This is a genomic window from Roseibium sp. RKSG952, assembly GCF_009711355.1.
Genome location: NZ_SMMF01000934.1, coordinates 1 through 56,075, shown reverse-complemented (window position 1 = coordinate 56,075; position 56,075 = coordinate 1). Strand labels below are relative to the sequence as shown.

The window sequence follows — 56,075 nt, the reverse complement described above, 5'->3', positions numbered from 1 at the left end:
GTGCCGAGGATGGTGAGTGAAATCTTGTCGCCATAAAGCGGCTGGCCGACATTCATGCCGAACAGGCTGCGGAAGAAGCCGCCGGAAGCCTGAAACCGGATCTTTCGCGGTGTCGAGCCCTTCTGCAAGATGACCGAGAGTTTGGTCGGCCGCTCCAGCCCCTTGAGACGCAGGACGCCATCCACTTCAGCCCTGGTGTCGCTCAGCTTGCGCACCCGGCGGCTTACAAAGACCGCCTTGCTGTTGTTGGCGGTGTCGAGCATGGCCGGGCTTTTCAAAAAGTCCGTCATGGCGGGATTGTCGGTGACGATGCTCGCGAGATCGACGGTCACTTCCACCCGGCTGCGCGACGGTTGCCGCTCGTCAAGGACCATCTTGCCCGAGACGCGCTCAAACCGGCCATTGACCGAAGCGCCGGTCAGCATCCTGACCTTGAAGGCCGTGTCCAGATTTTGGGGTGCCAGCAGATAGGTGCCGTTTATGCCCGATGTTGTGGCGAGAGCCGGGTCAACAGGCGCCGACATCAGGCCGATGGCGAGCCCGGCTGCTGCGATCAAGCCGAAAAGGCGGTTTGACCGCGGTTTGCGAAGTGAGTGGATTTGAGATTGAGCGCGCATTTCCATCGGTCCCTCCCGGACATCCTAACTAGGGTGATAACACGCTGCTGGTATAGGAGACGGGGAACACGAAACCGTGTGACGGGCATCACAGGGCCGGATTGGCGGTTTGCTTAACCCTCCTTCAGCCACTGCTTCGGGTCTGCCTTTCGGTTGCTGGTAGCGGTCCCGGACAGGGCGTCCACCAGATCCGAAATCGCATCGAGCGAATGGGCGGAGCGGAATTCGTCAACATGGGGCAACATCGCCCGGATGCCCTTGGCACGTGCCTCGAAGCCGTCGAAGCGCAACAGCGGATTGAGCCAGACAAGCTGCCTGCAAGACCGGTGCAGCCGGTCCATCTCGCGTTCGAGATCCTCATCCGTGTCCCGCTCCAGCCCGTCCGTGATCAACAGGACCGTCGGACTGCCGGACAGGACACGCCTGGACCAGAGCCGGTTGAAATCGCGCAACGCAGTCGCGATGCGGGTGCCGCCCGACCAGTCCTCGACCCCTTGGGAACACGCGTCCAGCGCTTCATCCGGGTCCTTCATGCGAAGCTGGCGGGTGACATTGGTGAGCCTAGTCCCGAACAGGAACGTGTGCACGTCGCGGCGCTGCCCTGTCACGGCATGCAGGAAATGCAGGATCAGTCGTGTGTACTGGCTCATTGAGCCGGAGATATCGCAGATCGCGATCAGAGGCGGCTGTTTTTCAACCGGTTTGCGATATTTGAGGTCGATGATGTCGCCGCCCGCGCGCATGGAAGCACGCAGGGACCGGCGCGGATCGATCCGGCCCCGGGGCGCGGCGGCCAGACGGCGCTGACGAATTCTGTCCATGGAAAAAGCAAAATCGCGCAAGGCCTGTTTGGCGAGCGCGATTTCGTCGGCTGTCATTTGCGCAAAATCCCTGGATTGCAGCAGTTCCTTGCCGGACACCGTGAACTTGGCATCGACTTCCACTTCCGGGCGGGTTTCTTCGCTCATGCGTTCTTTCGAGGCCTGAAACGCTTGTGCCACCCGTGTCTGTCCGGCCTTGGGCTTTTCCGGAGCGCCGCGCGGCGGGGCGACCGGCGACAGGATGGCCAGCATCTTCTCGATCAGACCGCGATTGCGCCAATAGATCCGAAATGCTTCTTCAAACAGAATGTGATGCTCGCGCTTGCGCACAAAAACCGCGTGCAATGTCCAATAGAGATCGTCCCGGTTTCGCAAGCCTGAAACCTCGACCGCACGGACCGCGTCAACAACCGAGGCGGGACCTGCTGGAATACCGGCCTTGCGGAGTGTGCGGGCAAAATAGACGATGTTGTCGAGAATTCGGCTGTCGCGGGTATGCTCTTGGGCGGTCTCCATCTTGAGGTCCGTCACAAAGCAGGCATGGAGGACGCGGCCGAAAGCGGCTCGTCCTTGCGGATGTCCTCAATGATCTGGCGGAGCCTTGACCCGCGCACCCGTTCGATATCGTCCTGATACTTCAAGAGGACGCCGAGTGTATCGGAGGTCATGTCCGGATCGAGCGCGATCTCGTTGAGTTCGGAAAGGGCGGTCGCCCAGTCGAGCGTCTCGGCAACACCCGGCTGCTTGAACAGATCCTCCTCTGCCCTCAGCATCTGGACGAAGGCCACAATTTCCGCCGTGAGCCGCTCGCCGGCACCTGGCACCTTGCGGCGGACAATTTCAAGCTCGCGTTCGGCGGTCGGGTAGTCGACCCAGTGATAGAGACAGCGCCGTTTCAGGGCGTCATGGATTTCGCGGGTGCGGTTGGTGGTGATCACGACAATCGGCGGCTCGTCCGCTTTCACCGTGCCAAGCTCCGGGATGGAGACCTGATTGTCGGCGAGCACTTCAAGAAGGAAAGCCTCGAAGGCCTCGTCGGCCCGGTCGAGTTCATCTATCAGCAACACAGGCGCGCCATTGAGTGCGGGCTCCAGTGCTTGAAGGACCGGGCGCTTTATCAGGAACCGCTCGTCAAAAATGGATTTCGACAACTCGCTGTGTTCGGTATCGCCGGCAGCTTCCGCCACGCGGATTTCCACCATCTGCGCGGGATAATTCCATTCATAGACCGCGGATGCGACGTCAAGACCTTCATAACACTGAAGCCGGATCAGGTCGCGTCCGAGTGTCTGGCTCAGGACCTTGGCGATTTCCGTTTTGCCGACACCCGCTTCACCTTCAAGAAAGAGCGGCCGTTTCATCCGCAAGGCCAAGTGCAGAACCGTCGCAAGCGACCGGTCGGCGACATAGCCTGCCGTGTCGAGCAAGCGAAGCGTTTCGTCGATGGAGGTCGGCAAGGCGGTTGTCGTCATGTTGCAGCGGCTCCGGTCTGTCGCGAACTGGCGGTGGTGATCCTTTATTATAGGCTTACGCGCCGAAATGGCTCGCGGCAAGGAACTGGTGGGCGCCGCATGGCGCAAGTGTCTCAGGAACGGAGGTGTTTTTTGTGGGGGCAGGCATCTGACACGCCAAAACCGTTGGTATCCGGTTGTACTCGTAGTGCCGCGTATTTCACCTCCTGTTAGAGCTGCCTATAAGGGGATCAGGCGGAGGGAGATCACATGAAACGCGCTACACTTCTGTTTGTGTCGGCTGTCCTGGTGTCAGGACCGGCTTTGGCCCAGGGAAGCACACCATTTCCGGCCGATGACAAGACACTGGCAGCGGGTCTGGAGATTGCCGAGATCCACTGCGCCAGTTGCCATGCCATCTCCACTGATGATGCCAGTGCGGAGGAAGGCGCTCCGCCGTTTCGAACCCTGTCCCAGCTTTATCCACTGGAGAGCCTGGAAGAAAGCCTCGCCGAGGGCATTGTCACAGGTCATGAGGGCATGCCCGAATTTGCCTTCGCACCTGAAGACATTGACGCTTTTTTGGGATACCTGAGCTCTATCCAGATACAAAAATAAGCTTTTGCCGGCAATGCGGGCAGGCTGGCAGCAGTCTTGTTGGTTTGCTGCTAAACTTATGTATTTATTGGTAGTTTTATAAATATTCAGATTTGGTTAACCTGATTTCCGTGACACTTTTGTTTCGCTGGGAAAGTGAGGAGATCATGGAAGCAAGCTCTGATTTTCGCAAACGCATCCTTGGGTACGGTCTGTTGACGGCGGATATTCTCTACCGGATGCCGGATCATCCGAAACTGCTCCAGAGCTTTCTGTGGCAAACGGAAGATCTTGCACCGCATTTTCCGGAGTTGAGCCGGTTTCTCAAGTACTGGGAGCGGGAAATCGAGGGCCGGATCCACTCGGTGCGTGTAGCGCACCAGAACCTGATCGAACCGGTCGACTTCCGGTTCGCCGATGGCGAGGTTGTCATTCATTGAAGACATGCGGGGCCTCGGCGGCCGGGATTACCGGCGCGCGCGAAGGCCCAGCCCCTTGCCGTCACGCATGACGGCCTTGGCTTCGGGGACGAAATCCGAACCATCGCCCGAATGAAGGACGAAGCCCGGCAGGAGGTGAAGCGGTGATTTGCTGGCGCGGATCGCCCGCACCAGAATGCGCGTGGCAGGCGCATCCGGCCGCGGGTGCAAGGGGATCACATCAATGGCGCCGAAGCGGCCATCAAGCACATCCAGCAAGTGCGCCAGACCGTCTGCGCGGAAAATGACGGTCAGGCTGCCGCCCTCGCGCACGATATCGGTTGCAGTGCGGGCCCAGGGCTCAAGACCCCTTTCATCCAGCATGTGCGCGTTGGCGCGCTCCGTCTTGGGGGAGGACCGGAAGCGGTCATTTTCATAATAGGGCGGGTTCATGATCGCGTGATCGGCCATGCCCGGGCGCAGGCCGCTGGCGTGGCGGTCCTTTCCCTTGCCGGTAATGTCTGCCGCCAGAACCTCTATTCTCTCCCTGAAATGCGCGTTTGCCGGCTCTTCAAGGGCTGCCCGCGACAGGTTGAGGACCAGAGGGTCGACATCCACCAGGGTCACCCGAATTCCGGGCAGCCGGGCGGCTGCGCAAAATCCGGCTGTACCGACTCCGGCCCCAAGATCAACAACATGCCCCACGGTCGTGTCCGGCAGGGCGGCCGCAAGGTAGACCGCGTCGAGGCCGGCGCGGTGCCTGCCCTTGAGCGGTTGATGGATATAGACCTGTCCGCCCAGAAATGCGTCGCGGGTCGTGTCTTGGACAAGGGCTGGATTTGCGGGGGTGGTCATGGGCGATGGTTGATGTTCAGTTCGTGCGACAATCCGGCTTCCTCGATCAGCAGGCGGGCCTTGGGAAGCTGCTCGCCATCAACGAGTATACGGCGCGGGATGACGGCGATGGATCCTTCCAGAATGCTCATGTTGCCGTCTGCGACAAAAAAAGTGATCCCGGCTTCTTCCAGCAGTGATTCCAGGAAGGAAATCAGCACCGGATCATTGGTTCTCAGTAGTTCTTCCATGCGCCTGATTTCTCCCTGGTCATTTCAGGCAAGTGTGAGCGGAATTCATCGCCCAATGACACGCCTCTGGGCATCTTTCCCCAGTTTGTCAAACATTCCTGCCCTTGCCCCGCGCTTCCTGCCGCCATATTGTCCGCTCAACTTGATAACAGGAGTGCCTTAAGTGGCCGTCGTAGCATCCTTGCCGAACCAAACACCTGAGCAGCCCGGTATCCAGTCGCTTGTCGACCTCGTGTCCGCGGGCATGGAAGATGTCAACCAGATCATTTTGGCAAAAGCCGGATCGAATGTGGATCTGATACCGGAAATTGCCCGGCATCTGATTTCGTCCGGCGGCAAGCGCTTGCGGCCAATGCTGACCCTCGCATGCGCGCAAATGTTTGGCTACCAGGGGGCTGGGCATGTGATGCTCGCGGCCAGTGTCGAGTTCATGCACACCGCAACCTTGCTGCATGACGATGTTGTCGACGAGAGCGACATGCGCCGCGGCAAGCTGGCAGCGCGTAAATTGTGGGGCAACCAGGCAAGCGTTCTTGTGGGTGATTATCTGCTTGGCCAGGCCTTCAAGATGATGGTGGATGTCGGTTCGCTTGAGGCCCTGCGCATCCTGTCGGAAGCCTCTGCCGTGATCGCGGAAGGCGAGGTGCTTCAGCTCGGCGCGGCCAAGAACATTCAAACCACCGAAGCCGAATATCTGCGGGTGATCGAGGCAAAGACGGCGGCCCTGTTCGCGGCTGCAGCTGAGGTCGGCCCGGTGGTTGCCGGCCAGAGCGATGCAATGAAGGCGGCTGCCCGCAGCTACGGCATGGAACTCGGCCTTGCCTTCCAGCTTGTCGACGATGCGCTGGATTATGGGGGTACTTCTGCGGATCTCGGCAAGGAAGTCGGCGACGACTTCCGCGAAGGCAAGATCACGCTGCCGGTGGTGTTTGCGATCGAACGTGGCAATGAACAGGAACGTGCCTTCTGGAAACGGTGCCTGGAAGGCGAGGATGTCAGCGATAGCGATCTTGAGGAAGCCATCGCACTGATGAAAAAGCACGGCGCGATTGCCGACACGGTGGAGCGGGCCAAGCACTATGGCGCGAATGCCGTCAAGGCGCTGGAACAGCTCCCCTCTGGTGCGCATCAGGATGCACTGGCTGAAGCGGTCGCCTTTTGTATCTCCCGCGTCAGCTAAGCGGCCCTGAGGCGATCCACCAACCGGGACGGGAGCGGCGCAAGTCTTGGCAAATCGCCTCGCCCCGACCGGTTTCCGTCAATGCAAAGCAGGTTGCCCCGGACCCGGACATGCGGGCAAGCTGTGTCGCCGGATGAGAAACCAGCGCTGCAATGACTTCCGGGATCGCCGGGCAAAGGGCTTCCGCCACAGCCTGCATGTCATTGCGGGTCGTGCCGAGATACGCCACCAGCGCATTCAGGTCCGCGAAACTGCCGGGCAGGTCCGGTAACCCGGCATTGTCCCGTGATGTCATCGCCTTGAAGACAGCGGGCGTGGGCACGCCCACACCCGGATTGACCAGCACGATATCGGCAGACGGCATTGCCGGAGCTTGATCCAGAACATCCCCGATGCCGCGCATTCTGGCTGACCTTGACGCCAGACATACCGGAACATCCGCACCAAGCGACAAGGCCAACCGGTTGAGATCGCAGGTATCCAGGGCTTTTCCTGCTATTTCCTGAAAGAGCCGCAGGCTGGCAGCCGCATCCGCAGAACCGCCACCAATGCCGGAGGCAACGGGAAGGTGTTTGTCCAGAGTGAAGCGCATGCCGTAGCTTGAGATCCCGGCTTCCCGGGCAAAGGCGTGGCATGCCTTGAGGACAAGGTTGCCCGGATCATTTGCGTCAAGGGCAGGCGCAAAAGGGCCGGTTACCGTCAGGGATACATGGTCACAAGCGTGAGCCGTCAGGCGGTCGCTGATGGCAGGAAAGACCACAAGCGAATCGAGCAGATGATAGCCGTCCGCTCTGCGGCCGGTGACATGCAGGGCCAGATTGACCTTTGCCCGGGCCTCCTGGGACAGTGGCCCGGCAGGGAACATATCGGTCATGGGTTGATGCGTTACCCGCCGTTTTGCTTCGTGCCGGCCTGAGCGGCATTTGTCTCCGGGGCGTCCGGCAACCCGTTCTCGATCTTGTCGAGTATTTTCGGCAGTTCGTCCTCTTCCGGATCGAGGTCGCGGGCATGGTTCCACTGGAAGCGCGCCTCGTTGCGGCGTCCGACCTTCCAATAGGCATCGCCGAGATGGTCGTTGATCACCGGATCGGACGGGCGCAGTTCGACCGCACGCTCCAGTTCGCGCACCGCCTCTTCGTAGCGGCCGAGCCGGTAGTAAACCCAGCCAAGACTGTCGACGATGTAGCCGTCATTGGGGCGCAGGTCGACAGCGGTCTCGATCATCTCAAGAGCCTCGTCAAGTTTCAGCCCCTGATCGACCAGGGAATAGCCGAGATAGTTCAACACCAGCGGCTGGTCCGGTTCCAGTTCCAGCGCGGTGCGGAAATCGCTTTCCGCCTGCTCCCACTTGCCAAGGCGTTCCCGGCTGATGCCCCGGAAATACATCAGGGGCCAGTGGTTCTGGTCCAGCTCGTCGATCGTCTCTATGCCCTTGGTGTAGATAGCCTCCGATTCCGCGAATTTTTCGTGGTTGCGGAGGATGTTGCCGAGAGAGGTAATGGCTTCCAGTTCCGAAGGATCTTCAACAATCAGCGCTTCCAGGTGGGCACGGGCGCTGTCGAGATCATCCAGCGCGTTGTAGTGCAGGCCGATCTGGATTTCGGCGTCACGCTTCAGGGCAGCGGTTTCAGGGACCAGTGACAACACTTCGATCGCGCGCGCAGGCTGCTCCAGACGTTCGAACAGGCCGCCAAGGGCGATGGCCGCAAACTGGGCTTGCGGATCTAGCCGGAGCGCAAGCTGAAGATAGCCGGAGGACAGCTCTTCGGCACCGTCACGTCCGATTGCCGATCCGAGCCCGTAGAGGATTTCGGACATCCCTGCCGCCGGGTCGAGCACGATCGGTTCGATCGGTTCTCCCGATTCAATGTCTGTGCGGGCGCGCACCAGCAGAGGATGATCGTTCAGGTATTCGTCAAACTCGTCGAGCAGCTGGAGCGCGTCATCCTTGCGTCCGTTTGCCGCGAGAATCCGCGCATAGGCATCAACCGCCCGGATGGCGCCGGGATCGGCATTGTGGGCAGCCTCGATCTCGGAGAGGGCCAGCTTGTTGTCGCCGGCCGCAAAAGCAATCAGCGCCCGGTGGGTTGCCTTGAAGACATCGAACCATTCCGGGCCCTTGAGTGCACCAATGGTTGCCATCGCTTCGTCGACGCGCCCCAATCCGTAAAGGGCCCAGCCTTGCGATATGCCCGTGGTCAGCTGTGAAAGCGGACCGGCATTGCCAGGCTTTTCCAGTTCGTCGATCACGTCCTGATAGTTGCCTTGCACCATTGCCCCGCTGGCCAGTGCCAGATGCGACAGGAAGCTGGCAATGCCGAGCCGTTCCATTTCGCTGGCATAGTGCTCCGCCTCGACGATGTCGCCATTGGCAAGCTTCAGCAGAAATGTGCGCTCCATCAGCATGGCGCTTTCCGGGTCGGCGTTCAGGGCCTCCTGATAAAAGGCTGCAGCCTGCCCGTAGTCCTTGTTGAGACCGGCGAGGCGTCCGGCAAGGTAGCTGCCGGACAGTGTGATGGGCAGATCTGCCGGAGTGCCGAATTGGGCCGGGGATGTGCCGGCACCTGCGACCGTTGCTTCCGCAAGCGCCTGTGGTGCATCGCTCCCGGCCATCAAACCGACCAGCGCGACGGATGTGAGCCAGGATTTGAGGCTCGCGCGATGGGAGCGATTGCCCGGGAATTTCGTCATATCACCTCGCATGTTCCGCCGTCTTTATGGCGCGGCCCAGATCTTTAGGGAGACAATGGCGACTTTGCGGCCAATGGGCAAGGAAAACCCGGGAAACCCACAGGCCGTGATTTAAATCCATTAGCACTTGATGCCGTAAGGGCTGCAGCAGGGAACCGGGAGGATTGGCCGGGGTCTACTGCTAAAAAATAACTTGAAGCTTGTGATGGGGCGTAGCAGGAAGATGCGGCGCAGCAAGGCGGTTTGATTCACGGCCTTGGGGTTTTACGGTGGCGCGAAGGTGATCAGACGGAGTTATTCAATGGCCAAATGGGTCTACACGTTCGGGAACGGATCCGCTGAAGGCGCGGCAGACATGAGAAACCTGCTCGGTGGCAAGGGGGCAAACCTTGCCGAAATGAGCAGCCTCGGTCTTCCGGTCCCTTCAGGGTTCACCATCACCACCGAGGTGTGCACCTGGTATTATGACCATGACAAGAGCTATCCGGATGACTTGACCGCCCAGGTGGAAGCCGCACTTGAAAACGTGGGCGAGGCGACCGGGCGGAAGTTCGGAGACGCCAAACTGCCTCTGCTGGTTTCGGTGCGCTCAGGGGCCCGGGTATCGATGCCGGGCATGATGGATACGGTCCTCAACCTGGGTTTGAACGACGTGACCGTGAAGGCGATCGGCGAAGACGCCGGTGATATGCGGTTCGCCTATGACAGCTATCGCCGGTTCATTCAGATGTATGCCGATGTGGTCCTCGGCCTCGATCATCACGAGTTCGAGGAAGTCCTTGAAGAGCACAAGCAGCGGAACGGGCTGACGCTTGACACGGACATATCCGCAGAGGACTGGGTCGGAATTATCGAGAAATTCAAGGCATTGGTCGAAGACGACCTCGGCAAGCCGTTTCCGCAAGACCCTAAGGAACAGCTCTGGGGCGCAATCGGGGCTGTGTTCGGCTCATGGATGACCCCGCGTGCGGTCACCTACCGCCGCCTGCATGATATTCCGGCCAATTGGGGCACGGCCGTCAATGTTCAGGCGATGGTGTTCGGCAACATGGGCGAAACGTCTGCCACCGGGGTGGCCTTCACCCGCGATCCGTCAACGGGCGAAAAAACACTTTACGGCGAGTTTCTGGTTAATGCGCAGGGCGAAGACGTTGTCGCCGGTATCCGGACGCCGCAGGACATTACCGAGCAAGCGCGCATCAAGGCCGGTTCGAACCGGCCCTCGCTTGAAAAGCTGATGCCGGAAGCCTTCGCCGAATTCCAGTCCTACTGTGACAAGCTGGAACATCATTATCACGACATGCAGGATCTCGAGTTCACCATCGAGAAGGGCAAGCTGTGGATGCTTCAGACCCGTGCGGGCAAACGCACGGCCAAGGCAGCCCTCAAGATCGCCGTGGACATGGTTGAAGAGGGGCTTTTGACGGAAGAGCAAGCCGTTGCCCGTGTCGAACCGGGCGCTCTTGACCAGCTGCTGCACCCGACCATCGACCCTAAAGCCAAACGGGATATCCTGACGGCTGGTCTGCCGGCGTCTCCGGGCGCGGCATCGGGAGCGATTGTGTTCACCTCCGAAGAGGCCGAGGACGCCAGGGCGGCAGGGCGCAAGGTTATTCTTGTTCGCGTCGAGACGAGCCCGGAAGACATTCACGGCATGCATGCAGCGGAAGGTATTCTGACAAGCCGTGGCGGCATGACGAGCCATGCGGCGGTTGTCGCCAGGGGCATGGGCAAGCCTTGTGTTGCCGGTGCGGGCGGGGTCAAGATCGATTACCGGAATGGCACCATGACCGTGGGTGGCCGAAGCCTCGCCAAGGGCGACATCATCACCATTGACGGTGCAACCGGTCAGATTCTCGCTGGCGAGATTGCCATGCTGCAACCGGTCTTGTCGGGAGACTTCGGCACGCTCATGGGGTGGGCCGACAAGGTGCGGCGCATGCGCGTGCGCACCAACGCGGACATGCCGCAAGATGCCAAGGTGGCGCGGGAATTTGGCGCGGAGGGGATCGGCCTGTGCCGGACCGAGCACATGTTCTTTGAAGGAGAGCGGATTGTGGCGGTCCGCGAAATGATCCTTGCGGGCAGCGAAGACGGGCGCCGGACAGCGCTTGCCAAGCTTCTGCCGATGCAGCGCAAGGACTTCACCGCGCTTTTCGAGATCATGCAAGGGTTGCCCGTCACGATCCGGCTGCTTGATCCTCCCTTGCACGAATTCCTGCCCAAAACGGACGAGGAACTTGGCGAGGTCGCAAGGGCCATGGGCATATCGCCGGAACTTCTCCGGGACCGGGCATTGTCTCTTGAGGAATTCAACCCGATGCTTGGCCATCGCGGTTGCCGGTTGCTGGTCTCCTATCCGGAAATCGCCGAGATGCAGGCACGGGCGATTTTCGAGGCGGCCGTAGAGGCCGGACGCAAGACCGGTGCTCCGGTGGTGCCGGAAATCATGGTTCCGCTTGTCGGACTCAAAGGCGAACTGGATCTGGTGCGCGAACGCATTGACGCCATGGCTGATGCCGTATCGAAGGAAACCGGAGAAACCGTCGGCTATCAAGTCGGCACCATGGTCGAGCTACCGCGCGCGGCGCTTCAGGCAGCTGACATCGCAAAATCGGCGGAGTTCTTCTCCTTCGGTACCAATGATCTGACGCAGACCTCATTCGGGATTTCGCGCGATGACGCGGCATCATTCCTCGGCACCTATCAGACGAAGGGATTGATCGAACAGGATCCGTTCGTCTCTTTGGATCAGGATGGGGTTGGTGAGCTCGTCAAGATTGGAGCGGAACGCGGACGCAGTACACGTGCCGATATCAAGCTGGGCATCTGCGGTGAGCACGGCGGGGACCCGGCATCGATCCATTTCTGTGAGAGTGTCGGGCTGGACTATGTCTCCTGTTCGCCGTTCCGTGTGCCGATTGCGCGCCTTGCCGCTGCCCAGGCAGCCCTCAAAGCGCGCAGCACCGGCTGACCCATGGCGGTAAAAACCGGCGTGGCCAATCTGACCGAGAAACTGGACGCCTTGCGCCATGGCGGCAAACGCGCCTTGTCACGGGCCTTGACCCGCCTTGAAACCGAGGAGGGGTCGCAAGAGCTTGCGGCCCTGCTCGATCATGCCGCAGCGCAACCGGGCGGGCATGTTTTGGGACTGACCGGCCCGCCCGGCGTCGGCAAGTCCTCGCTCACCGACTGCCTGATCCGCCATTACCGGGCGCTTGGAGAGCGGGTGTGCGTTCTGGCCATCGACCCGTCCTCCCGCTTTACCGGCGGGGCATTGCTGGGAGACCGGACGCGGCTGTCGACCGACCCGGAAGACCAGAACATTTTCGTCCGCTCGATGGCGGCGCGCGACCGGTTGGGGGGATTGTCCGATCACGCCATTGCCGCAATCGCGCTGATGCGGGCCGTGTGTGACCGGGTGATCGTCGAATCGGTCGGGATCGGCCAATCGGAGAGCGATCTGGTTCAGGCGTCGGATACCGTCGTCCTGTGTATCCAGCCGGGATCGGGCGACAGTCTCCAGTTCATGAAGGCCGGCATCATGGAGCTGCCGGATGTCATCGTGATCACCAAAGCGGATATGGGCGCACTTGCCCGCCGGGCGGCGTCGGACGTCACCGGAGCCTTGTCATTGACCCGCTCGCGAAGCTCGGACTGGACCGCGCCGGTCTGCGAGGTGTCTTCGCGCGACAACACCGGAATTGAAACACTGTCGGAGGCGATTGCGAGCCACCAGGACTATCTGGCGGGTGCCGGCCGGGGACAGACGAAGCGCGCAGCGCAGCATACGCATTGGGTCGAAGACATGATCCGGACGCGGTTCGGTGGCGCGGGGCTGGCGGTGGCCGGACGGTCGGGAGCGGATTGGCGTTTGCAGCCGTTTACAGCGTTTCACGACATCTCGGCGGATCTGCAAAGGCGGCTCAACGGTCAATAGCTTGGGTGCTATATCAGCTGCATGCCGCGGAAACTAACCGTCATGCCCCGGCCGACAATGATGTGATCGTGGATCTCGACACCCAGAGGCTTTGCGATGTCGACGATCTGGCGTGTCATCTGGATATCGGCACGCGACGGGGTCGGGTCACCGGAGGGGTGATTGTGCACCAGAATCAGCGCGGTGGCTGAAAGCTCCAGTGCGCGTCTGATCACCTCGCGCGGGTAGACCGGAGTGTGGTCGACCGTGCCGGTCTGCTGGACTTCGTCTGCAATCAGTCCGTTCCGCTTGTCAAGAAACAGGACCCGGAACTGCTCGACTTCCGCGTGTTGCATGGCGATCTCGAGGTAGCTGGTGACCTTGGACCAGCTGTCGAGTGGTTGCCTTGTATCGATTTCGGCCTTTGCGCTGCGGATCAGGCAGGCCTCAACGGCTTTGAGGTGATCAACCACCTTGTCACCAACACCCGTCACCTCCTTGAGCCGTTCGCGCGGTGCTCCGAACACACCGGGCAGGGTCTTGAAGCGCCTGAGCAGTTCCTTGGCAATGGGTTTGGTGTCCTGACGGGGCAGGGGGGCGAACAGCAGGAGTTCGAGGAGTTCATAGTCCGGGAACGCGTCGGCACCTGACACGCGAAAGCGTTCCCTTAAACGGTTGCGATGACCTTGATGATCCGGGCGGGCCGCTTTTTCGTTAAAACCGCTCGCCTGATCTGTCATGCCGCGATTATCCGCCTGTGACCGGGTTCATGATCCCCTTTGGGGACAGGGTGAAAATTTCGCAGCCTTCCGGCGTGATGCCGATCGAATGCTCGAACTGCGCAGAGAGCGAGCGGTCGCGTGTCACCGCAGTCCAGCCGTCGCTCAGGACCTTGACGTGCGGCCGGCCGAGATTGACCATCGGTTCAATGGTGAAAATCATGCCGGGCTTGAGCTCGACGCCTTCGCCGGGGCGGCCATAGTGAAGAATGTTCGGGGTGTCATGGAACAACCGGCCAACGCCGTGCCCGCAGAAATCGCGCACGACGGAGCAGCGTTCCGCCTCCACATAGGCCTGAATGGCGGCACCGATATCGCCGGTCGTGTTTCCAGGCTTTGCAGCCTCAATGCCGCGCATGAGCGACTCATACGTCACGTCGATCAGCCGCTCGGCCGCACGCTTGATAGTGCCGACCGCATACATCCGGCTCGAATCGCCGTGCCAGCCATCCAGAATGTAGGTGACATCGATATTGACGATATCGCCTTCGCGCAGCGGTTTGTCGTTGGGGATTCCGTGGCACACGACATGATTGATCGATGTGCAGGAGGATTTCGTGTATCCGCGATAATTCAGCGTTGCCGGAACGGCATTGTGCTTCATCCCGAAGTCATAGACGAAATCATCGATTTCCTGCGTGGTAACGCCCGGTTTGACCATGCCGGCCAGTTCATCAAGGCAACGGGCGGTCAGGTTTCCGGCCGCAAGCATTCCTGCAAAGTCGTCCGGGCCATAGATCCGGACCTGACCAGTGTTCTTCAGCGGGGCCTCTGCGGCATCAATATAGGTGACCATGTCGGGTGTCGAAACTCACTTGTCGGCGCGTCTTCAAGGTATCGCGCGCGGAAACCATTTTCCATGACATACTGAAGTGTCCGGCGGATTTCCAGAGGGGGTGACCGGGGTTTGAGCCATCTGATGTGAAAACATCCATTGCCGTCTTGCAGTTTGCCGCTGCTTTGGATAGGCAGGATCGAAAGCGGACGTGGCGAAACTGGTAGACGCAAGGGACTTAAAATCCCTCGACTTCGGTCATACGGGTTCGAGTCCCGTCGTCCGCACCAAGTGTCTTCTGGTTGCGCGTGATCATGACCGTATCAGCCTGCTGTCTGGAGATGGCGGGATCTGAAGGCCGGGGCAAGTTTGGCAATCTGTTCCATCAGCGCGGGGACCTGATCGGCCGCAACCGGTTCGCCGAAATAGAAGCCCTGGACGCCGTCGCAGCCCAGTTCCCGGACCAGCGAGACCTCATCCGCCTCCTCGGCACCTTCCGCAATCACCTTCAGGCCCAGTGTATGGGCCAAATTGACCATCCCTTTCAGGACTTTCGCCTTGTTGATGTCGAGGCTTACCCCGGAGACGAATGCCCGGTCGATCTTGAGCTGGCCGAATGGCAGGTGGTTCAGATAGCTGAGGGAGGAATAACCCGACCCAAAGTCGTCAAGTGCGAGCAGAACACCCTGGGCGCGGATGTTGCGCAGGACGTCGAGAACCCTGCTCTCGTCATGGCCGACGAAAGCGCTCTCGGTCACTTCAAGGCAGAGATATTGCGAGGGAAGATCGTAAGAATCGAGACAGGAGCGGACAATCTGCTCGAATCTTGGTTGCCAAAGCTGGATTGGTGACACGTTGACGGCCACATAATCGAACTCCAAACCCTGGTTGGCCCAAGCGCGCGCCTGCTTGCAACTCTGGCCAAGCATCCAGTTGCCGAGTTCCACGATGAGGCCGGTTTTTTCAGCAATCGGGATAAAGTCCAAAGGCTCGATGTATTTTCCGTCGATTTGCCAGCGGACGAGCGCTTCGAATCCCTTGAGCCGCATCCGGCGGAGGCAGATTTGCGGTTGAAAGTGAAGGGTCAGGGCGTTTGAGCGGATCGCATCGCGCAGCATACTTTCAAGAGTGACTTCCAGTTGCGCCTTGGCATTCAGTTCTTCGGAAAAGAAAGTAAGGTTGCCGGTGACCGACCTTTTTGCTGCGCGCAGGGCAATCCCGGTCTTGCGATGGGCCGTTTCCGCGTCCTCTGCGTCATCCGGGATCAAGGTGATGCCGATCGCAGGTGATACATGGACATCGGCCTCCGGCAGCACGATTGGTTGGGCAAGCAGCTTGAGAGCATTGCGGGCTCCCTGGGCCGGGGTGTCATCTGCTTTTCGAAATGACAGGAGAACGCAAAAGTCATCGCCGGAGAGCCGGTAAACCTTTGTGCCGGGTCCGAACGCTTCAGAAAGTCGCTTTGCGGTCTGGACGAGAACCTTGTCGCCAAGCGTTTGCCCGAAAACGTCATTCACCTTCGAGAAGCCGTCCAGATCTATGTGGGCGAGTGCGGTCTTGACGCCTGAAACCGGTTTGGCAAATACCGCATCAAGGTCATGCAGATACTTTGCCCTGTTGCCGAATCCGGTAATTGGATCGGTGTAGGCGAGATGTTCGAGACGTTCCCGCAGATCGACAACTTTCGCCAGCCCCTGCGCGAGGCGGCCAACTTCGTCCCTGCGATCCGTGTAAGGGGGGGCGCCGGGTGTTTCGCCGGCAGCCACGGAATTTGCGAACCGCGCCAAACGCCGGACAGGCGACATTTCCCGGCGGATGAGAATGATCCCGAGAAACGCGATGACCCCAAGGATGCCGATGGTGGCAATCAGCATTTTGGCTTGGAGGTTCCGTTCCGCCAGCCTGAGGTCGTCGGCCCAGCCGACATCAACGGCAAGGGCACCGGCGAGGCTTTGTTTCGGCCCGATGATCGGTGTGAGATAGGCAAGCCGTTGCCGGCCCATCACGGGGACCTCGCCGACATACATGACACCGTGGGCCAGACTGTTGTAAGCCGGGTGTCCCGATGAGATCGACATGGGCGGCGGCATGGATCCGTCCGGCTTGCGGAATGTGGTTGCGAACCGGTCGAAAGCCCGTGTGCCGGGATTGTAGCGAAAGAGATTGGCCGCGCCCTGGTTCGCGTTTCCGATTTCGCGGAGCAGGCGATCATACCCGTCGCTGTAAACCAGAATTTTTGCGGGGTCGCCGTGTTGCAATTCGATGCTGACCGGTCTGCCGGTCGCGTCCGGCAAGACCACGAAAAGACCTGCATGGCTTTTGCTGAGCAATGCTGCTGCGGTTCGGCCCGCCCGGTCGACCCGGATCTTTGCGTTTTCTTCAGTCGTATCGGACAGCTCTTCGTAACCCAGCCCTGACATGAACACGATGGAAATGGTCGCGACCGCAACAAGAATCGCCGTGACGCGAAATGCAAGCGAGTTCAGATAGCTGGGCTTTTTGATCATATCCGTGAGAATACTCCACGCCGACTATCGACCGAAACGTGTATGGTGATCTCTTAGTTTAGCAAAAATTTACTATTTCCGGGACCAAATAATCGTTTTCGGTTGCAAAGTTAAGCAGAATACGGGACTGGTCACAATGAAATATGTTAACATTGATATTTATATCGGTGTTAACATCACGCTTGTTTTGTCGTGCCCTTTTTACGGATTTATTCAGTAAACATCTTGTCCCGTGCGCCAGGTCTCACCAGGACACGATCAATCCTGACCGGACTGAGCGGTGCCGGGCAGAGCGGGCGCGTTGTAGTTTTGGAATGACCGGTCTCCGGCATTGGAAATCCGGATGAAACAGTTTAGGACGAACGAAAGTTTACTGACTTGGTCACTGTTGAAAGCGCCTGCATTTGATTTCCATTCGCCCTGTCCTGAACGTTCTCGGATTTTTGTATGTCGGTCTGGCGACCGCCATGCTGATTCCGGCGATTGTCGATGTTGCCCAAAAGAACGCGGATTGGCAGGCTTTTGTATTCTCCGCACTTTTGACAGGCCTTATCGGCATGTTGCTGAGCATCGCCGCGGGCGGAGCGCTGGAAAAGGGGCTCGATACCCGGCAGACATTTATTCTGACAACCCTTTCCTGGGCATCTTTGCCGGCGTTTGGGGCCTTGCCGTTCCTTTGGCTCGGCGTGGGATACGCCGATGCCGTATTCGAGGCCGTATCCGGATTTACGACAACCGGGGCGACCGTGCTGACCGGCCTTGACGGATTGCCGCCGGGGTTGCTCGTCTGGCGTTCCATGTTGCAGTGGATGGGGGGCGTCGGCATCATCGTCATGGCGATCGTCCTCTTGCCGTTTCTGCGCATTGGCGGGATGCAGCTGTTTCAAAGCGAAAATTCCGACAGGTCCGAGAAGATCGTCAGCCGGTCGGTGGAGCTCATCCGTCTGATCGGGATGGCCTATCTGTTGATGACCTTTCTCTGCATGTTGGCCTATGTGATCTCCGGAATGAAGCTTTTCGACGCTGTAAACCATGCGTTGACCACGATTTCGACCGGTGGCTATTCCACGCATGACGCTTCGTTCGGCTATTTTACCAATCCTGCCTCGGGCTGGGTTGCCGTGTTTTTCATGGTGGCCGGTGCGATGCCCTTTGTTTTGCTGATCCAGGCACTGAGAGGACAGCCGTTGTTGCTGTGGCGGGATCCGCAAGTCCGGGCACTGCTGGGCTTCCTCGCGCTGGTCTCGCTGGGATTGACCGTCTATCTCGGTGCGAAAATGCAGTTTCCGTTCGATGAAGCGCTGCTGAGGGCGACATTCAATGTTGTTTCCATCGTGACCGGCACGGGCTACGCCTATGGCGACTACACGCAGTGGGGCGCTCCGGTGGTTGGCATGGCATTGCTGCTCAAGTTTGTCGGTGGTTGCACCGGTTCGACGACAGGCGGTATCAAGATCTTCCGGTTTCTGGTGTTTTTCGGTACGGTCCGGGCGCATTTGCGCCGGATGGTGCGCCCGAACCGGGTCATGTCAGAAGAATATGGCGGCACGCGGCTCACGCCCGAGCTGTCGTTTTCGGTTCTGGCCTTTCTTGTGGTCTATCTCGGCTCCGTTGGCATGATCACGCTGGCGCTGTCGTTCTTTAATCTCGATCTCGTGACAGCGGTTTCGGCGGCGGCATCGTCGGTCGGAAATGTCGGCCCCGGGTTGGGGCCGATTATCGGGCCGGCCGGAAACTATTCGACGCTTCCTGAAGGTGCCAAGTGGCTGTTGTCCTTTGCCATGCTGCTGGGGCGTCTGGAGCTGTTCACCGTGCTGGTGCTTCTGGACCCGGACTTCTGGTCGAAGTAGCGAGTTTGAATCCAAGCAAACATTGAGGTTCTTATGAAACTGCCCCGTCCATTGGTCAGCGGCCGGCTGGTCAAGCGCTACAAGCGGTTCCTGGCGGACGTCATCCTTGACGAGGACGGGGCCGAGGTCACCGCACATTGCGCCAATCCTGGCTCCATGTTGGGGCTCAAGGAGCCAGGCTCAAGGGTCTGGTTGTCGGTGTCGGACAATCCCAAGCGGAAACTGAAGTTTTCCTGGGAGATCATGGAGGCTGACGGTGCGCTCGTGGGGATCAATACGGCGCATCCCAACAAGCTTGTTGAAGAAGCCTTGCACGCAGGCCTGATTGAACAGCTTTCCGGCTTTTCGAACCTTCGCCGGGAAGTGAAATACGGCAAGAACTCGAGGGTCGATATCCTGTTGGAGTTTGCCGGCCAGTCTTCAATCTATGCCGAAGTGAAGAACGTGCACCTTATGCGGCATGCCGGTCTTGCGGAGTTTCCGGATTCGGTGACAGCGCGTGGCGCAAAGCATCTGGCTGAATTGTCGGACATGGTGCGCGAAGGCCACCGGGCGGCGATGGTTTTTCTGGTGCAGAGACCGGATTGTGACCGCCTGTCGTTGGCCCGCGATATCGATCCGGCTTACGCGGCGGCTTTTGCTGATGCCAAAGCCGCCGGGGTCGAGGCCTATGCGATCGGGTGTAGCGTCACAACTGACGCGATCACGGCGGATCGATCGGTTATGCTGCAGGAGTAAACCCGCTGGCGACTTCGACGTCCTGCCGGACAACAATCCGCGAGTTGTTGGGCACCCGGTTGTACAGGTCGATAATGTCCTGCTGCAGCAGACGGACGCAGCCGGACGATACTGCCTTGCCGATTGACCAATCCTCGCTGGTGCCATGCACCCTGTAGAGGGTGTCCTTGTTGCCTTCAAAAATGTAAAGCGCGCGGGCTCCCAGAGGGTTTTCGAGCCCCGGAGGCATCCCGTTCCGCCACTTTGCGGTTTCGGGCTGGCGGGCGATCATTTCGGCCGGGGGCGTCCAGGTCGGCCATTCGCGCTTGTAGGCAATTCTGGCTGATCCGCCCCAGGTAAATCCGGCACGCCCAATCCCGATGCCGTAGCGCATGGCTTTGCCACTCTCCATCTGCAGATAGAGGAAGCGATTCGGCGTATCGACCACAATAGTGCCTGCGGGTTCACCAGTGTCATAGTCGACAAGCTGACGATAGTAGACCGGGTCGATCTTGCTCAGATTGACAGCGGGGATCGGGAATTTTTCTTCCGGCATTGCCCGGTACATATAGAGATACTCGGGGGAAATGCGTTGAACTGCGGGCTGTTCCACCGGGATTGCAGCCGGGCCATTCGGCAGTCTGCGGGAAATGGAGGAAGAGCAGCCCGCGAGCAAAGCGGCGGAAGCTGACAGAAAGAAGGTACGGCGCGAAAGCATACTTGGCCTTGGACAGTTGCTCTTGAAATCAAGGTATCGATGGGATCTTGACCGGGGCTGAACCGGTCAAAAAAGCCGGCCACGTTTCCGCGGCCGGTTCGTCCCTGATATCTTTACAAATGCGCCGGAAAAGCGGCGGTTCCATCACGATCAGCAGTGCAGGGCTTAAAAGTGAGCCGCAAATCCAGACCTGTTGCCTTCCCGCCACGGACATGCCGCAGCGGGAACAAGACATAAGTCTTAACCGCGTGTGTCCTTGTTGAGCGGCGGCTGGAACTGCCAACCCATGTCCCATGGGAAATAGATCCAGGTGTCCTGGGAGACTTCGGTGATGAATGTATCCACCATCGGGCAACCGACCGGCTTTGCATAAACGGTCGCAAAATGGGCCTTTGGCAACATTTCGCGCACCACCTTCACGGTCTTCCCCGTGTCGACAAGGTCGTCGATCACCAGAACGCCGCTGCCTTCGCCGTCCTTCAGGTCGACGACGGCCGGATCAACCGGCTTGATGACTTCAAGCTGGCCCTGGCTTTCGTAGTCGTGATAGGAGGCGATGCAGACGGTTTCGATGGTGCGGATGCCGAGTTCACGGGCAACGATTGCTGCGGGTACCAGGCCGCCCCGGGTGATGCAGACGATCGCCTTCCAGTCGCCCTGGCCGGACAGCCGCCATGCCAAGGCACGGGCGTCGCGGTGAAACATGTCCCAGGAGACGGGAAAGGCTTTGTTTTCTGGTGCGGTTTCCATTCAGGTGAATTCCTTGTCTTTTGTCAGCCGGTAACGTTTCGAATTGCAGTTTCGACGGCGGCTGTTGCTTTGAGAAGAATGTCCTCATCCCTTGCGCGAATGACGATCTGCGTCGTGAAACGCCCGTCATAGACGCGTGGATAGGAGCCGATCAGGGTCTGGGGATAGCTGTCCTGGATCTCGCGGATTTGGTCGGCGAGCCGGCTTTCCGGAACCTGTGCGTCGACCGATCTCGACAGCATCTTTTTGCCCGTTGTCAGGGTGGGGCCGATGGAATCCATCATGGCCTGCATGATCGCCGGAACGCCCGCCATCACATGGACATTTTCGATGCGAAACCCCGGCGCCTTTGACACCGGGTTCAGGATCAGGTCCGCGCCTTGCGGGATGCGGGCCATGCGCAAGCGCGCCGGCGTCAGCTGCCCGGGAGGATAGTGGGTTTCAAGAATTGCCCTTGCGCGCGGATCGACATCAATTGGAACGCCAAATGCGGCTGCGATGCTGTCGGCGGTGATATCATCGTGGGTCGGGCCGATGCCCCCGGATGTGAACACATACCTGTATTTCATCCGCAAGGCGTTGACCGCTTCGACAATTTCCGGCTGCTCGTCGGGAACGACACGCACTTCCTTCAGATCAATGCCAACAGCCGTCAAATAGCCGGAAACAAACCCGATGTTTTGATCCTTGGTCCGTCCGGACAGGATTTCATCGCCGATTACCAAAAATGCAGCCGTCACGATGTCGTCTGCTGTGTCATCTGGCATGGCGTGTCTCCCGGACCTTGATTGGAGCAAGCGTTTAGCCCAGCTGACTTCGCGGCTCAAGTCCAAGCGGAAGAGACAAGACGCCTAAATTGCAGGCTTCCAGCGATAGATCCAGTCCATCCGGCTTTGCAAATGGCTGTTCGGCATGAAACGCAGAAACGCGTTGCGTCCCGCAGCAAGCGGGCCTCGCATGTGATAGATGGTGCCGTTTTTCTCCGCCTGTTTTTGCACCCTAGCAACGCGAGGGCGCCGCAGGGCTTGATACCTTGCAAGGGCTTCGGGAACCGGCATGGTCCTGTCCGCCAGCAACAGGCCCAAAACAGCTGCGTCTTCAATGGCCATGGCGGCACCTTGCGCGGCGAAGGGAAGCATCGCGTGCGCCGCATCGCCGATCAGGGCAATCCGGTTATGGACCCAAGGTCCATTCGCGTCCACACCGCACAGCGCCCATTTGGTCCAGGCTTCGGGAAGTTTCAGCAGGTCAAGTGCATCCGGGTGCCAGCCCTCGAAATGCGGGGCAAGGTCCTGATGGCGGGCAGGGGCGGACCAGACTTCCCCGGTCCAGTCTTCGTCGACAAGCGCAACGATGTTGAACTCGCGCCGGGCCCGGACGGGATACAGTACCAGGTGAGCCCCGGCCCCGAGCCACAAGCCGCTGAAACGCATCAGCTCCGGAGGCAGCAGTTCGGCAGGCACCGTTGCCCGATAGGCTGTCCGCCCGGTGAAGAGCGCTTGCTTGTGACCCGGCACGAGCAAGCGGCTTTGTGACCACACCCCGTCGGCCGCGATCAAGGCCTGTCCGGCAATGGTTTGCGTGGATAAAGAGGTGCTGATCTCACAAGCAATCTGATCCGGTGTCTGCTGAACATCGCGGATTTCGGAGGCGATCACCAGAGTGATGCCGGGTGTCTGCCTTATTCTGCTTAACAGCGCGCCTTGCAGGTCAGCGCGGTGAACAACCCAGTATGGTGCGCCGTAGTGTTCTTCGAAAGACGAACCATAGACAAACTGGCAAAGCTGCCGCCCGGACCGGCCCGAGCGGATCCGGAGCGCTTCCGGTGCAACCGCATACGGCTCCAGATCGTCAAGAACGCCCAGGTTTTTGAGAACGTGGCACGCATTCGGGGACAATTGCAGCCCGGCACCAACCTCGGTCAGTTCCGGCGCGCGCTCGACCAGAACCACCTCATGCCCTGCAGCCTGCAGGGCCAGGGCTGACGTCATGCCGGCAATGCCCGCGCCAGCAATTATGACCGGCGCGTCCGTTGTGTCTTGTGGCATTCAGTCGCCAGCTTAAGCAGCTTCAGGCGTGAATGTGCAGTCGCCTGGGGAAGATTCGTGAGGCTTCAGGGTTTGATCGTACTTGTAGAGCGTCGAGCAGTAGGGGCACACAATCTCGGTCTCGTCGCCCATATCAAGGAACACATGCGGATGATCAAACGGAGGATTGGCGCCAATGCACATGAATTCCCTTGCGCCGATCGCGACAGAGTCGTGGCCGCTGGTGTTCTGGAAATGCGGGACGAAGTGATCCGCCATGGCTCGAGGCCCTTCTGTTCTCGTTCTAGTCGCGGCGGACAATAGCCAGTGTTTGCTCAAAAGTGTAGAGGGGCAGCGTGAAGTTTCACCTGCCATTTCCACTTGCGCCCAAGGTCTAAGGGCACCTGCCGGGAACAGCCGGTTCCGGTCTTTACCCCGCTGTCCGGAGCGAATAAGCTCGCAGCAACAAAATCTACCGTTTACGTAAAAGTTAGGTAATATGTATGCCGCAGTTTCAGATGGATGGTGTCGATCTGGCATATCTCGACGAAGGCGAGGGTGATCCGATCCTGCTTATCCATGGATTTGCGTCCAACAAGATGGTGAATTGGTCCTATCCCGGTTGGGTGGATGTTCTGGTCAAGGATGGCCGGCGGGTGATAGCGATCGACAATCGCGGTCATGGCGAAAGCTCAAAATTCCATGATCCGGCAGCTTATGGCGCGCCGATCATGGCCGAGGATGCACGGCGCCTGCTTGATCATCTGAATCTGGAACGCGTTGATGTCATGGGCTATTCCATGGGCGCGCGGATTTCTGCATTCCTGACACTGAACCATGCGGACCGGGTCCGGTCGGTGGTTTTCGGAGGGCTGGGATACGGCATGGTCACCGGCGTGGGGGATCCCGAGCCGATCGCCAGCGCGCTGGAGGCGGACAGTCTCAAGACGGTTACGGATCGCACTGGCCGCGCCTTCAGGGCCTTTGCCGAACAGACCAAGTCCGATCGCGCGGCGCTGGCCGCCTGCATGCGGTCATCAAGACAAAAAATCTCCGAGAGCGATGTTGCGCGGATCAACCGCCCGGCTCTGATTGCGGTCGGAACGAAGGACGATATTGCAGGGTCTCCGCAGAAGCTGGCCGCGCTGATGCAAAATGCCAAGGTACTGGAGATCCCGGGACGCGATCACATGGTTGCGGTCGGAGACAAGGTCTACAAGCAAGGTGTTCTGGAGTTTTTGGCGGAGGTGGATTGATGATACGCGAGCGTCTGACGTTCACGGGGGCTGAGGCAAACGATCTGGTGGCTGACCGGTTCGGGTCTGCCGGGCAGCCTGTCTTGTTGTTGCACGGCGGAGGACAGACACGTCACTCGTGGGATGCGGCTGCAGAACGGATTGCGGCGCTCGGACATATCGTCTACGTCGCCGATCAGCGCGGACATGGTGAGAGTGCGTGGGTCGCGTCTGAAAAATACAGCTTCAATGATTTTGCTCAGGATCTTGTCGGCATGAGCAAAGCCATCAAGGCCCGCGACGGTGCTGCGCCGGTTCTGGTCGGGGCGTCTCTTGGCGGCCTTGCCGCGATGCTGGCCGAAGGCGCATTGGCTCCGGGCTGCCTGTCTGCTCTTGTTCTGGTCGACATCACGCCGCGTATGGATATGAGCGGCGTCGAGCGCATTCTGGGGTTCATGAGTGCAAACATGAGCGACGGTTTTGCCAATGTCGAGGCGGCGGCAGATGCGATTTCGCTGTATCTGCCGAACCGCAAACGGCCGAAGGATCTCTCGGGCCTTTCAAAGAATCTCCGGTTGCATGAAGACGGGCGCTACAGGTGGCATTGGGATCCGGCATTCCTGTCTGCCAAGAACAAGGCCGATGATGAAGCCCGTACGCGGATCCAGGAAGAAATACTCGCGGCGGCCGCAAACCTGTCATTGCCGGTGTTGCTGGTCCGGGGCCAGAATTCGGAACTGGTCTCCATGTCCCATGCCGAAGAGTTTCTGGAACTGGTGCCGCATGCCCGGTTCGTCGACGTCCGGGATGCCGGTCACATGGTTGCAGGCGACAAGAATGACGTCTTTGCCGCGGCAGTTGAGGAATTCCTGGCTGATCTGTTTGTGGCCGGGGGCAAGGCAAACGCTGTAACAACGCCATAGCCATCCGGAGCCCATCAACGGCTGACGGGCCGCCGCGGTTTTGCTGCCGTCAGCAGCCCTTGAAGACCGGGACTCTCTTGTCTTTGAAAGCAGCACGGCCTTCGGCAAAGTCGCGGCTGGCAAAACATGCATCGGCTGCGTTGCCTGCCTGTGTCTTCAAGCCGGGCTCGGCTCCTGCTTCCAGCGCATTGATGGCAAGTTTTGCGGCTTGCAGCGTCAAGGGCGCATTTCGCGCGATTTGAACGCAAAGCTGCTCGACATGGCTTTCCAGCGCCTCGGGCGCCACGACCTCATCCACAAGTCCGAACGTCATCGCCTTGTCCGCATCGATCATTCCGGCCGTGAAAAGAAGGCGCTTGGCGTGTGAGGAGCCGGTTGCAGCGACAATGTCGGCGATGCCATCGGGTGGGTAAGCAAGTCCCAACCTGCCGGCAGGAATGGCAAACCGCGCGGTTTCGTCGCAAATCCGGAGGTCGCAGGCGGCAATCAGTCCGACGCCGCCGCCAAGGCAATGGCCCCGGATCATGGCGATTGTCGGATGCTTGAAGCGCTTGACCGCTCGAAAGGCCGCGAGATTGACCGCATCATAGTTGGCGGCTTTGGCCGCGTCTGATCGGGTTTCGTCAAACTCCGAGATATCGGCGCCGGCGGAAAACGCTTCCGGCCCACTGCCGCTCAAGACAAGTATCCTTATGTCCGGCTCTTGCTCCAATTTTTTCAAGGTGCCTGGCAAGTCTTGCCACATTTTCAGGGTCAGTGCGTTCTTGCGGTCAGGGTTGCGGATTTCCAGAAAGGCGACGGGGCCGGAAACACGCGTATGAAAACCGGAATACTGGCCGGATAGGCTGTTGATATCGGATGGGGACACGAGACGCTCCAGTGGGGGCTAGATTAAGAGCGACAAAACCAGTTCGGGTTGCGTGCTGCAAGTTTGACTTTGGAATTATGTGCTGCCCGGCCTATGTTAGTCGAAATTGAGTTTCAGGTTTTAAGGAGCCACAGATGGCCAATCCTACGAGAGCGGAAAACGCGGCCTCCCTGGCACAACATGATCCGGTCTGGCGGCAGCTGCGGGAAGAGGCAAGGGCCATGGTGACGTCCGAGCCCGCTCTGGCATCTTTTGTTTATGAGACTGTTCTGAACCACGAGACCCTGGAAGAAGCCGTCGTGCACAGGCTTGGGGATCGCCTCGGCCGTGATGTCGTATCTGCGTCCCTCGTTCGCCAGACCTATCTCGAAGCACTGGCTGACGAGCCGCAACTGGGCGAGATCTTCCGGGTCGATATTGTGGCTGTTTTCGATCGCGATCCCGCATGCGACCGTTTCCTTGAGCCCGTTCTTTATTTCAAGGGCTTTCATGCCTTGCAAACGCAACGCCTGACCCATTGGCTCTGGCGCCAGGGGCGCAAGGACTTTGCGCTCTATCTGCAGAGCCGGTCATCGGAGGTGTTTCAGGTCGATATTCATCCGGCCGTCCCGATGGGGCGCGGCATCTTCATCGACCATGGGACGGGTGTCGTCGTCGGCGAGACCGCGGTCATTGAAGATGACGTGTCGATCCTGCAAGGCGTGACGCTCGGAGGAACCGGTAAGGAAGACGGTGACCGTCACCCGAAAATCCGGCATGGCGTCCTGCTGGGTGCGGGGGCAAAGGTGCTTGGCAATCTCGAAATTGGCCATTGCAGCCGGATTGCTTCCGGCTCCGTTGTGTTGAACGAGGTTCCGGCGAACTCGACAGTTGCAGGTGTGCCCGCAAGGATCGTCGGCAAAGCCGGCTGCCGGGAACCCGCGCGGTCCATGAACCAGCTCATCGCGGCCTCCGAACCGGGTGCGTCACCGGTCTCCGAAGGGTAGGAAGCGGGGGAAATTTGCCCCTGACGGTTGGATTGTGAGCTGCGTGCTGTAGGGTCCGCACCAATCCCAAGGAACATGACCGACCAGGAGAGATGCTTTGAAAGCTGATGAAATCCGCAAGATTGATACCTACCTGAAGAAGCTGTTTGGCAATGACCGCCTTCAGGTGCGGGCGCGGCCGAAAAAGGACGATTCCGCTGAAGTCTATATCGGTGACGAGTTTATCGGTGTGATCTTCCGCGATGACGAGGACGAGGACCTCAGCTGGAACTTCCAGATGGCCATCCTCGAAATCGATCTCGAAGATGTCTGATCATTGACGACAGTAGAAAGCCCGCGTGATGCGGGCTTTTTTGTGTCGTCCGACATCCCGCAGACCCTGACATTTTGTGGGTTGCGTTTCCGGGCTGCCGGAGACGCGGTCTTGCACGGTGGCTGCAACAATTCGGGCGGATGGTAGGAGGCTGCCAGACCGAAGACCGGAAACGGTCTGACGGGATATTTTGAACTTGGCCGAACTGACAATGGTTTTTGTTGCAGGGGGCAAGCTAGCCTGCAGGTGCCCGAGGGCCCGTGGCCCGCGACAATCGAATTGCTGACCCAGGAGGCGACATTGCCGCTCTATTCCCTTGGAGATCTCACGCCGGTTCTGCCGGAAGACGCGCGGCACTGGATCGCTCCGTCGGCCGATGTCATCGGAAATGTCCGGCTGGACACCGATGCCAGTGTCTGGTTCGGGTCCATACTGCGCGGCGACAATGAGCTGATCCGTTTGGGAGCACGGTCCAACATTCAGGATGGCTGTGTGTGCCATACCGATCCGGGCTATCCACTGACCATCGGAACGGATTGCGTGATTGGCCACAAGGTGATCCTTCACGGCTGCACGGTTGGCGACAACAGCCTGGTCGGAATGGGGGCGACGATCTTGAACGGTGCGGTGATCGGCAGGAATTGCATCATCGGCGCCAATGCGCTTGTCGCGGAGGGCAAGGTGATCCCGGACAATTCTCTTGTTGTCGGGGTGCCGGGCAAGGTTGTCCGGTCCCTGGACGAACCGGCAGCGCAGGGCATCAAGGAGGCCGCCCGGCGTTATGTTCAAAACTGGCAGCGTTTCAAAACGAAACTTGCGGCCCTCTGACGGTCAACATGGTGCCTTGCAGGACAGCGCAGACGTTTCCAATAGCTGTTTGAGGGGGCTTTGAGAGAGCTTTGAGGGGGCAGGGACGGGTGGTCCGGATCATTGCCGTGAAGCGCTTCAGCTACCTGGTCCCCGACGTCTTGCCAAGGCTGCCGACGGTGGTGATGCGCGTATCCGCGATGCCGGTCCATGCAGACGGGACCGTCGCCGACTGGCGTTTGATGTAGCGGTAGGGGGTTGCATACCAAGGCAAGACTGCCTGCGCCTTGTTGTCCAGAATGAGATCTCCCAAACTGGTGCGAACGGTCAAAACCGCGTGTCCGGAATTGTCAAGGTCTTTTACGACAGTGATCAGCAGTGCACTGAGAGGCCACCCGGCTGCGACCAGGGCGCGCTGTTTTTCAAGAACGTATTCTTCGCAATCGCCAGCGCCCAGACTGGCGTAGGCCCAGAATTCCGGGCGCCCCCACAATTCGGCATCGGTCGTGGGTTCTATGCGCTGGTTGACGTGGCGGTTGATGGCGATGAGTTCGTCCCAGCGTTTTTGCGACAAGGGGACAATTTTCGGGACATCCGTTACTTGGTCACAGGCGGGCCGGTAATCGGCACAAAATTGTTGATGCCCGATCGGGGCATTCACGCTCTTGTCCATATGCATGAAGCGTTCAGGTGCGGCGTTGGCCGCCCCGGTCAATGCCAGGATGGCAAGGATGCTCGCTGAATGCGCTGCACGGCCTGGTATTGCGGTCACCGTCACGTCCTCCCAATGAGGACCCAAAATGCCACATGGTGCGCCTTGGTGCCACGACACCGGATATCAATTTGAAAACATGATTAATTCAAGCCGGGTTATACCTGTCTCTATTGCAAGTACTTGCCTTGATTGAATCTGCAAAAACACCTTGAGAAAGGCTCCTGCGGCTTTGAGTGGCTGAATTCTACGTGTTTTCAGGTGTGGCGATTGTCTTGGTCTTCAAATTCCGCGACGATCCCATGGTCCGTATGAAGTGTGACAACAGCACGCTTGCGGCCGATTGTGATGCGCTCGCCGAGCGCGAGCCTTTCACTTGTGGCGATGGTCACTGTCTGGAGTGACAGGTCCACGATTTGGCAATAATGCCTTTTTCCGTGGCTGTCGGCGACTTCCGTCATGGTTGGTGTGAAGGGGCTTTGTAGCGGAATGGCTGTCTCGGGCCAGATCGTTTCCCTGTCACCATCCAACTCGGACAGCCGGCTTGAAACCTGACCGCGATCTTCCGGGCCGGAGGAAAACGCCACAGCGAACCCACTGTCCAGAAGCCGGACAACCCGTCCTGTCAATGCAGGGAAGCCATCCAGAAAGACCGTGGCCGTCTCGCCCGTTTCCACCGGAACCGGTGAAACAAGAGCAGCGCCACTCGCTGACATGTCGACCACCTGACAGGGGTGATCGGATGCGGCTCCCAGTCTGAAACGTCCAAGAACACTGACTTTAACCCGTGGATCCCGGCGTTTCTCGTGTTTGAAGGACGTTTCGCCGTTCGCTTTTGAAAAGGCAATACTGTTGCTCATCCGACTTGTTCCACACACCAACACCGGGACTGGCAAGGAGCGGCTACACCCATCCGCCCCTGTCAGTATTTGTTCCAGTTTCCAAATATTGTTGAAATATACAATACCCTTTTCTTGAAGGGCGGGAATTTCATCACGCCTTGCCACCGGCATAAACGGTGAGATGTCCAACTTGCCGAACCGGACAAGGCGGCATGTGAGACGAAGAGGGGGTTGCCACGTCCTCTGACTTTTTGCGCGGGACGACCGGCGAGACAACAGTGTCGGAGCGCAGGTGATGCGGCCGCTCGTCTGGCCAGATCAGGCGCAGGCTGGTGATCGATTGTTTCAACAGGGGGTGCAGTCCCATCCAGTATGGCCGCGTCATCGGGCTGCAACATCCAAGAACCCGGACCCGGCCTTCACCGGGCACATTCAACGGCAACAGCAGCATCTCCATCGGCAGTTTCTGGTCATGTTCGGTGTGGCCGCAGACACCGATGACCGCCACGCCGGCATCTTCAGTGACAGCGGTAATCAGGCTTTCAAGGGCTTCGCGATCCTTTTCATTCCAGCCACGCAAAAATTTGCGTCCCTTGAGCTCCCTGCAGTGGGCAGAGCACAGACGGGTGCCGGCGAGGCGATACCTGACATCCCTGGCGGAAGACGATTCCAGTATGAACGTATCGCCCAACAACGCGCGAATCTGGCCGGGATCAATGTCGCTCCGGTCGGGCGAGGGGCGGAAGCCGCGCAGCTCGTCCCAATAGGTATAGAGGGTTCGTGTAACGCCGTTTTTCATTACTGTTCCCCAGATGTGCTGCGTCTGGTTCGCTCCGAAACAATACGTGGCTGTTTCAAAGCGGGACGCCGAAGCATTTCAAGCAAGTGACAGTTGTCTACGTTGCAGGGGATGTGCCAAATGCCTGATTGGTCAGTGCAATCACTAGAAGAAGCGATACTTGAGCGATTTTCAAATTGAAAAAGTATAATGTGCACAATTGATTAGAAATATGTATATTAAAAACAATTTAACGTGCTTCTTTCTCGCAATATGGGTAGATATTAATTCGGTTTTTTGCATTGTGAGATTTTATGACATATGTGGCGGTTAGATTCCCTTGAGGGTTTTGATTCGTTCGACGAAGATATAACAACTTACTTTTCGTCATCTTTTCCCGGTGGTCATGCTGCTTGCAAGCTGCTGAACGGTCTTGCCGGATTTGAATGGACTGGAAGCCGGTTCCGGCTTGTTTGAGCGCGGAGAAACCGTAAATGTGATGTGGGAGTAGAAAGGGTGCCCGCATGAATGTTTACGAATCTGGCCAGAAATCCGCTCCACCGCCGGCTCGCGCGCCTGCCTTCAATCTGCCCGGAGTGATTGTCTGGCTGTCGGCGATCCTGATCGCGATTCAGCTCATCCGGTCCTTTGTCTTGCCCCAAAATCTGGACAATGCCGTCCTCTTTTATTTTGCCTTTTGGCCGATCCGATATGAGCCGGGCGTTTTCATGAACGGTGGAACCCCCGGCGGGTTGCCTGCCGATATCTGGAGCTTTCTGACCTACAGCCTCCTGCATGGTGGCGCGATGCATATCTTCCTGAACCTGCTTTGGATGGCCATCTTTGGCAGCGCAGTGGCACGAAGATTTGGTACGTCACGATTTCTGATCCTGTCGGCGCTTTGTGCGATTGGCGGAGCAGTTCTTCATCTCTTCACACATTGGGGGGAAACGATTCCGATGATCGGGGCGTCAGCTGCGATTTCCGGACAAATGGCGGTCGCTGTCAGGTTCGTGTTCGAGTTGGGAGGGCCGCTCGGGGCGATCCGCCGGACGGATGCAGCCGCTTACCGCGTGCCGGCGATGCCGCTTGCTGTGTGCATGCGCAACAAGTCCGTGATCGGTTTTACAGCGGCGTGGTTCGCCCTCAATCTGTTTTTCGGTATCACGGGTGGTTCGGCGGGAACGTCGATTGCCTGGCAGGCGCATATTGGCGGGTTCCTGACAGGACTGGCATTGTTCCCGTTGCTGGATCCTGTGCCGCCGCGCGCGCCTTCGAGACCATTGCGTTGACGGGAAACTTTGCCATGATAGCCAAAGCGCGCGGCCGTCGCGCTCAATGAAAAGTCGCTAGAGGAGTTCTCAAATGTCAGTTGCCGCTATCTTGAATTCTAAGGGCAGGGACGTGATTGCAGAGCGCGGTGAAACGCTTCTTGGTGACGTGTGCAAGGTGCTGGGAAAGAACCGGATCGGTGCGATCCTCGTGACTGACCCGGAGGGGCACATTGAGGGTATCATTTCGGAACGCGATATCGTGCGGGCGATCGGAGAAAGCGGTACGGCCGCCTTGTCCGAGCCCGTGTCGAGGTTCATGACATCGAAGGTCGTCACTTGCGCCGAGGCAGACAGCATCAACGAAGTCATGGCAAAAATGACCGCGGGCCGGTTTCGTCACGTTCCCGTGTTAGAGGACGGCAAGGTTGCGGGCGTCATATCGATCGGCGATGTCGTCAAGCACAAGATTGCACAGGTCGAACATGAAGCCGAGCAAATGCGCCAGTACATTACGATGACCTGATGAACCGGTTTCTCGGGTCATCATGAAGCAAAACGGCCGCGAATGCGGCCGTTTTCAGTGCTATTTGCCGTAAATGTCAGCCGGATCGTAGACCTTGTCGGTCTCGGTCACGCTGAGCCGGATGTGTCCTTCGGCGCTGTGCCCGTCTACCTTCCGGTAAAAGCATGACCGGTACCCGACGTGACATGTCGCGCCGTTGCCGCCAACGCTGACTTTCAGGACGAGGGCGTCCTGATCACAATCGGTGAGGATTTCGTGTACCGTTTGCACCTGCCCCGACGTGCCGCCCTTTTTCCAGTACTCCTGGCGTGACCGGCTCCAGTACCAAGCTTCGCCCGTCTCGATCGTCCGGCGAAGCGCTTCGTCATTCATGTATCCGACCATGAGCACTTCGCGTGTATCAATGTCGGTCACGACAGCGGCGATAAGACCGTCGCTGTCGAATTTCGGCATCATCAGATTGCCGTTTTCAATTTCGGATTTGTCGCTTCGCTTTGCGAAACAGAGATCGCACACGGAAAATCGCCCCTGGTCGAAAGACGGGGCTTACTTCGCCCCGCCGCGTACCAGTGTGATGAACTTGGCTTGTTCAGCCGGATCATCCTGGAATACGCCTGTGAATTGTGTGGTGATCGTTGAGACACCCGGTTTTTGAACGCCCCGCATGGTCATGCATTGGTGTTCTGCTTCGAGCATAACTGCCAGACCGCGTGGTGCGAGCGTGTCGTCAATGGCCGAAGTGACTTGGGCCGTCAAGTTTTCTTGGGTCTGCAGGCGTTTTGCATAGATGTCCACGACGCGTGCCAGTTTGGAAAGCCCCACGACACCTTCCGATGGATAATATGCAATGTGAGCTTCGCCGATGAAGGGCAGCATGTGGTGTTCACAATGTGAGTGGAACGGGATCCCGCGCACCATCACGATGTCCTGATAGCCGCCGACATCCTCGAAGGTCCGTTCAAGATGTTCCAGCGGGTCTTCGAAATACCCGCCATAGAGCTGGGTGAAAGCCTTGACGACGCGTTTCGGCGTATCAAGGAGGCCTTCCCGGTCGGGATCATCTCCTGTCCAGGCCAGCAGAGTGCGCACAGCGGCTTCCGCTTCTTCCCGGCTTGGACGTTGGAGCTGATCGGGGGATTTGCGGTCAAATCTGTTTTCTACAGGCTTGAGGACAGCGTCCATTTCGATCCTCGCTAACTTGCTTTTATCACTCGTCATACGGCATTCTCATTGGCACGGATCAGATCGCCGACTGTACTCAGGGCTTGACACTTAACATAGTCCGTCACAATTGCGAATGAGGAGTTATCGGTGTGAATGTGGATGTCCTCTAGCGTGTCTGCGACACGCGTCTGATCTGTCAGCGACCACTTGACACTTGTGCGCCAGTCGCGGCGGTACTGTATATAGTCAGAGTTTATATGGCCGCAATGAGGTCATGTATACGCAAGCATATGTAACGAGGCTATAATGCTCGATGATATCTATAATGCCAGGATTCTTGAGTTCGCCGGCAACATTCCACGAACTGGGCGGCTTGAGCATCCGCAGGCAACAGCGACCGCTCATTCACGTCTTTGCGGTTCGACGGTGACCGTCGATATCGTTGTGGAGAACGGCGTGGTCTCTGATTACGCGCATGACGTCAAGGCCTGCGCGCTGGGGCAGGCGTCGTCGTCAATTCTGGCGCAACACGTGATCGGAACACCTCTGGCTGAATTGCGCGAGCTGCAGAAGACCATGAAGGCCATGTTGAAAGAAGGCGGCGAACCGCCTGCGGGCCGGTTTGGAGATCTGAAATTTCTCGAGCCTGTTCGCGAATACAAGGCACGGCATGCGTCGACCATGCTTGTGTTTGATGCGGTTGTGGACGCTCTGGACCAGATCGAGGCGGACAAAACCGGTGCGGCTGAAACATGCGGGGCTGTTGCCTGACCTTGGACCTCATCACATGTGCGCGAGCCACGAAAAACACGCGTTGGACCGGCAGCAAAGAGCTGACACGCCGGTTCCGGGAATTCCGGCAAGGATCGGCCTTGGCCTGATCTGGATCTACCGCCATTCGCTGTCCCTTGTCATGGGGCGGGGGTGCCGCTATGCGCCGACCTGCTCGGAGTACACGGCCGACGCCTTGAAAACCCATGGTCTTTGGGCGGGGGGCTGGATCGGCCTCGCGCGTATCCTCAGATGCAATCCGTGGGGGGCGTCCGGTTTTGACCCCATCCCCGAACGCTTGCCCGGCAATGCGGCGTGGTACCTGCCATGGCGCTATGCGCGCTGGAATGGGGAGCACATTTCAAAAGAGACAAGGCTCGATTGACCTTCCGGGGGTCAAGACAGCAAAAATTGTAGTGCCCCCGCCCATTCCGTCGGGAAGGGGGCAAGCGCGTGTCTTGGCGATTTGGACCCATTTGATTCAGAAAAACGGTTCTCTTTGTTGGCTGGGATCCGCGAAATTCGGTCTGATCTATCGTGTGACCGGCGCAACGGCACTGATGAGCTGTATTTCATTTACCGAACGGCCGCGGAGCCAGAAATCAGAAGTGCCGTGGTCATGTGAAGCCAAATGGTCGAGACGTGCTCTATTGCTCGGGCGGATGTTTTGCCCAATACGAGGCGATAAGAGCGGCAACCACGTTTTGCAGGATTGAAAAGAGTGCCGCAGGCACGGCGGTGAGCGGTGAGAAAAACTGAAGCGCAAGCGCTGCACTCAAAGCGGAATTTTGCATGCCGACTTCAATGCTGACGGCTCTTGCGGAGCTCAGGTCAAGTTTCAACAACCGCGCAATGGCATACGCGAGTGAAAATCCTGCTACACAAACCAAAAGTATGGAGGTCACTACGGCCGCGCCGGTGGTGACGATATCGGAACGGTTCAAGGCCGTGACGATGGTGATAATTAGTAAAATAGCTGCAGCAGCTGTTATCGGAAATGAGGTTCTGATGTAGTCCAGCTGCCTGCGAAGCACTGTGTTGATCAGGCAACCGGCGATAATTGGCAATAAGACGATCTTGGAGATGCTGATGAGCATTGCGGCTGCGTTGATTTCGATCCTTTGGCCGATGAGCAGAAGCATCAAGGCCGGCGTCAAGACGACGGCTAGGATGCTGGACACACTCGTAAGAACAACGGAAAGTGCAAGGTTTGCACGTGCCAGATAGGTCATCACATTTGAAGCGGTGCCGCCGGGACTGCATCCTACCAGAACCAATCCTGCAAGTAACTCAAGAGGCAGTTTCATCGCCAAACCGATGCCCAAAGCAACCAGCGGCATGATTGTGTATTGCAGGGCCAGACCGAGGAGCACATTCGACGGTTGGCGGGTCACGAGAATGAAATCCTGGAGGCGCAGGGACAGTCCCATCGTCAACATGACAATCATGAGCAGCCAGCTGACCGACGGCGCCAAAGGCGTAAACGCAGAGGCAAAGACCCCACCGGCGACTGCAGAAACAATGACGAAAACTGGGAAAATAAGGCTTCTCAGAAGCATGGTGGCACCTTGTGAGTCCGGCCTTGAGCTGGTTGCGAAGCATTCGCGGTGGCCGCGGCGATTTCAGAGGAGCCGCTTCGTAGATATCGTGAGGTATTTGCTGGCCGCCATCAAAACGAGACGTGTTTCAGAAAAATAATTTATCAGGGACAAATAGGCATGCTTGCCAGTGGTCGCGTGTCGCAGGTTCGCGTGGCGCAGGGTTGATGGCGCAGTCAGAATGACCTATCAGCATGTCTGTCCAAGACCACAAGAATGCTTACCTGCCTTGTCTGCAGGAGTGAGCTGGAGAAACTGATGATACATCTGACTTTCCCCGACAATTCCGTGCGCGATTATGAACCGGGTGTTTCCGGTGCCGATGTTGCTGCGGGCATTTCCAAGTCGCTGGCCAAGAAGGCAGTTGCGATTGCCCTTGACGGCGAGCTGCGAGATCTTTCCGATCCGATCCAGACCGATGCACAGATCGAAATCGTGACCCGCGATGACCCGCGCGCGCTCGAACTGATCCGCCATGATGCGGCACACGTGATGGCCGAAGCGGTTCAGGAGCTGTGGCCCGGCACGCAAGTGACCATCGGTCCGGTGATCGAAAACGGGTTTTACTACGACTTCAAGAAGAACGAGCCGTTCACTCCGGAAGACCTCCCCGTGATCGAAAAGAAGATGCGGGAGATCATTCAGCGCGGTGCGCCGTTCACCAAGGAAGTCTGGACCCGTGACGAGGCGAAGAAGTATTTCGCTGAGCAAGGGGAGGCCTACAAGGTTGAACTTGTGGATGCGATTCCTCAGGACCAGGAAATCAAGATCTACAGGCAGGGCGGCTGGCTGGACCTGTGCCGGGGGCCGCACATGGCCTCAACCAAGCAGATTGGCGACGCCTTCAAGCTGATGAAGGTGGCGGGGGCCTATTGGCGCGGCGACTCCAACAACGAAATGCTGACCCGCATCTATGGAACGGCCTGGTCCAGTGACAAGGAGTTGAAGAACTACCTGCACATGCTGGAAGAGGCCGAAAAGCGCGATCACCGCAAGCTCGGCCGCGAAATGGACCTGTTCCATTTCCAGGAAGAGGGCCCGGGTGTCGTGTTCTGGCACCCCAAAGGGTGGTCCCTGTTCCAGAAACTCGTCGCCTATATGCGCCGCCGTCTGGAAGACGACTATGATGAAGTCAACGCCCCGCAGGTGCTGCACACATCGCTTTGGGAAACCTCCGGGCACTGGGGCTGGTACAAGGACAACATGTTCTCGGTCCAGTGCGCAGACCCCGATAGCGAGGATGACCGTGTCTTTGCACTAAAGCCGATGAACTGTCCCGGTCACGTCCAGATCTTCAAGCATGGCCTGAAAAGCTATCGCGATTTGCCGCTGCGCCTTGCCGAGTTCGGCGTTGTGCATCGCTATGAACCGTCGGGTGCGATGCATGGGCTGATGCGCGTGCGCGGCTTTACCCAGGATGATGCCCACGTCTTCTGCACCGACGAGCAACTGGCCGCCGAGTGTTTGAAGATCAACGAGCTGATCCTGTCGGTTTATGAGGATTTCGGCTTCAACGAGATTGTCGTGAAACTCTCGACCCGCCCGGAAAAGCGTGTCGGTTCCGACGAGCTGTGGGATCATGCCGAGGCCGTCATGGAAGACGTGCTCAAGCAGATCGAAGCCGAATCCGGCGGCCGGGTGAAAACCGAGATCTTTCCCGGCGAGGGCGCGTTTTACGGTCCGAAATTCGAATACACCTTGCGCGATGCGATCGGACGTGAATGGCAGTGCGGCACCACGCAGGTGGACTTCAACTTGCCTGAGCGTTTCGGTGCGTTCTATGTGGACAGGGACGGCGAAAAGAAAACGCCTGTCATGGTTCACCGGGCGATTTGCGGCTCGATGGAACGCTTCCTTGGCATCTTGATCGAGAACTTCGCCGGCCATTTCCCGCTCTGGCTCGCTCCGCAGCAGGTCGTGGTGGCCACGATCACCAGCGAGGCGGATGATTATGGCCGGGAAGTTGCGGAGCAATTGAAGGCGGCGGGCTTGAGTGTGACCACCGACTTCCGCAATGAGAAGATCAACTACAAGGTCCGCGAGCACTCGCTTGCAAAGGTTCCGGTCATTGTCGTGTGTGGCATGCGGGAAGCCGAAGAGCGGTCGGTCAATATCCGCCGTCTTGGCTCCAAGCATCAGACGCCGATGAGCCTGGATGACGCGATCTCTTCGCTTAAGGAAGAAGCCATCCCGCCGGACTTGCGTTAACAAAGCTTGCCCGCTTTTCCGGCGGACTGCTTGTCAACAACCCTCTGGGACACCATTTGCCAACTGGCAATGAGATGCCCCAGGGGCAGGCGTTGTCACGAAAGTGAAATGAGGCTGCTGCTAAAGGATCTGATCTTTTAGCGATCAAACCCGAGAAATGAACGGTTCGCCTGTGGAATACGCCGAATTTAGCTATGCAAATCCCGCGCACCCGCCGCTGAAGCGTTGGGTCATCCGCTCCATCGAGGGCATGTCCGGACGCCGGAAGCTTCTGGACCTGTACGAATTGTGGCAGACATCCAAGGTTGGAACGTCGCCTCATATCTGGAGCGACCTGCTTAGCCTGATCAATCTGAATGTGTCCGTGTCCAACGGGGAATGGCCCCCGAAAAACCTGCCGGACGGTCCGTTGGTAATGATTGCCAACCACCCTTACGGCATTGGCGACGGTCTGGCGATCCTGTCGCTCGCAGAGCAATTGGGCCGTCCCTTCAAGATCATGATCAATAACGAGCTGCTGAAGGTTCCCGAAATTCGCCCGTTTTCCTTGCCGGTCGATTTCGAAGAAACCAAGGAAGCGCTCCGGACCAACATGGCAACCCGCCGCGAGGCACTGAAACTGCTCGATGAAGGGGTGACCATCATTGTTTTCCCCGGCGGGGGCGTTGCAACGGCATCGAAACCGTTTGGCCGGGCCGAGGAGCTCCCCTGGAAGACATTTACCGCCAAGATGATCCGGTCCTCAAAGGCGACCGTCTTGCCGCTTTATTTTGAAGGCCAGAATTCCTGGATCTTCCACCTGGTCAGCAAATACTCGCTCACCCTTCGCCTGTCTCTGCTTGTCCGGGAATTCCGCCGTATCCTGGGGTCGGTAATTACCGCACGTGTCGGGAATCCAATTCCCTTCGAGACGCTGTCCGGTTTCAAGGATCAGAAAGAGATCATGGACTTCCTGCAGACAAAGGTCATGCAAATGGGGTCAGGTATGCGGCAAAGCCGCAAATTCAGGGTACGCCTGTAGCGGTTCCATATAAGGCATCAAGCCCGTTTTCTAGTCGCTCACGCTTGCCCGGAAACTGCCTTTGGAGCGGGCGAGCACTTCGACTTCGCGGTCAACACCGGGCTGCACCGTGAATTTGTCCTGATAGGTGCGGCCGCTGTTGCGGGCGACCACTTCATACTCCCCGGCCGCCAGCACGAAATCGGGGAACGCGCCGTTTGCCTCCACGACCACATCGCCGCCCGGGCTGAGAACCGACCAGGATGTGTTGGCAATGGCTTCGCCGCCCAGCTCGTTCACAAGCTTCAAGGTGATATCGGCCGCCTCGTGGTAAATGGTTGCCTCGGTGAGCTTGCCTGCGATGATCTGGACATCGGCGCGCACGACGGCGTTGGCCGCGCCATATGTGCTGACGACATGGTAGGTGTCCGAGTTGAGCCTTATGATTTTTCCCGGCTTCACATCCCCGACCACCAGTTCACGCTCACCGCGTTCATCGAACTCGGTGCCGTAAATGTCGAACTTGAGTTCGGGGCTGACCAGGGGCGTGTCGTCTCCAAAGGCTGCGTCCAGCGTCACGCCACCGGCATTGAGGGTGACCATCTTGGACTGGACTTCGCGCCCGATCACGATCCTGTTCGTTGCGGTTGCGTGGCCATAGGATGTGTGAATAAGGTAGGAACCGGGATCCAGCCGGAACTCGGCATCGCCTCCGCGCGCCGTTGCGATCAGTTCCAGGCGGCCTTCATCATTGGTCACTTCGCTGTAGATCCGCCAGATCAGGCCGTTTTCCAGCGGCTGGGTGTCACGGGTCAGCCGTGCCATCAAATAGAGTGCGCCTTGCTCCTGCACGCGGCTGAAACCCGAGCTGTTGCCGGTCGGTGGGGCGTAGGGGACCAATGTATCGGAGAACAGCGGTTCAGGTTCGCGATCAAGCAGGCTTTCGAGCGGCGGGGCCACCTCTTCGGGGGCTGCCTGCGCGGAGGGTTTCGCTCTCGGCGGCATGGGCAGGTCTTGTGCCGATGCGGTGACGCTGCCGAAGGAGGCTGTTGCCAGCCAGAAGGCTGCCGCGCCGCGCAACCAGCGTAACCTGTCAAATGCTGCCAATGCTTCCCCCTGTTGGTCTGTTGGTTCTTTCCGGACTAAATACTGTGTCATGACGCGCCTTGGCAACCGGCCGGACCCGTCCTTATGGGGTTCATTTGGGGCATCTTCAAGATGGTGCCGCCAAGCGTTGACTTTAGCGCCTATTCGGTTACGTGGGTACCGAGGATTTCAACAATACAAGGCGCTGCCGATGTCAGACCCTGCATCCGCCCATCCGGACGTGATTTCGTTTCTCTCGCGCCGCCGGTCCCATCCCTCGATTACAATGAGTGCCCCGGGGCCGGACAAGGCTACTCTGGACACGATCCTGACGATTGCGGCAAGAGTGCCCGATCATGGAAAACTCGCCCCCTGGCGGTTCATTGTGTACCGGTCTGCAGACAGCGTGAAAATCGGGGAAAGGCTTGCCGGGATCGTCGAAAAACGCGATGGTCCGCTGGACGAGGCCCGCCGTGCCCAGGAACTGGGCCGGTTTGGCCGTGCACCGCTCGTGGTCGGCGTCGTTAGCCGGGCCGGCATTCACCCGAAAATCCCGGTTTGGGAGCAGGAGCTGTCAGCCGGTGCTGTCTGCATGAATCTCGTGAACGCAGCTGCGGCTTCCGGCTTTGCCGCACAATGGCTCAGCGAATGGTACGCGTTCGACGAGGAAGCCAGCCGCTATCTTGGCTGCAAGGAGAATGAACGTTTTGCCGGGTTCATCCATATCGGAACGCCGACCCAGGCACCGGTCGAGCGTCCGCGTCCGGAGATTTCCCAAATTACAACAGAGTGGGTGGAAGGCTGAAGCCAGCGATGTATTACGAAACAAGCAAAAACGACCACGGCCTGCCGTTCAACCCCTTCAAGGCAATCGTCTCGCCGCGTCCGATCGGCTGGATTTCATCGCTCGACAACGAGGGCCGCGCCAATCTTGCGCCTTACAGCTTCTTCAATGCAATCGGCGATGCTCCTCCCATGGTGATGTTCTCGTCAAGCGGCTACAAGGATTCCGTTTCCAATATCGACAAGACCGGAGAGTTCGTCTGCAACATGGCGAGCTGGTCCCTCAAGGACGAGATGAATGTATCTTCGGCTCCGGTGCCGCATGAAACTTCGGAGTTTGGGCTTGCCGGGCTGAAAACGGCTCCCTCGCGTCTGGTGAAGCCGCCAAGAGTGGCCGATGCGCTGACGGCTCTGGAGTGCAAGCATCTCAAGACCATGCGCATGACCGCTTTGGATGGCAGCGAGACCGACAGCTACGTCGTGTTCGGGCAGGTTGTCGCCGTTCACATTGACGACAGCCTTGTTCACGACGGCCGCGTGGACGTGACCCGAATCAAGCCGTTGTCGCGGCTGGGTTACAAGGACTACGCGGTTATCGAAACGGTTTTCGAAATGGACCGTCCGGACATCTGAAATGGCTCCCGGCGCAAGGCTCTGGCAAGGCCCCTGGGTCAAACTTTGCCCTTTCCGGCGGCCGGGCACTGTCTGCCGGTCGGGTATTAACGCTTCATTAACCTTGCGGGTGCGACGGTACCCTTCAATCAAGAGTTAATATCGAGGAGTACCGGATCATGCGCGTTGCAGAAGCCCCCTCGATCGCGTCCCGGATCGAGCAGGCGTTTCAGACCGCCAGTAGCACGACAGGCACGTCTTTCGACTATCTGGTCAAGACAGCCCTGCGCGAGTCCTCATTCGACCCGGCGGCCAAGGCGCGCACATCGTCTGCAACCGGTTTGTTCCAGTTCATCGAATCGACCTGGCTGGAAACCATGAAGGAAGCCGGTCCGCGTCACGGCCTCGACAGGTATTCGGATGCCATAGAGCGGACTTCGTCTGGCCGCTACCACGTGTCCGACCCGGCCATGCGGCAGGAAATCCTGGAGCTGCGTCAGGACCCGGAAATCGCTTCGTTGATGGCAGGCGCATTGACCCAAAAGAATGCGGACCATCTGAGAACCAGGCTTGGCCGTGAACCGTCTGACGGCGAACTTTACATGGCGCATTTTCTGGGGGCGACCGGCGCGTCCCGGCTGATTGAAGCCGCCAATGCCAATGGTCAAATGCGGGCAGATGTGATTTTCGGCAAGCAGGCCGAGGCCAACAGGCCGATCTTTTATCATCAGGACGGGTCGGCCCGCACGCTCGGCGAGGTTTATGAGGTCATCGTCTCAAAACACGATGCGGTGAACCTGATTGCCAGTGTCAATCCCTTGAAAGAAGAGGGAATCGCCAATGTGGCTGCGTTGCCCGGAGCAAAACCTGTTGCCAGCGCGCAGCCGTCCTATTTGCTGGCCTTTTCCGAACAACCGTCCCCTATGGGAAATGCGGGGCCGGGCGGTCAACGCTCCGCAGACCGGGAAGACGGTTCCCGAACGAGTGATGCCAATGCGCAGGCCCTGCCGGCATTCCATGCCGGTGAAACATCGGATCCGTTTGAGGCCCTGTTCCGGAATGACAGAGATGCAGACGTGACGGTGGTCAGCGGGCGGCTTGACGAGGTGTTTGCGGCGGTTCAGGCAAATCCCTATTCAGCCATGTCCAGTGCATCCTCAAGGGTACTGGTTCAGCAAATGGCGAGCCTGGAGGACACCGGTCCGCTTGATCTTGCCCGGGTTTTGCAATTTGACAAGGACAGGGCGCAACGGGATTTGCTGCCGCCGGTCTGACCCGCTCACAGGCCCGGTGGCTTCGGTGATTGTCAGTCGTCGGAGTTACGAATTTTCCGGAGATGGTCTTCGCTCAGGCTTGTCAGCGTCTGCAGCAATTCGGCTCCGGTTTCGTTGTCATGATCCCGCGCGCCTTCCATAACCATGGCCCGGATAGCGTCGACATAGCGGCCACTCAGTTCCATCGGAAAGCCGGACGGCGAGGGCAGGCTCTCGATCAGATGGCAGAAGTTTGATGCGACTGAACCGACAAGCGGATAGCCCAATGTCCGGGCCTGGCCCTTGATGTTGTGTACCGACTGGTACAACCGTTCGAGCTTTTCCGCGTCGACGCCTGACGTCCCGATGTCGGCATAGGCGGAAAGGAGATCGGAGGTTTCGGTCTGCATCCAGGAGCCGAAATTTGCCGAGAGGCGCTCCATGGCTGCTTCTGCGGCCTTGACCGGATCGAACTTGGCAGCTTCCCGCTTGTTGAGGACCCGGACCTTTTTGCGCAGGTCGGACGGAGGCGTAAGCACTTCATATTGATCGCCTTGATCGCCGCCCGCTGATTTGCCTGCCATGATGGAACCTGGGTCCTGTTGTTTGTCGTGATGTGCCATGCCTTCAGTACCTCACTGGAGGCCGGAGCACACTTCATGGGTACAATGTGCATGCGTGTTCTTAACAGGGTGTTGCATGCGGGATGTCAATATCTGAACATTTCCGTCAAAATCCGCTCGTCCCAGTCGTGATCTGAATCGAACATGATCAGGCTTTCCTGTTCTGCATCCAGCCGGATGGTTACATGGGTCACTCGCCGGATCTCCCGATGATCCGCGGATGTGCTGACGGGCCGTTTTTCCGGTTCGAGGATCTCGATGTCAACGCGGGACTGGTTTGGCAGGAGGCCGCCGCGCCACTGCCGCGGTCGAAACGCACTGAGCGGGGTCATGGCGAGCAGCGGGGCCTGAACCGGGAGGATCGGCCCGTGTGCAGACAGATTGTAGGCTGTGCTGCCAACGGGAGTAGAGACGATGATGCCGTCGCAGACAAGCTCCTCCAGCCGGACACGCTCATCGACCGAGATACGCAGTCTGGCCGCCTGCGACGTCTGCCGCAACAAGGAGACCTCGTTGATCGCACGTGCTTCGTGAAACTCGCCCCCCTCGACGGTCGCGCCAAGATAGAGCGGATGGATCGGGGTGATGTCTGCAGCCTTGAGACGTTCGCGCAAGCCGTCCGGATGGAACTCGTTCATGAGAAAGCCGACAGAGCCCCGGTTCATGCCGTAGATCGGGGTGCCGGTGCCCATAAATCTGTGGAGCGTCTGCAGCATCAACCCGTCGCCGCCCAGAGCGACGACCATTTCAGCGTCTTCCGGTGCGACATCACCATATTTATCGACCAGCATGTCGCGCGCCTGTTTTGCTTCGGGGGTCGCACTGGCAACAAAATTCAGTTTTTCCAGTGATCGGTTGCGCGGAACGGAAGCCATGGACGGTCTCGGGAGATTTCTGTTATCCGGCCAAGCGGAATGCACGGCCAGCCCGCTCAATTAACAGCAGGATGCCATTGATCGCCAATGGTTTTTTCTTGGCAATATGTTGCATGCCCTGAAAGCGTTTGCCGGCAAAGCCGCGCGTAGCGCTCCCGGCCCGTACAGCTATTCAGGCATTGTGGCAGTGCGAGACTGATCCGCTGGGTCACCATGCGCGGACGGTTGCTGATTGAAGGCCGTCTTGCTTTGAGTGTGATTTAAGGCTGAAGCCGTGCAGCTTGGATCTTCAAGAAGAGGCCGCCAGGATGTTTCGGGAACGACAACGGAATCGCCGCTCTTGAGCTGTGCGGACATGATCGCTGCTATCTTCAGGTTGCCGTCTTGCCGGGTCAGGATGGGGCCGCCTGAAGCGCCCAGTTGGGTTTGACAGCTTGTCACCCAGACCCCATTCGATTTCCGGATAATATTGCAACCGGGATGCGAAGTCGGAAGAAACCGCCGGGATCTGCGATAACCAACGGCTGTAAGCGGTGTTTCATCTGAAAGCTTCTCCACCGCTGACGGACTGAGTTGCCCGACAGGAGGCAGGGATGATTTGCGCTTGAGGACGATGAGCGCCACATCATGGCGAATGGTACGCTGGTTTGGATTTTGTGTGAAGGTGTAGTCATCGGGGATCTTGAAACAGGCTGCTTCAAGACGTTCGGCATAGGTGTCGCGCCGGACGCCTGCAATGAATAGAACATCATCGGGGTTGAAGGGACGCTGCGTCTGCCGCGAATAGAGGCAATGTGCGGCTGTCAGGACGAGGTTCGGCGCTATGAGCGTGCCGGTGCACATGGATCTGCGCCGATAACCCGCGACATTCACCTGACCGATCGAAGGCCACGGTGCCTCGGCGCTGTCAATGATTTCAGTCTTGGCCGATGTGTCCGCATGGACCGATGGAATGGGAGAATATCCCAAGGCAACCATCGCGCCTGCGACGAGGATACGTTTCCAAAATACTGGCATTCCGGATATTGCATTTGTCATTTGCACAGCCTTGCAGTTTTCCGGGCAGGGCGCGCTCAAAGGCTGCACTGCGTGTCTCCTGCTTCAGTCTATCGGGTTTGCAAGCTGAATTGAGCAAAAAATCTTCAAAACTGAAAACATTTGAAGAACACAGAGCCATACATTGATATTGCCGACACTGAGGTTTTAGGTGCTTAACTTCAGTGTTTTCCATGCAAAACAGTTTCTTTTGGACGCTTTCCAGTCCGTCAAGCGCGGAGGCGTGGCCGGTCACGCTGCCAAGGCAATGTTCAGTACATGACCTTGTGAAGGGTGATATCGGCAGGCTGGTCTGGAGCAAGTCTTGCGCTTCCGCGCGCAATCAGCCAGCCATCCGCACGCTCAAGACGGGCGACAATCACAAGCTTGTTCGAGGGCTTTAGTGCTGCTGGCAGGTTGACGGAGTAAGAGATTTCCCCTTGCTTACCGGTGCTTTGAAGAGGGGCATTATCGGCAAGCTCGTCCAAATTGTTCCGGTTTTCCATCTCCCGCAGATCGAACACCAACCGGCCTTCCGGAATGTGTTCGTTTCCGGCGAATGTGACGGTTCCGTGGACAAGTGCCGGCTGTGCCATTGCTGTTTCCGACGTCGAGCCAATGCCTGCTGCCAACAAGCCGGTGGCGATCATCAGCATGCGGCGGTCAAACAGGTGCCTCATTACACGCTCCTTTCGGGCATCTCGGCCAAGGTAGAACACTATCCGGGTAAAGAAAGAGATGACGGCAGGGGAGCGCAAGAGCTCCCCTGCCGCAGATGGTCAGAGGGCCGGTTTGTCAGACGACCAGGAAGTCGTTGGCCGAAAGATCCAGGCCGGTCGAGATCTGGGCGAACTGGATTGCGCCCATGTCTCCCGATCCGTCTGCATCATACAACAAGACACCGTCATCGCTGTCATAGATGATCCGGTCGTTCGCATCCTGGGCAACGCCTGCTGCACTCTTGTGGAAGGCGTTCATGGCCAGAAGCCCGAGGTCGCCCGCCTCTGCAAAAATGGAGCTGTCGAGCTGGATCATGTCGTCACCGACCTTGAAGTCCCAGATCCAGTCGACATTGCCATTTCCGAGTTCGGTGGAGAAGCGGAACGAATCCTCCCCTCTGCCGCCAACCAGAAGGTCGGCTTCAAGACCGCCGTCGAGCAGGTCGCTGCCATTGCCGCCATAAAGCTTGTCGTTTCCGGCAACGCCCGGCTCATCCGGCTCCGGCGGGAACTCGACCGAGACGTTCAACGTATAGGTCGCCCCCTCCGGTACGGCTTCGGTCCAGCCGCCTTCCGTCGATTCCGGCGTCCAGCTGCCTTCCACGATGTAGTAGGTTCCCGTTTCCTCAACGACGAAGACCGTGCTGGAATCCCGGTTGCTGGTCGAGCCCGGATCCCCGCCGCCATCATCATTCTGGGTGACGATGTTGCCCTCGCTGTCGAGGAGCCGGACCCAGCTGTCATGCACATTCGGATCGGCAATGCCGTCGATATCGAGGGTGAGGACCGTTCCGGCGGCCAGGTCGATGCTGTAGTAGCCGGCCAGACCGTTGCCGGTCGCGTTGACCGTCGTGTGCAGGACACTGGTGGAATCGAAGATGTTCGGATCTTCGGTCAGCGAGAAGTTGTTCGAGATATCGAACGCCGTTGCAATCGAGTTGTTCGTCGCATCGGCATCGAGCGTCGCATAACCGGTGCCCAGACCCGGACGCGGGATTGCCTCTCCCTTGTCACCGAAGTCGCCGAACAGGGTATCGTCGCCACGGCCGCCGCGCAGGACGTCATTGCCCCCCTGACCCGTCAGGACATTGGCCGCATTGTCGCCTTTCATGCGATCATTGTGGCCGGACCCGGCAAGGTTCTCGATCGAGACATAGGTGTCGCCCTCGGACCTGCCACGTGCAAGGTTCAGCCTCACGCCGCTGGTCGCGTCGCTGTAGTCGGCGGTGTCGCTGCCAGCGCCGCCGTTCAGGACGTCGGCACCTCCGCCGCCGGTCAGGATGTCGTCGCCCAGACCGCCGGACAGTTCGTTCTCGCCGTCAGTCCCGATCAGATGGTCGTCATGGGTGGAGCCGACAGCATTCTCGACATCAACGATGATGTCGTGGCGGATCGCTGTGCCGCGCCCGACAATCTGTACCGGACCTGTGGCGTCGCCACCGCTGGCCGTACCATTGCCGAGATCAACCGTGACTGCCGCAGAGCTTCCCGTGTAGACGACCGTGTCGATGCCTTCGCCGCCGTCCAGATAATCCTGCCCGGAGCCGCCAATGAGGGTGTCGTTGCCTTCTTCGCCGTAAAGGATGTCGCCATCCCGGCCGCCGTCGAGAATGTCGTCACCATCACGGCCGTTGAAGACGTCGCCGCCGCCCTGGCCCTGGAAGTGGTTGTCGGCAGAGGTTCCGATGAAGCGGTCGATCCGGTCATCGGAACCGATCAGGTTCTCGATGCTGTCGAAGGAGTCGCCGGATGCCGTTCCGCCGCTTGCAAAGTTGCGTTCCAGGTTGACGATCAGCTGGAACGGGCTCTCGTTGCTGTAGTCGACCGTGTCGGAGCCTTCGCCGCCGCGGAAGACGTCTTCGCCCGCCTGACCCATCAGAACGTCGTCGCCGTCGCCACCGTCGAGAATGTCGTCGCCGGCACCGCCCATGATGGTGTCGTTGCCGCCACCGCCATAAAGCGCGTCATTGCCGTCATCGCTTTCGGTCTGATCTTCCAGATCCTCGATGGCGATGGTGTTGTTGATGTCGCGGCTGGCAAGGGTGTCGCGGCCACCGATGATCAGATCATCGCCGTCGAGGCCGAAGATCGTGTCGCCGTCGGCGCCGCCGTCAAGCGTGTTGTTGCCCTCGTCACCATAGATGATGCTGGAGAGCGAACCGCCCGGATCTGCGGGTGTTTCCGGCTCGACCTCGACGGGTTCGACCGGCGTTCCGTCGACATAGATGATGTTTTCGACATTGGCGATCTCGCGGAGGTCAATGTCGCGGGACAGAACGATGACCGTGTCGTATCCGCCATTTTCCTCTTCCCGGACAATGTCGTCGGCCGAATCGACGAAATAGACGTCGTCGCCGCCATTGCCGGCCATCCGGTCTGCACCGCCGCGTCCGTCCAGAATGTTGGCACCGTCATTGCCGATGATGATGTCATCGAAATTGCTGCCGATGCCGTTCTCGATGTAATATTCGGTCTGATCGGCATTGTGTCCGGCGAAAATCGAGACATTGTTATTGTGCCCGTTGACGCTGGAGAACTGCCCGGCGCGCAGGTCGAGGATCGTGCCCGCGGTGGAGCCGGAGAAGTCGATCGTGTCGGTGCCGCCGGTGTCGTGGATCACAAACCCGATGTCATGCTGCATGCCCTCGGAGGTGAGCTCGTAGCCATATTCGGTGCTGTTGAAACCGTAGGTGTTGTCGCCGGTGTTGAGGTCGATCGTTTCATAGGTCCGCACACCGTCTTCGTCGACGGTGGAGAAGTAACTCCGGATGGTGGCTTCGATATCCGCCATCAGCGGGGTGGATGCGGACCAGCGGGTGTCTTCGCCAACGTCGATCCCGTCGAAATAGGACATGACGCTGTACTGCTGGCGGTCGTAGATCCAGGTCGCGTTGTTCAGATAGTTGATCTGGACTCCGCCCGGTCCGCCATAATTATAGAGGCCGGGGTGGTTGAGACCGAATTCGTGGCCGAACTCGTGAATGAACGTATCGAAGACATAGCCGCCGATGTCGGTCAGATTCGGTTCCGTATCGTGGAAGCGCTGGCCAACGCTGACATAGCGATTGCTGGAATAGGCGCTGCCGTCGCTTTGCTCGCCGATTTCAGGGCTGACGACCTCCATCCACTGGGTTTCCGGGTCGTAGGGCTGATCGTCGACGATTTCGAACTCAAGTGGGGTGACGGCCGACCACATTTGCAAGGCACCAATTGCGGCGTCCTTGTAGTCCGGATGATCGTTCAGTTCCGAAACATTGATCACAAGCGGTTCCGCAGCGATCTCCGGTGTCAGATCGCGGTAAAGGGCTCCCAAATACTCCAGATAGGCTTCGTAATCGTCGCTTTTTCCGAACGGATTGTCGGGCGTCTGATCGTTGACCCACCACTGGTCATTGCTCTGACTGGAGCTTTCCGTCACCTCCGAAGCCTCGAAGGTCGCGGAAATCTGATTGCTTAGGCAAGATTTGCACATTTCTTGTTTATGATCCCCATTTTAATAAGCCGAATAAATGTACAACTATGAGCAATTTATTGCAGCACAGCAAACCGAAGAGTTGCAGTATGGCTTTTTTGCGGCGAACATGTCAAAATTTAGGGGGTAAAAAATGGCATGCCCATATTGGAGCGAGCTGCCAGGCAACCAGAAATACGGCCCTAGAAATTTCATGAAAAATAGTTAAGTTTATGAAAAATATAATGAAATTTATATTTTATTCTCGCGAAGTGAGTAGGGTAAAATTTCTTTGTTGAGTTGTGGTCAATCAACCCGTGATGTGACGTCAACATTCCAAAATCGGTTGGCGATTTGTCATGGATGTACTCGGAAGCAAATTATTGCATCTGGAAACAATACGAAAAATGGAGTTCGCTGATTCCTGTCCTCTGCGATGGCTTGTGCAGCTATCTCCGGTTGAAAAATTGCACATAAAAAATCTAGACGGGTAATTGTTGAAGGTGTTGAGGCGGGCGCCCGCGCACCCATCGCAGCCTGCTGGAATGTTCCGGGCGGACCCCTTGTGCGCCTTGAGGCTGCCAAGGGGAGGGGGCGCCCAAACCAAAGCCGCGGCGTGTGATGCCGTGCCGGTTTCTGCTCCGGCCAAAGGGTGTTCATGCAAAAAAGCTGTCACGGCACAAGAACTTCGATGCAGCCGCGTTCTCGGCCTTTTGAGGCATTGGACCTTGGGTCGAAATTCACTCGGTCTGATATCCGGATACGCACAACCGGATCGCCCCTCGGATAGGGGTGTTGATCGAAACCAATTGACACTCTGATGCAATCTAGGGATGGTGTTGTCTTTACTTGCACGGTTTTGTGGGGCAAAACCGAAAAAGAAGCACTCGCGGTGTCTCCCAAGTAGGGATTTGCGAAGGCGGTGTTTACCCTTGCCGATCAGCGACGGGCTGGCGCCGCAAGTGGAAAATGTTTGGGAGGGGCGGCTCGGTATTTTACGAAAGAAGGGCATATTGCGCGCACCCATAGTCAAAAATCCGGACCGGTCTTGGAGATACTGGCAAGAATCCCTATAAATGCAGTCAGACCGAACCCACAGGAGACGCCGGAATGACGAAACACCCCATGCCAAAACGCGACAAGGTCGTGAACTGGGATACCGTCGAGCCGGTTTACGTCAACCGCGTGATCAGTGCCGGAGCCGATGGTGCAACGATCTGCGTGAACCTTGGTCGTCAGGAAGTCCGGTATGATGAACTGGAAGGCCAGCCGTCCGAGCCTGTAGTTACTGTGTGTGACAAGCTCGTTCTGACGCCAAAAGCCGCCGCCGATCTTGCCAACATCCTGACCAGAACATTGGCTCAGGCCGGATACATTCCCTCTGAAAAGAAGGCTCTCCTTGGGAAGGAAAAGGTCATCAACTGAGCTCAGCCGCCGTCCCGGCATTCGGTAAGTGATCAGCCGCAGCATTCCATCTTCTGTGAACTTGCGCGGTTTGCCATCTGAATTGGCAGGCCGCAAAAGGGGGCTGTCAAAAACAGGCGAACCAATCGACTGCTTGCGCAGTGCCTGCCCGTGAAAGTTGGCAAGACCCGGAACTACAATAATTTATTGAGAAGAATGGTGCCGGCAGCAGGATTCGAACCCGCGACCCCGAGATTACAAATCACGTGCTCTACCAACTGAGCTATACCGGCGCTGGGAAGGGCTTCTACCAGATTGCCTGCGCATGTCCAGCCCCCGGGTAAAAAAATCGATCAGCTTTCAGGGGAAAGTTTTAAGTCCCTGCCTTTGCGCATGTTTTGCCCTGCCTTGAGAGGATGTTCAGCGCCGGCGCAGGCCAGGCGAAACCCCGGACACGCACGGATTTGCAATCCTTCAATTCCCGTCTTTTGCGCCGTGAGTGCTGACGGGACGGCTCAAGGCGCGAAGACGTTGTCAGCCGGGCAGATCGCTTGAAAGAGCAAGATGCCTTGAACCCGGCGGTTCGAGGCGATACCTCTTTTGCCGTGTTCCAAAGCTGAGGATCGGCCATGTATGTCGCGATGAACCGCTTCAAGGTAACTGAAGGTCATGAAAAGGCGTTCGAGGACGTGTGGAAAAACCGGGAAACGCAACTCCAGGAGGTTCCCGGTTTCAAGAGTTTCGATCTTTTGAAAGGGCCCAGGGGCGAAGACGGCACGACGCTTTATGCCTCTCACGTGATCTGGGACAGTCATGACGACTTTGTAGCCTGGACCAAATCCGAGCATTTCCGGCAGGCGCACAAGAATGCCGGCGACAAGAAGTACATGTATGCCGCGCCGCCGGTTTTTGAAGGATTTGATAAGGTGGAAGGGGCCTGAAGCGGCTCTAAAGCCCCATTTTCCGGCGGGCGACGTAAAGTGACAGCACGGCGGCATTCGAGACGTTGAGCGAGCGGATGGCGCCGGGCATGTCGAGCCGGGCGAGCAGATCACAGGCCTCGCGCACGCCTTGCCGCACGCCCTTGCCTTCCGATCCCAGAACCAGAATGGTCTTGTCGCCGAAGGCCGTGTCTTCGAGGCTGGCCGGACCATCGCTGTCGAGGGCAATGCTTGTGTAGCCGTTGTCGCGCATCTCGGCGATGAATTTTGCCATGTTCTTCACCCGGACATGCTTGATCATGTCGAGGGCACCCGAGGCGGACTTGGCGAGAACCGGGCCTTCTTCGGGCGCGTGACGTTCGGTGGTGACAACCGCGTCCGCATTCAAGGCGACGGCCGAGCGCAGGATCGCGCCGACATTGTGCGGGTCGGTCACCTGGTCGAGCGCCAGGATCAGCTGCCCCTTCTTCAGGTGTTCGGGCCCGTAGGCCGGAAGCGCTTCCGTCTCCAGGATCATGCCCTGATGCACGGCATCCTTCGTCACCATCCGGTCCAGCACTTTCGGCATCACGGTTTCGACGGGAACATCAATCCTGACGCCGCGCTCTTCGAGCCGGCGCTGTGCGTTTTCTGTCGCAAACAGCTTCAGGCGCTTGCGGTCCCGGTTTGCGAAGGCGGCTTCGACCGTGTGCAGCCCATAAAGCAGGATCGGCCCTTCCGGCGGCAAGCCGGGACGGCGCGGGGCGGGTTTGAACCGGGTGTTCTTTTTCTTTTTCAGCTGCCAGTTTTCCATGGCAAGGCCAATAATACGAAGGCAATTGGGACGCAATGAAAATAGTAGGTTGCGATGCTGTTGCCGGAGGGTCTGAATTGCCGCTGCCTTTCGGCTACAAAATTGCACAAAAATCCCTGGCGGGTTCCACAACCATGGTTGCCTCGAACCGCTTTCGGAGGTTGGTGGTGGCTGCGCAGCCTAGTTTACAAGTGCGAGCGCGAATGTTGCGGGAAAGATCAATACCGAAATTGTTTTTGCCCAATGCGTTCTTATGATCCCGTGTCTTCGTGCATAGATAAACCATAGTACTGCGCCTAGGAGGGTTGTGAAAAACACCTGTAGTTCGGTGAACTCTATAGGATCCAATCGTTTACTCACGATATTAAATTCTGTTTGACTTGGGTCAAGTCCGAGCAGGCGTAGAGAAATGGCCACAAAACGCGCCAAAGCAACATAGCACAAGGCCACGAAGGCAAAAATCATGGAATGCTTATGATCCAAAAATTTTCTTTGTTTTATCGCAATAAAACCATGCAAGAGAAAAATACTTGTTACGATTCCGACAAAAGATACGCCAAAAACGCTGTAGAAGCTGCGTTTCTGATCTTCGGGTGATACGAAGTTCCAATAAAATGTAAGATATGCCGAAGTGGAGGTGTAAATAAGAATGATGATAAAAAAATATGGTCCGACGGTCCTGTGAATGTTTTTTATTGTATTGTTTTGTCTTGCAATTGATCCGGATATTAATTGAGCGCTCCAAATAAAAAGTATAGTAAATCCAATCCATGCGTGCAATTGATATGTCGGATAATTAGATACGTATTTATGAAATATAAAAGGGAATTGTCCAATATTGGCGTGCAGGAAAATTAATAAAGAAAATATGGATGCAATTATGATAATTACAAAGGCAATGTATATCTGATCGTTTCTTAGTGATTTTGATCTGAGTGGTTCGTCGATTTCAATCATGGTTGCCCTCAATGAGATTTCCGGAGGCGGCGCGCAATTGGGATTTGGTTTGCGGTCTTTCGGAGGTGGAGCTGGGCTTGATTGCCGTAAGTAAATCGTCCATGGCCGACCCCTGATGTTTTTCCGGACAAAAAGCTGTCCGGACCGGCTGGACGAGTATTCTGAATAATCCCCACTGGATTTCGTAACGATGGGCATTGACGGTAAAGGGGAGACTGTTCCGTCTCGTGGAGGCTGATACGGCGATATCCCCTTCTTGACCCGTCTGTATGCGGCCGCGGCATACGTTATGCGGAAAGGGGTTGGGAACAGGGTTCCTCGCGCTTGGGTCGCGATTTAATGCGTTCGTCTCACACTGTTGCCAATAGTGCATGGTCTGGTCGTGAGAGATCGTGCCTGCAAGGGCGTCCGGAGTGATTGACCGCGTGGCGGGGGGCTTGAGCAGGGATAGTTGTCCAGACTGCTCTTTGGCCGTTGAATACAGCATCAAAAATCCTCAGAACCATGCGAGAATGTTTGGCTCGGAGTTGTCTTTGGTAAGACTTGTGCTGGCTGTGTCCGGGATATGACGGGTTTTCCGCCGCAGTCGCGTGAGGGTGAATGGTCCGCAATCAGTGTTGTTTCGTCGGACTTCACTTGCATCAATAAGCTTCCTGATCCAAACCGGCTCGCGCTTATTATTATATAAAACGATAATGTTATTGGCAAAGAGAATAGGTTTTAAAGAAAAAATTTCAATTTAATGCAATGAATATAATTGTTTTAAGTGGTTCAGTTCTGTAAATTTTACCTATAATCAATTTGTATTGGGGTTTTATTTAGAAGTTTTTATACGACCATTTTTCGTGCGCTGGAAGCGTTTTTGATTACCTCGTTGTGTGTGGGGGGGCGGACTTTCGCAGCATGTTTGGCGCCAGAGGTGGCGGATTCCGGTGAATTGGGGGCGGGCGTCCCTCCCCAATTCGTTATTCTATCGCGCTATCGGGACGCTGCTGCCGCTCAGGCTGCCGGATTCGGGAAGATCATGCAGGTTACCGAGCCGTGGGCGACCAGTTTGCCCTTGGCGTCAACCAGAGTGCCTTCGGCGGTTGCCAGCCGCCGCCCGCGGTGAACGACCCTGCCTTCGCACATGACTTTCTGGCCGGTTGCCATCAATGGGCGGACCATGTTCACGTTCAAAGTTGTCGTGGAGTAGAGTTCGCCCGGCTCCAGTGTCGTGTGGACGGCGCAGCTCAGCGTGCTGTCGATAATGGTTGAGATCCAGCCGCCGTGAACCGTGCCCTGCGGGTTCATGTGGGCCTTGCCCGGCGTGCCGTTGAAGACCACGCGGCCCTTTGCCGCTTCTTCCATAAGAATGTTCATGGTCATCATGATCGGCGGCGCCGGGAACCGCATGTCCATCATGGCCTGCATGATTTCCATGCCGTTCATGCTTGCGATCTTGTCCAGCGGCAGCGGGCCAAGCGCATGGCCGTCCGGTATCTTGTTCGTGCCTTCTGGAATGGTCACTGTATCGGTCATGTCAAAACTCCGGGTGTCTTGGAAGGGTGGTCAATTGCGGGGCCGCGGTCACGGCGTTTCCGCCTTGTGGGTTGCCTTGCGCAGCGCTTTAAGATGATCCCGGATCGCTTCCGCTCCCGGATCTTCCAATGCGCTTGAGAGGCTGTTTTGGGCGCGCTGCCATGCGGCATAGGCAGCCTTGAAGCGTTCTTCGCCGGCTTTTGTCAGTTCCGGCCGGATCCTGTTGCCGCCGGCCTGTTTCTTCTCGACAAGGCCGGCGGTCTCCAAAAGCCGCAGGTTTCTCTGAAGGGTGGAGCGCTCGATGCCGAGGAGCCGGGCGAGGTCGGCTTGCGAGTTCGCCTTTTTTGCTCCGATCAGCCCGAGCAGGACGGCCTGTGTCACCTCCAGATCGAGAGGTGCGAGATAGCGGTTGTAATGCCGTGTCACCAGATTGGCCGTGCTGCGTGCTGCATGCGCAAGACATGTGCGGCTCATCCAGTCCAGATCCATGGCGGCAGCTCCTCCGTGTTTGTCGGTGTTGTAGGTACAACATATACGTTGTATCTGCAACATGTGTCTGGATCCGCCCGATGTGGAGCGTTCATTGACGTGGCCGGGCCGGTCCCGGAGGAAATTTCCCGACCTCACAATATGGATAGGGGGCGGAGTGTTGACGGTCCTGCCAAAATCCACAGCTGCGAAAACGGTCGCGAAAAAGATATCCAAAGGGGTGTTGGTGCTACGGAATGCAGGGAAACCCTGGGTCGAAAAGCGTTCGGGTTCAAAAAATCGCGCCCCTCCGGTTGGCAAATCCGGATTTTGTCAAATTCTGTTTCAAAACGGCGTTGACACAAAAGGTCCGCATCTGCATAAGACGCGGCACGGGATTGGTCGGCCCCAGCGGTCGGCCTCTTCGGTAGCCATCCTGGCCGCTTCGGCGCGAAGCAGGACGAGAGATGGAGGAGTGCCCGAGTGGCTAAAGGGGACGGACTGTAAATCCGTTGGCTATGCCTACGTTGGTTCGAATCCAACCTCCTCCACCATCGTTCCGCTTGATGCTGTTGCGCGGGTGTAGCTCAATGGTAGAGCAGCAGCCTTCCAAGCTGACGACGAGGGTTCGATTCCCTTCACCCGCTCC

General features: G+C 58.0%; 55 protein-coding genes and 4 tRNA genes (1 of these 59 running past the window's edge). 26 read left to right on the top strand and 33 right to left on the bottom strand.

Annotation, left to right across the window (positions count from 1 at the left end):
- From E1297_RS25935 to E1297_RS25925, 3 genes are all read right to left on the bottom strand, one after another.
- On the bottom strand, positions 1–623 hold the 5' portion of the coding sequence (locus E1297_RS25935; RefSeq protein ID WP_155143390.1) for a YceI family protein. Its footprint begins 16 nt before the window's first position; 623 of the gene's 639 nt are visible here — the first part of the coding sequence; its start codon is at positions 621–623; the stop codon falls past the left edge of the window.
- Between the two features lie 107 nt (positions 624–730).
- Positions 731–1,954, bottom strand: coding sequence for a VWA domain-containing protein (locus E1297_RS25930; RefSeq protein WP_155143389.1), 1,224 nt, complete (start codon positions 1,952–1,954; stop codon positions 731–733).
- 11 nt (positions 1,955–1,965) lie between these two features.
- Complete coding sequence (locus E1297_RS25925; protein WP_155143388.1) at positions 1,966–2,910, bottom strand: MoxR family ATPase; 945 nt, start codon at positions 2,908–2,910, stop codon at positions 1,966–1,968.
- Positions 2,911–3,159: 249 nt separating this feature from the next.
- Between E1297_RS25925 and E1297_RS25920 the strand changes: the two genes are divergently transcribed.
- Together E1297_RS25920 and E1297_RS25915 are read left to right on the top strand one after the other, a co-directional pair.
- Positions 3,160–3,507: a cytochrome c gene (locus E1297_RS25920; protein ID WP_155143387.1), complete on the top strand. Its 348-nt coding sequence runs from the start codon at positions 3,160–3,162 to the stop codon at positions 3,505–3,507.
- 146 nt (positions 3,508–3,653) lie between these two features.
- Positions 3,654–3,926, top strand: a complete 273-nt coding sequence (locus E1297_RS25915) for an usg protein (protein ID WP_155143386.1) — start codon at positions 3,654–3,656, stop codon at positions 3,924–3,926.
- Between the two features lie 27 nt (positions 3,927–3,953).
- Here E1297_RS25915 and E1297_RS25910 read toward each other — a convergent pair whose 3' ends face one another.
- Positions 3,954–4,760 carry a tRNA1(Val) (adenine(37)-N6)-methyltransferase gene (locus tag E1297_RS25910; protein WP_155143385.1) on the bottom strand — a complete coding sequence of 269 codons (807 nt, stop codon included), beginning with the start codon at positions 4,758–4,760 and terminating at the stop codon, positions 3,954–3,956.
- Positions 4,757–4,990 carry a DUF2007 domain-containing protein gene (locus tag E1297_RS25905; protein ID WP_155143384.1) on the bottom strand — a complete coding sequence of 78 codons (234 nt, stop codon included), beginning with the start codon at positions 4,988–4,990 and terminating at the stop codon, positions 4,757–4,759. The genes E1297_RS25910 and E1297_RS25905 overlap by 4 nt, the downstream gene beginning before the upstream one ends.
- Before the next feature lie 163 nt (positions 4,991–5,153).
- Here E1297_RS25905 and E1297_RS25900 point away from each other — a divergent pair, with 163 nt between their 5' ends.
- Positions 5,154–6,170, top strand: coding sequence for a polyprenyl synthetase family protein (locus E1297_RS25900; RefSeq protein WP_368669679.1), 1,017 nt, complete (start codon positions 5,154–5,156; stop codon positions 6,168–6,170).
- On the opposite strand, the gene E1297_RS25895 is transcribed toward E1297_RS25900, so the two are convergent.
- Together E1297_RS25895 and E1297_RS25890 are read right to left on the bottom strand one after the other, a co-directional pair.
- A complete protein-coding gene (locus tag E1297_RS25895; protein WP_244327887.1) occupies positions 6,163–7,044 on the bottom strand; it encodes a 4-(cytidine 5'-diphospho)-2-C-methyl-D-erythritol kinase in 882 nt (293 codons plus the stop codon). The two genes, E1297_RS25900 and E1297_RS25895, sit on opposite strands and share 8 nt — an antisense overlap.
- A gap of 11 nt (positions 7,045–7,055) precedes the next feature.
- Positions 7,056–8,861 (bottom strand): tetratricopeptide repeat protein, encoded by a 1,806-nt coding sequence (locus E1297_RS25890; protein ID WP_155143383.1) that lies wholly within the window; start codon positions 8,859–8,861, stop codon positions 7,056–7,058.
- Between the two features lie 301 nt (positions 8,862–9,162).
- On the opposite strand from E1297_RS25890, the gene ppdK reads away from it, so the two are divergent.
- Positions 9,163–11,835: a pyruvate, phosphate dikinase gene (ppdK, locus tag E1297_RS25885; RefSeq protein ID WP_155143382.1), complete on the top strand. Its 2,673-nt coding sequence runs from the start codon at positions 9,163–9,165 to the stop codon at positions 11,833–11,835.
- A gap of 3 nt (positions 11,836–11,838) precedes the next feature.
- Positions 11,839–12,801, top strand: coding sequence for a methylmalonyl Co-A mutase-associated GTPase MeaB (meaB, locus tag E1297_RS25880; RefSeq protein WP_155143381.1), 963 nt, complete (start codon positions 11,839–11,841; stop codon positions 12,799–12,801).
- A gap of 8 nt (positions 12,802–12,809) precedes the next feature.
- On the opposite strand, the gene radC is transcribed toward meaB, so the two are convergent.
- Both radC and map read right to left on the bottom strand, forming a co-directional pair.
- On the bottom strand, positions 12,810–13,520 hold the full coding sequence (radC, locus tag E1297_RS25875) for a DNA repair protein RadC (RefSeq protein WP_155143380.1): 711 nt from the start codon (positions 13,518–13,520) through the stop codon (positions 12,810–12,812).
- Between the two features lie 7 nt (positions 13,521–13,527).
- Complete coding sequence (gene map, locus E1297_RS25870; RefSeq protein WP_155143379.1) at positions 13,528–14,355, bottom strand: type I methionyl aminopeptidase; 828 nt, start codon at positions 14,353–14,355, stop codon at positions 13,528–13,530.
- Between the two features lie 184 nt (positions 14,356–14,539).
- Here map and E1297_RS25865 point away from each other — a divergent pair.
- Positions 14,540–14,624 (top strand) — tRNA-Leu (locus tag E1297_RS25865).
- A gap of 33 nt (positions 14,625–14,657) precedes the next feature.
- On the opposite strand, the gene E1297_RS25860 is transcribed toward E1297_RS25865, so the two are convergent.
- Positions 14,658–16,841 carry an EAL domain-containing protein gene (locus E1297_RS25860; protein WP_155143378.1) on the bottom strand — a complete coding sequence of 728 codons (2,184 nt, stop codon included), beginning with the start codon at positions 16,839–16,841 and terminating at the stop codon, positions 14,658–14,660.
- Between the two features lie 425 nt (positions 16,842–17,266).
- Here E1297_RS25860 and E1297_RS25855 point away from each other — a divergent pair, with 425 nt between their 5' ends.
- Both E1297_RS25855 and sfsA read left to right on the top strand, forming a co-directional pair.
- Positions 17,267–18,691, top strand: a complete 1,425-nt coding sequence (locus tag E1297_RS25855) for a TrkH family potassium uptake protein (protein ID WP_155143409.1) — start codon at positions 17,267–17,269, stop codon at positions 18,689–18,691.
- Between the two features lie 33 nt (positions 18,692–18,724).
- A complete protein-coding gene (gene sfsA, locus E1297_RS25850; protein ID WP_155143377.1) occupies positions 18,725–19,429 on the top strand; it encodes a DNA/RNA nuclease SfsA in 705 nt (234 codons plus the stop codon).
- Here sfsA and E1297_RS25845 read toward each other — a convergent pair.
- The 5 genes from E1297_RS25845 to E1297_RS25825 all read right to left on the bottom strand — a co-directional run bounded on the left by E1297_RS25845 (position 19,413) and on the right by E1297_RS25825 (position 23,182).
- Positions 19,413–20,126, bottom strand: a complete 714-nt coding sequence (locus E1297_RS25845) for a L,D-transpeptidase (protein ID WP_155143376.1) — start codon at positions 20,124–20,126, stop codon at positions 19,413–19,415. The genes sfsA and E1297_RS25845 overlap by 17 nt on opposite strands.
- 240 nt (positions 20,127–20,366) lie before the next feature.
- Entirely contained in the window at positions 20,367–20,876 is a 510-nt protein-coding gene (gene gpt / locus E1297_RS25840; protein ID WP_155143375.1) for a xanthine phosphoribosyltransferase, read from the bottom strand.
- Between the two features lie 23 nt (positions 20,877–20,899).
- Entirely contained in the window at positions 20,900–21,643 is a 744-nt protein-coding gene (locus E1297_RS25835) for a molybdopterin-binding protein (protein ID WP_155143374.1), read from the bottom strand.
- A gap of 84 nt (positions 21,644–21,727) precedes the next feature.
- Positions 21,728–22,924 (bottom strand): FAD-dependent monooxygenase, encoded by a 1,197-nt coding sequence (locus E1297_RS25830; protein ID WP_155143373.1) that lies wholly within the window; start codon positions 22,922–22,924, stop codon positions 21,728–21,730.
- Between the two features lie 12 nt (positions 22,925–22,936).
- The gene (locus E1297_RS25825; protein WP_155143372.1) at positions 22,937–23,182 is read right to left on the bottom strand and encodes a zinc-finger domain-containing protein; all 246 of its coding nucleotides are present in this window, start codon (positions 23,180–23,182) and stop codon (positions 22,937–22,939) included.
- A 224-nt stretch (positions 23,183–23,406) separates the two neighbouring features.
- Between E1297_RS25825 and E1297_RS25820 the strand changes: the two genes are divergently transcribed.
- Positions 23,407–24,159, top strand: coding sequence for an alpha/beta fold hydrolase (locus E1297_RS25820; protein WP_155143371.1), 753 nt, complete (start codon positions 23,407–23,409; stop codon positions 24,157–24,159).
- Positions 24,159–25,061 carry an alpha/beta fold hydrolase gene (locus E1297_RS25815; RefSeq protein ID WP_155143370.1) on the top strand — a complete coding sequence of 301 codons (903 nt, stop codon included), beginning with the start codon at positions 24,159–24,161 and terminating at the stop codon, positions 25,059–25,061. The genes E1297_RS25820 and E1297_RS25815 overlap by 1 nt, the downstream gene beginning before the upstream one ends.
- Before the next feature lie 49 nt (positions 25,062–25,110).
- Here the strand turns inward: E1297_RS25815 and E1297_RS25810 are convergent, their stop codons facing one another.
- Positions 25,111–25,929, bottom strand: coding sequence for an enoyl-CoA hydratase (locus E1297_RS25810; protein ID WP_209016000.1), 819 nt, complete (start codon positions 25,927–25,929; stop codon positions 25,111–25,113).
- Positions 25,930–26,063: 134 nt separating this feature from the next.
- Here E1297_RS25810 and cysE point away from each other — a divergent pair, with 134 nt between their 5' ends.
- The 3 genes from cysE (at position 26,064) to E1297_RS25795 (ending at position 28,056) form a co-directional block, all read left to right on the top strand.
- On the top strand, positions 26,064–26,915 hold the full coding sequence (gene cysE, locus E1297_RS25805; RefSeq protein WP_155143368.1) for a serine O-acetyltransferase: 852 nt from the start codon (positions 26,064–26,066) through the stop codon (positions 26,913–26,915).
- Positions 26,916–27,012: 97 nt separating this feature from the next.
- Positions 27,013–27,228 carry a DUF3126 family protein gene (locus tag E1297_RS25800; protein WP_155143367.1) on the top strand — a complete coding sequence of 72 codons (216 nt, stop codon included), beginning with the start codon at positions 27,013–27,015 and terminating at the stop codon, positions 27,226–27,228.
- A 300-nt stretch (positions 27,229–27,528) separates the two neighbouring features.
- A complete protein-coding gene (locus E1297_RS25795; RefSeq protein ID WP_155143366.1) occupies positions 27,529–28,056 on the top strand; it encodes a gamma carbonic anhydrase family protein in 528 nt (175 codons plus the stop codon).
- 121 nt (positions 28,057–28,177) lie between these two features.
- On the opposite strand, the gene E1297_RS25790 is transcribed toward E1297_RS25795, so the two are convergent.
- From E1297_RS25790 to E1297_RS25780, 3 genes are all read right to left on the bottom strand, one after another.
- Positions 28,178–28,807, bottom strand: a complete 630-nt coding sequence (locus tag E1297_RS25790) for a transglutaminase-like cysteine peptidase (protein ID WP_209015999.1) — start codon at positions 28,805–28,807, stop codon at positions 28,178–28,180.
- A gap of 197 nt (positions 28,808–29,004) precedes the next feature.
- Positions 29,005–29,607: a PilZ domain-containing protein gene (locus E1297_RS25785; RefSeq protein ID WP_196223410.1), complete on the bottom strand. Its 603-nt coding sequence runs from the start codon at positions 29,605–29,607 to the stop codon at positions 29,005–29,007.
- A 133-nt stretch (positions 29,608–29,740) separates the two neighbouring features.
- On the bottom strand, positions 29,741–30,388 hold the full coding sequence (locus E1297_RS25780; protein ID WP_155143364.1) for a PAS domain-containing protein: 648 nt from the start codon (positions 30,386–30,388) through the stop codon (positions 29,741–29,743).
- Between the two features lie 503 nt (positions 30,389–30,891).
- Between E1297_RS25780 and E1297_RS25775 the strand changes: the two genes are divergently transcribed.
- Together E1297_RS25775 and E1297_RS25770 are read left to right on the top strand one after the other, a co-directional pair.
- Positions 30,892–31,659, top strand: a complete 768-nt coding sequence (locus tag E1297_RS25775; protein ID WP_155143363.1) for a rhomboid family intramembrane serine protease — start codon at positions 30,892–30,894, stop codon at positions 31,657–31,659.
- A gap of 73 nt (positions 31,660–31,732) precedes the next feature.
- On the top strand, positions 31,733–32,164 hold the full coding sequence (locus tag E1297_RS25770; RefSeq protein ID WP_155143362.1) for a CBS domain-containing protein: 432 nt from the start codon (positions 31,733–31,735) through the stop codon (positions 32,162–32,164).
- Positions 32,165–32,224: 60 nt separating this feature from the next.
- Here the strand turns inward: E1297_RS25770 and hisI are convergent, their stop codons facing one another.
- Together hisI and folE are read right to left on the bottom strand one after the other, a co-directional pair.
- The gene (hisI, locus tag E1297_RS25765) at positions 32,225–32,680 is read right to left on the bottom strand and encodes a phosphoribosyl-AMP cyclohydrolase (protein ID WP_368669678.1); all 456 of its coding nucleotides are present in this window, start codon (positions 32,678–32,680) and stop codon (positions 32,225–32,227) included.
- A 30-nt stretch (positions 32,681–32,710) separates the two neighbouring features.
- A complete protein-coding gene (gene folE / locus E1297_RS25760; RefSeq protein WP_155143406.1) occupies positions 32,711–33,346 on the bottom strand; it encodes a GTP cyclohydrolase I FolE in 636 nt (211 codons plus the stop codon).
- 288 nt (positions 33,347–33,634) lie between these two features.
- Between folE and E1297_RS25755 the strand changes: the two genes are divergently transcribed.
- Both E1297_RS25755 and yidD read left to right on the top strand, forming a co-directional pair.
- Entirely contained in the window at positions 33,635–34,099 is a 465-nt protein-coding gene (locus E1297_RS25755; protein WP_155143361.1) for an iron-sulfur cluster assembly scaffold protein, read from the top strand.
- 16 nt (positions 34,100–34,115) lie between these two features.
- Positions 34,116–34,484: a membrane protein insertion efficiency factor YidD gene (yidD, locus tag E1297_RS25750; RefSeq protein ID WP_155143360.1), complete on the top strand. Its 369-nt coding sequence runs from the start codon at positions 34,116–34,118 to the stop codon at positions 34,482–34,484.
- Between the two features lie 262 nt (positions 34,485–34,746).
- On the opposite strand, the gene E1297_RS25745 is transcribed toward yidD, so the two are convergent.
- Positions 34,747–35,658, bottom strand: coding sequence for a bile acid:sodium symporter family protein (locus tag E1297_RS25745; protein ID WP_155143359.1), 912 nt, complete (start codon positions 35,656–35,658; stop codon positions 34,747–34,749).
- A 297-nt stretch (positions 35,659–35,955) separates the two neighbouring features.
- On the opposite strand from E1297_RS25745, the gene thrS reads away from it, so the two are divergent.
- Positions 35,956–37,905 (top strand): threonine--tRNA ligase, encoded by a 1,950-nt coding sequence (gene thrS, locus E1297_RS25740; protein ID WP_155143358.1) that lies wholly within the window; start codon positions 35,956–35,958, stop codon positions 37,903–37,905.
- Between the two features lie 157 nt (positions 37,906–38,062).
- A complete protein-coding gene (locus E1297_RS25735; protein ID WP_155143357.1) occupies positions 38,063–38,926 on the top strand; it encodes a lysophospholipid acyltransferase family protein in 864 nt (287 codons plus the stop codon).
- A 30-nt stretch (positions 38,927–38,956) separates the two neighbouring features.
- On the opposite strand, the gene E1297_RS25730 is transcribed toward E1297_RS25735, so the two are convergent.
- The gene (locus E1297_RS25730) at positions 38,957–40,012 is read right to left on the bottom strand and encodes a hypothetical protein (RefSeq protein ID WP_196223409.1); all 1,056 of its coding nucleotides are present in this window, start codon (positions 40,010–40,012) and stop codon (positions 38,957–38,959) included.
- Positions 40,013–40,202: 190 nt separating this feature from the next.
- On the opposite strand from E1297_RS25730, the gene E1297_RS25725 reads away from it, so the two are divergent.
- The 3 genes from E1297_RS25725 (at position 40,203) to E1297_RS25715 (ending at position 42,660) form a co-directional block, all read left to right on the top strand.
- Entirely contained in the window at positions 40,203–40,796 is a 594-nt protein-coding gene (locus E1297_RS25725; protein WP_155143356.1) for a nitroreductase, read from the top strand.
- An 8-nt stretch (positions 40,797–40,804) separates the two neighbouring features.
- The gene (locus tag E1297_RS25720; RefSeq protein WP_155143355.1) at positions 40,805–41,407 is read left to right on the top strand and encodes a flavin reductase family protein; all 603 of its coding nucleotides are present in this window, start codon (positions 40,805–40,807) and stop codon (positions 41,405–41,407) included.
- A gap of 158 nt (positions 41,408–41,565) precedes the next feature.
- Entirely contained in the window at positions 41,566–42,660 is a 1,095-nt protein-coding gene (locus E1297_RS25715; RefSeq protein WP_155143354.1) for a transglycosylase SLT domain-containing protein, read from the top strand.
- Between the two features lie 32 nt (positions 42,661–42,692).
- On the opposite strand, the gene E1297_RS25710 is transcribed toward E1297_RS25715, so the two are convergent.
- The 5 genes from E1297_RS25710 to E1297_RS25690 form a co-directional block, all read right to left on the bottom strand.
- Positions 42,693–43,262 (bottom strand): Hpt domain-containing protein, encoded by a 570-nt coding sequence (locus E1297_RS25710; protein ID WP_209015998.1) that lies wholly within the window; start codon positions 43,260–43,262, stop codon positions 42,693–42,695.
- Between the two features lie 86 nt (positions 43,263–43,348).
- Positions 43,349–44,137, bottom strand: a complete 789-nt coding sequence (locus tag E1297_RS25705; protein ID WP_155143353.1) for an NAD kinase — start codon at positions 44,135–44,137, stop codon at positions 43,349–43,351.
- Between the two features lie 168 nt (positions 44,138–44,305).
- Positions 44,306–45,175, bottom strand: a complete 870-nt coding sequence (locus E1297_RS25700; RefSeq protein WP_155143352.1) for a serine protease — start codon at positions 45,173–45,175, stop codon at positions 44,306–44,308.
- A gap of 269 nt (positions 45,176–45,444) precedes the next feature.
- Positions 45,445–45,852, bottom strand: a complete 408-nt coding sequence (locus tag E1297_RS25695) for a hypothetical protein (RefSeq protein ID WP_155143351.1) — start codon at positions 45,850–45,852, stop codon at positions 45,445–45,447.
- A gap of 115 nt (positions 45,853–45,967) precedes the next feature.
- A complete protein-coding gene (locus E1297_RS25690; RefSeq protein ID WP_155143350.1) occupies positions 45,968–49,363 on the bottom strand; it encodes a M10 family metallopeptidase C-terminal domain-containing protein in 3,396 nt (1,131 codons plus the stop codon).
- Positions 49,364–50,452: 1,089 nt separating this feature from the next.
- Here E1297_RS25690 and E1297_RS25685 point away from each other — a divergent pair.
- Positions 50,453–50,767 carry a hypothetical protein gene (locus E1297_RS25685; protein ID WP_155143349.1) on the top strand — a complete coding sequence of 105 codons (315 nt, stop codon included), beginning with the start codon at positions 50,453–50,455 and terminating at the stop codon, positions 50,765–50,767.
- A 196-nt stretch (positions 50,768–50,963) separates the two neighbouring features.
- Here E1297_RS25685 and E1297_RS25680 read toward each other — a convergent pair.
- Positions 50,964–51,039: transfer RNA gene (locus tag E1297_RS25680), tRNA-Thr, on the bottom strand.
- Between the two features lie 336 nt (positions 51,040–51,375).
- Between E1297_RS25680 and E1297_RS25675 the strand changes: the two genes are divergently transcribed.
- Positions 51,376–51,687 (top strand): antibiotic biosynthesis monooxygenase, encoded by a 312-nt coding sequence (locus tag E1297_RS25675; RefSeq protein WP_155143348.1) that lies wholly within the window; start codon positions 51,376–51,378, stop codon positions 51,685–51,687.
- Positions 51,688–51,694: 7 nt separating this feature from the next.
- Here E1297_RS25675 and E1297_RS25670 read toward each other — a convergent pair whose 3' ends face one another.
- The 4 genes from E1297_RS25670 to E1297_RS25655 form a co-directional block, all read right to left on the bottom strand.
- Positions 51,695–52,480 carry an RNA methyltransferase gene (locus E1297_RS25670; RefSeq protein WP_155143347.1) on the bottom strand — a complete coding sequence of 262 codons (786 nt, stop codon included), beginning with the start codon at positions 52,478–52,480 and terminating at the stop codon, positions 51,695–51,697.
- A gap of 180 nt (positions 52,481–52,660) precedes the next feature.
- Positions 52,661–53,437: a DUF2306 domain-containing protein gene (locus tag E1297_RS25665; protein ID WP_196223408.1), complete on the bottom strand. Its 777-nt coding sequence runs from the start codon at positions 53,435–53,437 to the stop codon at positions 52,661–52,663.
- Between the two features lie 999 nt (positions 53,438–54,436).
- Entirely contained in the window at positions 54,437–54,958 is a 522-nt protein-coding gene (locus tag E1297_RS25660; protein ID WP_155143345.1) for a PaaI family thioesterase, read from the bottom strand.
- A 48-nt stretch (positions 54,959–55,006) separates the two neighbouring features.
- Positions 55,007–55,447, bottom strand: a complete 441-nt coding sequence (locus E1297_RS25655) for a MarR family winged helix-turn-helix transcriptional regulator (protein ID WP_196223407.1) — start codon at positions 55,445–55,447, stop codon at positions 55,007–55,009.
- Positions 55,448–55,895: 448 nt separating this feature from the next.
- Here E1297_RS25655 and E1297_RS25650 point away from each other — a divergent pair.
- Together E1297_RS25650 and E1297_RS25645 are read left to right on the top strand one after the other, a co-directional pair.
- Positions 55,896–55,980: transfer RNA gene (locus E1297_RS25650), tRNA-Tyr, on the top strand.
- Positions 55,981–56,002: 22 nt separating this feature from the next.
- Positions 56,003–56,073: transfer RNA gene (locus tag E1297_RS25645), tRNA-Gly, on the top strand.
- Positions 56,074–56,075: the final 2 nt, after the last annotated feature.

Bases quoted from the DNA above. Each gene is read 5' to 3' on its own strand.
- E1297_RS25930 (WP_155143389.1), bottom strand. From the start codon at position 1,954: ATGGAGACCGCCCAAGAGCATACCCGCGACAGCCGAATTCTCGACAAC.
- E1297_RS25925 (WP_155143388.1), bottom strand. From the start codon at position 2,910: ATGACGACAACCGCCTTGCCGACCTCCATCGACGAAACGCTTCGCTTG.
- E1297_RS25920 (WP_155143387.1), top strand. From the start codon at position 3,160: ATGAAACGCGCTACACTTCTGTTTGTGTCGGCTGTCCTGGTGTCAGGA.
- E1297_RS25915 (WP_155143386.1), top strand. From the start codon at position 3,654: ATGGAAGCAAGCTCTGATTTTCGCAAACGCATCCTTGGGTACGGTCTG.
- E1297_RS25910 (WP_155143385.1), bottom strand. From the start codon at position 4,760: ATGACCACCCCCGCAAATCCAGCCCTTGTCCAAGACACGACCCGCGAC.
- E1297_RS25905 (WP_155143384.1), bottom strand. From the start codon at position 4,990: ATGGAAGAACTACTGAGAACCAATGATCCGGTGCTGATTTCCTTCCTG.
- E1297_RS25895 (WP_244327887.1), bottom strand. From the start codon at position 7,044: ATGACCGATATGTTCCCTGCCGGGCCACTGTCCCAGGAGGCCCGGGCA.
- E1297_RS25890 (WP_155143383.1), bottom strand. From the start codon at position 8,861: ATGACGAAATTCCCGGGCAATCGCTCCCATCGCGCGAGCCTCAAATCC.
- ppdK (WP_155143382.1), top strand. From the start codon at position 9,163: ATGGCCAAATGGGTCTACACGTTCGGGAACGGATCCGCTGAAGGCGCG.
- meaB (WP_155143381.1), top strand. From the start codon at position 11,839: ATGGCGGTAAAAACCGGCGTGGCCAATCTGACCGAGAAACTGGACGCC.
- radC (WP_155143380.1), bottom strand. From the start codon at position 13,520: ATGACAGATCAGGCGAGCGGTTTTAACGAAAAAGCGGCCCGCCCGGAT.
- map (WP_155143379.1), bottom strand. From the start codon at position 14,355: ATGGTCACCTATATTGATGCCGCAGAGGCCCCGCTGAAGAACACTGGT.
- E1297_RS25860 (WP_155143378.1), bottom strand. From the start codon at position 16,841: ATGATCAAAAAGCCCAGCTATCTGAACTCGCTTGCATTTCGCGTCACG.
- sfsA (WP_155143377.1), top strand. From the start codon at position 18,725: ATGAAACTGCCCCGTCCATTGGTCAGCGGCCGGCTGGTCAAGCGCTAC.
- E1297_RS25845 (WP_155143376.1), bottom strand. From the start codon at position 20,126: ATGCTTTCGCGCCGTACCTTCTTTCTGTCAGCTTCCGCCGCTTTGCTC.
- gpt (WP_155143375.1), bottom strand. From the start codon at position 20,876: ATGGAAACCGCACCAGAAAACAAAGCCTTTCCCGTCTCCTGGGACATG.
- E1297_RS25835 (WP_155143374.1), bottom strand. From the start codon at position 21,643: ATGCCAGATGACACAGCAGACGACATCGTGACGGCTGCATTTTTGGTA.
- E1297_RS25830 (WP_155143373.1), bottom strand. From the start codon at position 22,924: ATGCCACAAGACACAACGGACGCGCCGGTCATAATTGCTGGCGCGGGC.
- E1297_RS25825 (WP_155143372.1), bottom strand. From the start codon at position 23,182: ATGGCGGATCACTTCGTCCCGCATTTCCAGAACACCAGCGGCCACGAC.
- E1297_RS25820 (WP_155143371.1), top strand. From the start codon at position 23,407: ATGCCGCAGTTTCAGATGGATGGTGTCGATCTGGCATATCTCGACGAA.
- E1297_RS25815 (WP_155143370.1), top strand. From the start codon at position 24,159: ATGATACGCGAGCGTCTGACGTTCACGGGGGCTGAGGCAAACGATCTG.
- cysE (WP_155143368.1), top strand. From the start codon at position 26,064: ATGGCCAATCCTACGAGAGCGGAAAACGCGGCCTCCCTGGCACAACAT.
- E1297_RS25785 (WP_196223410.1), bottom strand. From the start codon at position 29,607: ATGAGCAACAGTATTGCCTTTTCAAAAGCGAACGGCGAAACGTCCTTC.
- E1297_RS25780 (WP_155143364.1), bottom strand. From the start codon at position 30,388: ATGAAAAACGGCGTTACACGAACCCTCTATACCTATTGGGACGAGCTG.
- E1297_RS25775 (WP_155143363.1), top strand. From the start codon at position 30,892: ATGAATGTTTACGAATCTGGCCAGAAATCCGCTCCACCGCCGGCTCGC.
- E1297_RS25770 (WP_155143362.1), top strand. From the start codon at position 31,733: ATGTCAGTTGCCGCTATCTTGAATTCTAAGGGCAGGGACGTGATTGCA.
- folE (WP_155143406.1), bottom strand. From the start codon at position 33,346: ATGGACGCTGTCCTCAAGCCTGTAGAAAACAGATTTGACCGCAAATCC.
- E1297_RS25755 (WP_155143361.1), top strand. From the start codon at position 33,635: ATGCTCGATGATATCTATAATGCCAGGATTCTTGAGTTCGCCGGCAAC.
- yidD (WP_155143360.1), top strand. From the start codon at position 34,116: ATGTGCGCGAGCCACGAAAAACACGCGTTGGACCGGCAGCAAAGAGCT.
- E1297_RS25745 (WP_155143359.1), bottom strand. From the start codon at position 35,658: ATGCTTCTGAGAAGCCTTATTTTCCCAGTTTTCGTCATTGTTTCTGCA.
- thrS (WP_155143358.1), top strand. From the start codon at position 35,956: ATGATACATCTGACTTTCCCCGACAATTCCGTGCGCGATTATGAACCG.
- E1297_RS25735 (WP_155143357.1), top strand. From the start codon at position 38,063: ATGAACGGTTCGCCTGTGGAATACGCCGAATTTAGCTATGCAAATCCC.
- E1297_RS25725 (WP_155143356.1), top strand. From the start codon at position 40,203: ATGTCAGACCCTGCATCCGCCCATCCGGACGTGATTTCGTTTCTCTCG.
- E1297_RS25720 (WP_155143355.1), top strand. From the start codon at position 40,805: ATGTATTACGAAACAAGCAAAAACGACCACGGCCTGCCGTTCAACCCC.
- E1297_RS25715 (WP_155143354.1), top strand. From the start codon at position 41,566: ATGCGCGTTGCAGAAGCCCCCTCGATCGCGTCCCGGATCGAGCAGGCG.
- E1297_RS25710 (WP_209015998.1), bottom strand. From the start codon at position 43,262: ATGGCACATCACGACAAACAACAGGACCCAGGTTCCATCATGGCAGGC.
- E1297_RS25705 (WP_155143353.1), bottom strand. From the start codon at position 44,137: ATGGCTTCCGTTCCGCGCAACCGATCACTGGAAAAACTGAATTTTGTT.
- E1297_RS25700 (WP_155143352.1), bottom strand. From the start codon at position 45,175: ATGACAAATGCAATATCCGGAATGCCAGTATTTTGGAAACGTATCCTC.
- E1297_RS25695 (WP_155143351.1), bottom strand. From the start codon at position 45,852: ATGAGGCACCTGTTTGACCGCCGCATGCTGATGATCGCCACCGGCTTG.
- E1297_RS25690 (WP_155143350.1), bottom strand. From the start codon at position 49,363: ATGTGCAAATCTTGCCTAAGCAATCAGATTTCCGCGACCTTCGAGGCT.
- E1297_RS25685 (WP_155143349.1), top strand. From the start codon at position 50,453: ATGACGAAACACCCCATGCCAAAACGCGACAAGGTCGTGAACTGGGAT.
- E1297_RS25675 (WP_155143348.1), top strand. From the start codon at position 51,376: ATGTATGTCGCGATGAACCGCTTCAAGGTAACTGAAGGTCATGAAAAG.
- E1297_RS25670 (WP_155143347.1), bottom strand. From the start codon at position 52,480: ATGGAAAACTGGCAGCTGAAAAAGAAAAAGAACACCCGGTTCAAACCC.
- E1297_RS25665 (WP_196223408.1), bottom strand. From the start codon at position 53,437: ATGATTGAAATCGACGAACCACTCAGATCAAAATCACTAAGAAACGAT.
- E1297_RS25660 (WP_155143345.1), bottom strand. From the start codon at position 54,958: ATGACCGATACAGTGACCATTCCAGAAGGCACGAACAAGATACCGGAC.
- E1297_RS25655 (WP_196223407.1), bottom strand. From the start codon at position 55,447: ATGGATCTGGACTGGATGAGCCGCACATGTCTTGCGCATGCAGCACGC.